The organism is Synechococcus sp. CBW1107 (assembly GCF_015841355.1).
Classification (GTDB): domain Bacteria; phylum Cyanobacteriota; class Cyanobacteriia; order PCC-6307; family Cyanobiaceae; genus Regnicoccus_A.
Genome location: NZ_CP064908.1, coordinates 109,956 through 164,334, shown reverse-complemented (window position 1 = coordinate 164,334; position 54,379 = coordinate 109,956). Strand labels below are relative to the sequence as shown.

At 67.7% G+C, this 54,379-nt stretch carries 59 protein-coding genes and 1 pseudogene (1 of these 60 running past the window's edge); 35 read left to right on the top strand and 25 right to left on the bottom strand.

The features are described 5' to 3' along the window. The first annotated feature begins 105 nt into the window (after nt 1-105). Nucleotides 106-1,065 carry an outer membrane protein gene (locus tag I1E95_RS00905; protein ID WP_197164564.1) on the top strand — a complete coding sequence of 320 codons (960 nt, stop codon included), beginning with the start codon at nt 106-108 and terminating at the stop codon, nt 1,063-1,065. A gap of 36 nt (nt 1,066-1,101) precedes the next feature. On the opposite strand, the gene I1E95_RS00900 is transcribed toward I1E95_RS00905, so the two are convergent. From I1E95_RS00900 to I1E95_RS00885, 4 genes are all read right to left on the bottom strand, one after another. Then, nucleotides 1,102-1,992 (bottom strand): alpha/beta fold hydrolase, encoded by an 891-nt coding sequence (locus I1E95_RS00900; protein WP_231594763.1) that lies wholly within the window; start codon nt 1,990-1,992, stop codon nt 1,102-1,104. Continuing rightward, nucleotides 1,989-3,146: an iron-containing alcohol dehydrogenase gene (locus I1E95_RS00895; RefSeq protein WP_197164562.1), complete on the bottom strand. Its 1,158-nt coding sequence runs from the start codon at nt 3,144-3,146 to the stop codon at nt 1,989-1,991. The genes I1E95_RS00900 and I1E95_RS00895 overlap by 4 nt, the downstream gene beginning before the upstream one ends. A 10-nt stretch (nt 3,147-3,156) precedes the next feature. Next, nucleotides 3,157-5,727 carry an ATP-dependent Clp protease ATP-binding subunit gene (locus I1E95_RS00890; protein ID WP_197164560.1) on the bottom strand — a complete coding sequence of 857 codons (2,571 nt, stop codon included), beginning with the start codon at nt 5,725-5,727 and terminating at the stop codon, nt 3,157-3,159. 218 nt (nt 5,728-5,945) lie between these two features. Further along, the gene (locus I1E95_RS00885) at nt 5,946-6,443 is read right to left on the bottom strand and encodes a GNAT family N-acetyltransferase (RefSeq protein WP_197164558.1); all 498 of its coding nucleotides are present in this window, start codon (nt 6,441-6,443) and stop codon (nt 5,946-5,948) included. Nucleotides 6,444-6,489: 46 nt separating this feature from the next. Here I1E95_RS00885 and lysA point away from each other — a divergent pair, with 46 nt between their 5' ends. The 8 genes from lysA to I1E95_RS00845 all read left to right on the top strand — a co-directional run bounded on the left by lysA (nt 6,490) and on the right by I1E95_RS00845 (nt 14,043). Next, complete coding sequence (gene lysA / locus I1E95_RS00880) at nt 6,490-7,914, top strand: diaminopimelate decarboxylase (RefSeq protein ID WP_231594762.1); 1,425 nt, start codon at nt 6,490-6,492, stop codon at nt 7,912-7,914. An 86-nt stretch (nt 7,915-8,000) separates the two neighbouring features. Further along, a complete protein-coding gene (cdaA, locus tag I1E95_RS00875; RefSeq protein WP_370594599.1) occupies nt 8,001-8,798 on the top strand; it encodes a diadenylate cyclase CdaA in 798 nt (265 codons plus the stop codon). Continuing rightward, nucleotides 8,795-9,598 (top strand): isoprenyl transferase, encoded by an 804-nt coding sequence (locus tag I1E95_RS00870; protein ID WP_231594761.1) that lies wholly within the window; start codon nt 8,795-8,797, stop codon nt 9,596-9,598. The genes cdaA and I1E95_RS00870 overlap by 4 nt, the downstream gene beginning before the upstream one ends. Nucleotides 9,599-9,733: 135 nt before the next feature. Then, nucleotides 9,734-10,636 carry a biotin synthase BioB gene (gene bioB / locus I1E95_RS00865; RefSeq protein ID WP_231595015.1) on the top strand — a complete coding sequence of 301 codons (903 nt, stop codon included), beginning with the start codon at nt 9,734-9,736 and terminating at the stop codon, nt 10,634-10,636. Next, on the top strand, nt 10,633-11,568 hold the full coding sequence (locus tag I1E95_RS00860) for a rhodanese-related sulfurtransferase (protein ID WP_197164554.1): 936 nt from the start codon (nt 10,633-10,635) through the stop codon (nt 11,566-11,568). The genes bioB and I1E95_RS00860 overlap by 4 nt, the downstream gene beginning before the upstream one ends. An 8-nt stretch (nt 11,569-11,576) precedes the next feature. Further along, a complete protein-coding gene (locus I1E95_RS17170) occupies nt 11,577-12,482 on the top strand; it encodes a cupin domain-containing protein (protein ID WP_304623247.1) in 906 nt (301 codons plus the stop codon). Nucleotides 12,483-12,490: 8 nt separating this feature from the next. Continuing rightward, nucleotides 12,491-13,507 carry a DUF952 domain-containing protein gene (locus tag I1E95_RS00850; RefSeq protein WP_197164552.1) on the top strand — a complete coding sequence of 339 codons (1,017 nt, stop codon included), beginning with the start codon at nt 12,491-12,493 and terminating at the stop codon, nt 13,505-13,507. Further along, nucleotides 13,504-14,043 carry a hypothetical protein gene (locus I1E95_RS00845; RefSeq protein WP_197164550.1) on the top strand — a complete coding sequence of 180 codons (540 nt, stop codon included), beginning with the start codon at nt 13,504-13,506 and terminating at the stop codon, nt 14,041-14,043. Before I1E95_RS00850 ends, I1E95_RS00845 begins: the two co-directional genes overlap by 4 nt. Here I1E95_RS00845 and I1E95_RS00840 read toward each other — a convergent pair. The 5 genes from I1E95_RS00840 to I1E95_RS00825 all read right to left on the bottom strand — a co-directional run bounded on the left by I1E95_RS00840 (nt 14,009) and on the right by I1E95_RS00825 (nt 16,849). After that, complete coding sequence (locus I1E95_RS00840; RefSeq protein ID WP_197164548.1) at nt 14,009-14,380, bottom strand: hypothetical protein; 372 nt, start codon at nt 14,378-14,380, stop codon at nt 14,009-14,011. The two genes, I1E95_RS00845 and I1E95_RS00840, sit on opposite strands and share 35 nt — an antisense overlap. 39 nt (nt 14,381-14,419) lie before the next feature. Next, nucleotides 14,420-14,548 (bottom strand): hypothetical protein, encoded by a 129-nt coding sequence (locus I1E95_RS17100; protein WP_255518520.1) that lies wholly within the window; start codon nt 14,546-14,548, stop codon nt 14,420-14,422. 283 nt (nt 14,549-14,831) lie between these two features. Further along, a complete protein-coding gene (locus I1E95_RS00835; protein WP_231594760.1) occupies nt 14,832-15,104 on the bottom strand; it encodes a transglycosylase SLT domain-containing protein in 273 nt (90 codons plus the stop codon). A 205-nt stretch (nt 15,105-15,309) separates the two neighbouring features. Next, the gene (locus I1E95_RS00830) at nt 15,310-16,134 is read right to left on the bottom strand and encodes a M23 family metallopeptidase (protein ID WP_231594759.1); all 825 of its coding nucleotides are present in this window, start codon (nt 16,132-16,134) and stop codon (nt 15,310-15,312) included. 37 nt (nt 16,135-16,171) lie between these two features. Beyond that, nucleotides 16,172-16,849: a phytochelatin synthase family protein gene (locus tag I1E95_RS00825; protein WP_231594758.1), complete on the bottom strand. Its 678-nt coding sequence runs from the start codon at nt 16,847-16,849 to the stop codon at nt 16,172-16,174. A gap of 100 nt (nt 16,850-16,949) precedes the next feature. On the opposite strand from I1E95_RS00825, the gene I1E95_RS00820 reads away from it, so the two are divergent. Then, on the top strand, nt 16,950-19,691 hold the full coding sequence (locus tag I1E95_RS00820; protein ID WP_197164544.1) for a cyclic nucleotide-binding domain-containing protein: 2,742 nt from the start codon (nt 16,950-16,952) through the stop codon (nt 19,689-19,691). Between the two features lie 4 nt (nt 19,692-19,695). Here the strand turns inward: I1E95_RS00820 and I1E95_RS00815 are convergent, their stop codons facing one another. The 3 genes from I1E95_RS00815 to gltS all read right to left on the bottom strand — a co-directional run bounded on the left by I1E95_RS00815 (nt 19,696) and on the right by gltS (nt 22,219). Next, the gene (locus tag I1E95_RS00815; protein WP_197164542.1) at nt 19,696-19,893 is read right to left on the bottom strand and encodes a hypothetical protein; all 198 of its coding nucleotides are present in this window, start codon (nt 19,891-19,893) and stop codon (nt 19,696-19,698) included. Nucleotides 19,894-19,959: 66 nt separating this feature from the next. Then, complete coding sequence (gene gap / locus I1E95_RS00810; RefSeq protein WP_197164540.1) at nt 19,960-20,955, bottom strand: type I glyceraldehyde-3-phosphate dehydrogenase; 996 nt, start codon at nt 20,953-20,955, stop codon at nt 19,960-19,962. A 67-nt stretch (nt 20,956-21,022) separates the two neighbouring features. Further along, on the bottom strand, nt 21,023-22,219 hold the full coding sequence (gene gltS / locus I1E95_RS00805; RefSeq protein WP_197164530.1) for a sodium/glutamate symporter: 1,197 nt from the start codon (nt 22,217-22,219) through the stop codon (nt 21,023-21,025). A gap of 78 nt (nt 22,220-22,297) precedes the next feature. Here gltS and cax point away from each other — a divergent pair, with 78 nt between their 5' ends. Genes cax through I1E95_RS00785 form a run of 4 tightly spaced genes read left to right on the top strand, consistent with a single transcriptional unit; the run spans nt 22,298 to nt 25,132 of the window. Next, nucleotides 22,298-23,362 (top strand): calcium/proton exchanger, encoded by a 1,065-nt coding sequence (gene cax, locus I1E95_RS00800; protein WP_197164528.1) that lies wholly within the window; start codon nt 22,298-22,300, stop codon nt 23,360-23,362. Nucleotides 23,363-23,404: 42 nt separating this feature from the next. After that, on the top strand, nt 23,405-24,316 hold the full coding sequence (locus I1E95_RS00795; protein WP_231594757.1) for an amino acid ABC transporter substrate-binding protein: 912 nt from the start codon (nt 23,405-23,407) through the stop codon (nt 24,314-24,316). A gap of 35 nt (nt 24,317-24,351) precedes the next feature. Then, on the top strand, nt 24,352-24,612 hold the full coding sequence (locus I1E95_RS00790; protein ID WP_197164526.1) for a hypothetical protein: 261 nt from the start codon (nt 24,352-24,354) through the stop codon (nt 24,610-24,612). 19 nt (nt 24,613-24,631) lie between these two features. Then, entirely contained in the window at nt 24,632-25,132 is a 501-nt protein-coding gene (locus I1E95_RS00785) for a hypothetical protein (RefSeq protein WP_197164524.1), read from the top strand. A 3-nt stretch (nt 25,133-25,135) separates the two neighbouring features. Here the strand turns inward: I1E95_RS00785 and I1E95_RS00780 are convergent, their stop codons facing one another. Continuing rightward, complete coding sequence (locus tag I1E95_RS00780; RefSeq protein ID WP_197164522.1) at nt 25,136-25,825, bottom strand: hypothetical protein; 690 nt, start codon at nt 25,823-25,825, stop codon at nt 25,136-25,138. Between the two features lie 42 nt (nt 25,826-25,867). Further along, nucleotides 25,868-27,427 (bottom strand): NAD(P)/FAD-dependent oxidoreductase, encoded by a 1,560-nt coding sequence (locus tag I1E95_RS00775; protein ID WP_197164520.1) that lies wholly within the window; start codon nt 27,425-27,427, stop codon nt 25,868-25,870. 110 nt (nt 27,428-27,537) lie between these two features. Between I1E95_RS00775 and I1E95_RS00770 the strand changes: the two genes are divergently transcribed. Together I1E95_RS00770 and I1E95_RS00765 are read left to right on the top strand one after the other, a co-directional pair. After that, on the top strand, nt 27,538-27,822 hold the full coding sequence (locus I1E95_RS00770) for a high light inducible protein (protein ID WP_197164511.1): 285 nt from the start codon (nt 27,538-27,540) through the stop codon (nt 27,820-27,822). 40 nt (nt 27,823-27,862) lie between these two features. Further along, entirely contained in the window at nt 27,863-28,213 is a 351-nt protein-coding gene (locus I1E95_RS00765; RefSeq protein ID WP_197164509.1) for a hypothetical protein, read from the top strand. A 9-nt stretch (nt 28,214-28,222) separates the two neighbouring features. On the opposite strand, the gene I1E95_RS00760 is transcribed toward I1E95_RS00765, so the two are convergent. Beyond that, nucleotides 28,223-28,432 carry a hypothetical protein gene (locus I1E95_RS00760; protein WP_197164507.1) on the bottom strand — a complete coding sequence of 70 codons (210 nt, stop codon included), beginning with the start codon at nt 28,430-28,432 and terminating at the stop codon, nt 28,223-28,225. A gap of 118 nt (nt 28,433-28,550) precedes the next feature. Here I1E95_RS00760 and I1E95_RS00755 point away from each other — a divergent pair, with 118 nt between their 5' ends. Continuing rightward, nucleotides 28,551-29,198 (top strand): NAD(P)H-dependent oxidoreductase, encoded by a 648-nt coding sequence (locus I1E95_RS00755; protein ID WP_197164505.1) that lies wholly within the window; start codon nt 28,551-28,553, stop codon nt 29,196-29,198. A gap of 29 nt (nt 29,199-29,227) precedes the next feature. Here the strand turns inward: I1E95_RS00755 and I1E95_RS00750 are convergent, their stop codons facing one another. Further along, nucleotides 29,228-32,068: a hypothetical protein gene (locus I1E95_RS00750; RefSeq protein ID WP_197164503.1), complete on the bottom strand. Its 2,841-nt coding sequence runs from the start codon at nt 32,066-32,068 to the stop codon at nt 29,228-29,230. 131 nt (nt 32,069-32,199) lie between these two features. Here I1E95_RS00750 and I1E95_RS00745 point away from each other — a divergent pair, with 131 nt between their 5' ends. Genes I1E95_RS00745 through rdgB form a run of 5 tightly spaced genes read left to right on the top strand, consistent with a single transcriptional unit; the run spans nt 32,200 to nt 35,834 of the window. After that, nucleotides 32,200-33,813, top strand: a complete 1,614-nt coding sequence (locus tag I1E95_RS00745; RefSeq protein WP_197164501.1) for an NCS2 family permease — start codon at nt 32,200-32,202, stop codon at nt 33,811-33,813. Between the two features lie 56 nt (nt 33,814-33,869). Beyond that, nucleotides 33,870-34,079 carry an acetyltransferase gene (locus I1E95_RS00740; RefSeq protein WP_197166907.1) on the top strand — a complete coding sequence of 70 codons (210 nt, stop codon included), beginning with the start codon at nt 33,870-33,872 and terminating at the stop codon, nt 34,077-34,079. Beyond that, on the top strand, nt 34,080-34,778 hold the full coding sequence (locus I1E95_RS00735) for an SDR family NAD(P)-dependent oxidoreductase (RefSeq protein ID WP_197164499.1): 699 nt from the start codon (nt 34,080-34,082) through the stop codon (nt 34,776-34,778). 57 nt (nt 34,779-34,835) lie between these two features. Then, nucleotides 34,836-35,225 carry a hypothetical protein gene (locus I1E95_RS00730; RefSeq protein ID WP_197164497.1) on the top strand — a complete coding sequence of 130 codons (390 nt, stop codon included), beginning with the start codon at nt 34,836-34,838 and terminating at the stop codon, nt 35,223-35,225. Nucleotides 35,226-35,231: 6 nt separating this feature from the next. Next, nucleotides 35,232-35,834, top strand: coding sequence for an RdgB/HAM1 family non-canonical purine NTP pyrophosphatase (rdgB, locus tag I1E95_RS00725; protein ID WP_197164495.1), 603 nt, complete (start codon nt 35,232-35,234; stop codon nt 35,832-35,834). Nucleotides 35,835-35,870: 36 nt separating this feature from the next. Here the strand turns inward: rdgB and I1E95_RS00720 are convergent, their stop codons facing one another. Further along, nucleotides 35,871-36,569: a BMC domain-containing protein gene (locus tag I1E95_RS00720; RefSeq protein ID WP_197164487.1), complete on the bottom strand. Its 699-nt coding sequence runs from the start codon at nt 36,567-36,569 to the stop codon at nt 35,871-35,873. A gap of 224 nt (nt 36,570-36,793) precedes the next feature. On the opposite strand from I1E95_RS00720, the gene I1E95_RS00715 reads away from it, so the two are divergent. Beyond that, nucleotides 36,794-37,225 (top strand): hypothetical protein, encoded by a 432-nt coding sequence (locus I1E95_RS00715; protein ID WP_197164485.1) that lies wholly within the window; start codon nt 36,794-36,796, stop codon nt 37,223-37,225. Nucleotides 37,226-37,449: 224 nt separating this feature from the next. Next, nucleotides 37,450-37,929, top strand: coding sequence for a VOC family protein (locus tag I1E95_RS00710; RefSeq protein ID WP_197164483.1), 480 nt, complete (start codon nt 37,450-37,452; stop codon nt 37,927-37,929). Here I1E95_RS00710 and I1E95_RS00705 read toward each other — a convergent pair. Genes I1E95_RS00705 through I1E95_RS00695 form a run of 3 tightly spaced genes read right to left on the bottom strand, consistent with a single transcriptional unit; the run spans nt 37,908 to nt 40,392 of the window. Continuing rightward, nucleotides 37,908-38,489, bottom strand: a complete 582-nt coding sequence (locus I1E95_RS00705; protein ID WP_197164481.1) for a DUF2808 domain-containing protein — start codon at nt 38,487-38,489, stop codon at nt 37,908-37,910. The genes I1E95_RS00710 and I1E95_RS00705 overlap by 22 nt on opposite strands. Further along, entirely contained in the window at nt 38,486-39,142 is a 657-nt protein-coding gene (locus tag I1E95_RS00700) for a DedA family protein (protein WP_197164479.1), read from the bottom strand. Before I1E95_RS00700 ends, I1E95_RS00705 begins: the two co-directional genes overlap by 4 nt. Continuing rightward, complete coding sequence (locus I1E95_RS00695) at nt 39,139-40,392, bottom strand: glutathione S-transferase family protein (protein WP_370594564.1); 1,254 nt, start codon at nt 40,390-40,392, stop codon at nt 39,139-39,141. Before I1E95_RS00695 ends, I1E95_RS00700 begins: the two co-directional genes overlap by 4 nt. A gap of 110 nt (nt 40,393-40,502) precedes the next feature. Between I1E95_RS00695 and I1E95_RS00690 the strand changes: the two genes are divergently transcribed. Further along, on the top strand, nt 40,503-41,021 hold the full coding sequence (locus tag I1E95_RS00690) for a phycocyanin subunit beta (protein WP_197164475.1): 519 nt from the start codon (nt 40,503-40,505) through the stop codon (nt 41,019-41,021). Nucleotides 41,022-41,231: 210 nt separating this feature from the next. Here I1E95_RS00690 and I1E95_RS17095 read toward each other — a convergent pair. Beyond that, nucleotides 41,232-41,799: pseudogene (locus I1E95_RS17095) on the bottom strand (HAD-IC family P-type ATPase). Further along, on the bottom strand, nt 41,727-42,365 hold the full coding sequence (locus tag I1E95_RS17085) for a hypothetical protein (RefSeq protein ID WP_255518518.1): 639 nt from the start codon (nt 42,363-42,365) through the stop codon (nt 41,727-41,729). Before I1E95_RS17085 ends, I1E95_RS17095 begins: the two are co-directional and overlap by 73 nt. 496 nt (nt 42,366-42,861) lie before the next feature. Between I1E95_RS17085 and I1E95_RS00680 the strand changes: the two genes are divergently transcribed. The 3 genes from I1E95_RS00680 to I1E95_RS00670 are packed head-to-tail and all read left to right on the top strand — an operon-like array spanning nt 42,862 to nt 44,545. Next, a complete protein-coding gene (locus tag I1E95_RS00680; RefSeq protein ID WP_197164474.1) occupies nt 42,862-43,275 on the top strand; it encodes a hypothetical protein in 414 nt (137 codons plus the stop codon). Nucleotides 43,276-43,331: 56 nt separating this feature from the next. Next, nucleotides 43,332-44,042 carry a putative 2OG-Fe(II) oxygenase gene (locus I1E95_RS00675; protein WP_197166906.1) on the top strand — a complete coding sequence of 237 codons (711 nt, stop codon included), beginning with the start codon at nt 43,332-43,334 and terminating at the stop codon, nt 44,040-44,042. A 2-nt stretch (nt 44,043-44,044) separates the two neighbouring features. Further along, nucleotides 44,045-44,545, top strand: a complete 501-nt coding sequence (locus I1E95_RS00670) for a hypothetical protein (RefSeq protein WP_197164472.1) — start codon at nt 44,045-44,047, stop codon at nt 44,543-44,545. A gap of 188 nt (nt 44,546-44,733) precedes the next feature. On the opposite strand, the gene I1E95_RS00665 is transcribed toward I1E95_RS00670, so the two are convergent. Further along, nucleotides 44,734-45,990 (bottom strand): IS256 family transposase, encoded by a 1,257-nt coding sequence (locus I1E95_RS00665; protein WP_197161565.1) that lies wholly within the window; start codon nt 45,988-45,990, stop codon nt 44,734-44,736. Nucleotides 45,991-46,150: 160 nt separating this feature from the next. Here I1E95_RS00665 and I1E95_RS00660 point away from each other — a divergent pair, with 160 nt between their 5' ends. Beyond that, complete coding sequence (locus tag I1E95_RS00660) at nt 46,151-46,519, top strand: hypothetical protein (RefSeq protein ID WP_197164470.1); 369 nt, start codon at nt 46,151-46,153, stop codon at nt 46,517-46,519. A 23-nt stretch (nt 46,520-46,542) separates the two neighbouring features. On the opposite strand, the gene I1E95_RS00655 is transcribed toward I1E95_RS00660, so the two are convergent. Continuing rightward, a complete protein-coding gene (locus I1E95_RS00655) occupies nt 46,543-47,148 on the bottom strand; it encodes a transposase (protein WP_197164468.1) in 606 nt (201 codons plus the stop codon). Here I1E95_RS00655 and I1E95_RS00650 point away from each other — a divergent pair. From I1E95_RS00650 to I1E95_RS00640, 4 genes are all read left to right on the top strand, one after another. After that, complete coding sequence (locus I1E95_RS00650; protein ID WP_197164466.1) at nt 47,139-48,182, top strand: DUF6444 domain-containing protein; 1,044 nt, start codon at nt 47,139-47,141, stop codon at nt 48,180-48,182. The two genes, I1E95_RS00655 and I1E95_RS00650, sit on opposite strands and share 10 nt — an antisense overlap. Further along, entirely contained in the window at nt 48,091-49,386 is a 1,296-nt protein-coding gene (gene istA, locus I1E95_RS16680; protein ID WP_370594568.1) for an IS21 family transposase, read from the top strand. The genes I1E95_RS00650 and istA overlap by 92 nt, the downstream gene beginning before the upstream one ends. After that, on the top strand, nt 49,383-50,249 hold the full coding sequence (gene istB, locus I1E95_RS00645; protein ID WP_197163513.1) for an IS21-like element helper ATPase IstB: 867 nt from the start codon (nt 49,383-49,385) through the stop codon (nt 50,247-50,249). The genes istA and istB overlap by 4 nt, the downstream gene beginning before the upstream one ends. Before the next feature lie 151 nt (nt 50,250-50,400). Then, on the top strand, nt 50,401-51,069 hold the full coding sequence (locus tag I1E95_RS00640) for a transposase (protein ID WP_231594756.1): 669 nt from the start codon (nt 50,401-50,403) through the stop codon (nt 51,067-51,069). Here I1E95_RS00640 and I1E95_RS00635 read toward each other — a convergent pair. Next, complete coding sequence (locus I1E95_RS00635; protein WP_231594755.1) at nt 50,972-51,718, bottom strand: transposase; 747 nt, start codon at nt 51,716-51,718, stop codon at nt 50,972-50,974. The two genes, I1E95_RS00640 and I1E95_RS00635, sit on opposite strands and share 98 nt — an antisense overlap. 173 nt (nt 51,719-51,891) lie before the next feature. Between I1E95_RS00635 and I1E95_RS00630 the strand changes: the two genes are divergently transcribed. Both I1E95_RS00630 and I1E95_RS00625 read left to right on the top strand, forming a co-directional pair. Further along, nucleotides 51,892-53,307: a mechanosensitive ion channel family protein gene (locus I1E95_RS00630; protein WP_197164447.1), complete on the top strand. Its 1,416-nt coding sequence runs from the start codon at nt 51,892-51,894 to the stop codon at nt 53,305-53,307. Nucleotides 53,308-53,460: 153 nt separating this feature from the next. Beyond that, nucleotides 53,461-54,379: the 5' portion of a Rieske 2Fe-2S domain-containing protein gene (locus I1E95_RS00625; RefSeq protein WP_197166905.1), read on the top strand. It continues 410 nt past the right edge of the window; only the first 919 of its 1,329 coding nucleotides appear in the window; its start codon is at nt 53,461-53,463; the stop codon falls past the right edge of the window.

Below are 54,379 nucleotides of genomic sequence, written 5' to 3'. Positions count from 1 at the left end.
CCCGGCCAGCAGGGACACCTGACGGCCAGGTGAAGGTCTGGCCCTCGCCTGTGGCCTGAAGGCCTCGTCCGTGCTTGGACCGTGGATATGGTCACTGTGTCCGTCATGAACTTCCGAATTCCTTCCCTTGTGCTCTCGGGGGTTGCCGCCAGTGCCGCCGGCGCCCTCCTCGCCATCCCGGCCCGTGCCGCGGAGCCCGCCGCCGCGGCGACCGCCGGTGCGGCGGCCCTGCTGGCTCCCGATGGTGCCGCCATTGCCCTCAGTCCGGGCGCAGAGCCCGCCGTCAGGACCGACACCACCGTGGCCCAGAACTACGGCAGCACGGAACCCGTGCCCTATGAGCAGGGCACCGGCTGGTACCTCGGACTTGGCCTTGGCGCCGCCTGGCCCACCACTACGGGTGTGCGCACCCGTAATCTCACGGAGCGCGGCTTCGAAAACGTCAACGGCGATCTGAGTTTCGGTGGAGGCTTCTCCGGCGATCTCGCAGTTGGCTACGACTTTGGCGCGATCCGCACTGAGCTGAGCTACGTCTACACCCGGGGCAGCGTCAACGACGTGTCCTTCTCATCCAACGGCAACAATTACAATCTGAGCTCTTCTGGTGTCATCAACAAGAATGACATCTTCGCCAGTGGCTACTGGGACATCAGCACCGGCAGCCGCTGGACTCCCTACATCGGTGGCGGTATCGGGTACACCAACCTGAGCACTCCACGCATCAAGGTCTCCAGTGGTGGCAACAGTGTTTCCACTGGAACCACGAACCAGGGATTGTTCGGTTGGCAGGCCAAGGTGGGGGTCAGCTACGGCGTGAGCAACGCCAGTGATGTCTATGTCGAGGGCACCTACTCCGGTGCCTCCGGATTCAGTGGCGACAACATCCGCTACGACTCCTACAACGATTTCGGCGCCAAGGTGGGCTTCCGCTACCGCTTCGGCCAGCCGGCTGCCCAGGCAGTGGTGGTGACCCCAGCGCCGACTCCCCAGCCGGAGCCTCAGCCCGAACCTGAACCCTACGTGCAGCCCATGCCAGAGTCCGCACCGATCCGCGGCCTCTGGTGAGCTGACATCCCGCAGGCCCTCCGGCCGCCTCTGCCTTCAGCAGGCGGCGGCCACGGCCTCGGGGCGGTCCAGATGAGGCAGATGGCCGCAGGCCGTCAACTCCTCGACCCGATCACCCAGCAGAGCCAGGGCCGCCCGCTTCTGCGGCTGCCGCAGGATCCGGTCATCGGCTCCCCACAGCACTTTCAGGGGCTGTCCCGGCAGGGGGGCGCCGCAGCCGGCGAAGCCTCCACTGCGGGCGAACCGGCCCAGCGCCTCGCCCCAGCCGATCACCTGCAGGTGCAGGGAGGCGATCTCTTCTTCGGCGGGCCCCACACTGGCGTCAGGGTCGGCAAAGGCCTGTCGGCAAAGCCCGCGCCTCACCCCCGGCAGGGCGAGAAACCGCACCCCCAGGCGATCGAGCAGGGGGGGCAGGGGCATGGGACGTCCGGTGAGACCGGCGGGTGCCAGCAACAGCAGGCGGTCCACGCGCTCGGGCAGGCGCCGGGCCAGCTCCACCGCCGCAGAACCGCCCATGGAGGCGCCGATGACGCCCAGGGGCTGTGGTGGGTCTGGGGCTGAGGCCGCTTCGATCCGCTTCACCACGGCCGTGAGGTGGTCGAGAACACCACTGGGGTCGTACCGGCCGGCGGCGGACCGGGGGGTGAAGCCGAAACCGTGGAGGTCGGGAATGTAGAGGCGAAAGCGGGGTGCCAGCAGCGGCGCCAGCCGGCGGAACTCAAGCAGAGAACTGTCGAAGCCATGCAGAAGCAGCAGGGGGCTGCCATCTCCAAGCACAGCCACGGGCCAACGCCCGCTGTATCCCGGCAGTTCCCACCACTGCACGCGTCCAGCCAGGTCACGTCCCTGGGGATCGAGGAGGTTGCTGGCGGCTCTGGCGATCAACTCCGGACCCTGGCACCACTCCGCCTGGGGGAAGCGGCTCAAGGGCTGATCTCTGGGCAGAGGCTGGCTTCGGCGCATGGGGCTGGAGCCGCTTCGGTCCCATGCGCCGAAGCCGTGGTGCTCACCATGGCGGTCAGCAGGTCGTTGGCGTTCACGGGGAAGGGCAGATGGTGCAGATCTGAGCCGGGGAGCACGGCGAAGTCGCAGACGGTGTTGAGGTCGTTGAGGCTGGCCTCGGCGAGGCCGATCTCCTCGAGGCTCACCGGCAGACCCAGGGCCCTGAAGAAGGGGATCAGCTGGCGTCGGGCCTGGCTGGCCAGGCGGTGGCCACCGAGCAACTCCTCCAGCCGCAGCTGGGTGAGAACGCCATAGCCGACCTTCTCACCGTGGAGACGGTGATGGCAGGCGGGCAGCTGGGTGAGACCGTTGTGGACGGCATGGGCGGCCACGGTGCGGCAGCGGGCCCCCCCCAGGCCACCGATCAGGCCGGCCGTGAGCGCCGCCGCCTCCGCCACCCGCACCCAGGCCTCGCCACCGGGTTCGGCCATGGCGGCCTCCCCCTCAAGCAGCAACTGATCGCGGAGCACCTGGGCCTGCTGCACCGCCTGCTGCACGAGGCCATCGCCACTGGCGCCGCTGCTCACTGAAGCCTCATACCACTTGGCGATGGCATCGGCGATCCCGCTGGCCAGCGTGCGCGGGGGAGCCTGGAGCACCAGATCGTGATCGAAGATCAGCAGGTCGGGGCAGCGATCCAGCGCCACATCGGAGCGGAAGGCTCCATCGGCTGAATAGAGGTTGGCCAGGGCGGTCCAGCCGGCGCAGGTGGCGGCGCTGGTGGGCACGGTGATGCAGGCCAGACCGAGGCGATGGGCCAGCAGCTTGCCCGCGTCCAGCACCTTGCCACCGCCCATGGCGATCACTCCGTCGCAGCGGCTGGCCACGGCTTGCGCCGCCAGACGCTGGAGGTCATCCTCGCAACAGTCGAACTGCAGGGTTCCGGACAGGGGGTCGAGCCCCAGCCGCCTCAGATCGGCGCAGGCCCGCTCGCGCAGGTGGGCGGTGGCCTGGCTGCGGCCCAGCAGCAATGGGCGTCGGCAGAGGGAGGGCAGGGAGTCGAGCGAGCTCGACCATGCTGAAGGCCCCCGCACCAGACGGGCGGGGGCGATCGCATGCTGACTGAGAGCTGTCACCATCGAGGCGTGGTCAGACGCTGGCACCGGCCAGTTCGGGTTCTGCGACCACCGTCTGGTGGCGGATCACCACCTGTTTCTCATCGTTGACATCGACAAGGGCGGAATCCCCTTCCTTCAGGCGGCCGGAGAGGAATTCCTCCGCCAGGGAGTCTTCGAGAAGGCGCATCACGGCCCGGCGCAGGGGACGTGCCCCGTAGCTGGGGTTGTAGCCCTCCTCGACCAGGCGCTCCTTGAAGGCTTCGGTGACCGAAAGACCGATGCCTTTCTCCTGCATGCGGCCGAACACTTCGCGCAGCATGATTTCGGCGATCTCCTTGACCTCGTCGCGGCTGAGTTGCCGGAAGACGATGATCTCGTCGAGACGGTTGAGGAACTCAGGACGGAAGTACTGCTTGAGCTCCTCGTTGACCAGGGAGCGGATGCGGTTGTACTGGGTTTCCTCCACTGCGGCGCCGGAGAACTCGAAGCCGAGACCACCACCGCCTTTCTCGATGACCTTCGAGCCGATGTTCGAGGTCATGATGATCAGGGTGTTCTTGAAGTCCACCGTGCGGCCCTTGGAGTCGGTCAGGCGACCGTCTTCCAGCAGCTGCAGCAGCAGGTTGAACACGTCGGGGTGGGCTTTCTCGATCTCATCGAAGAGGACCACCGTGTAGGGACGACGGCGCACGGCTTCCGTGAGCTGGCCACCTTCGTTGAAGCCCACGTAGCCGGGAGGCGAACCGATCAGCTTGCTGACGGTGTGCCGCTCCATGAACTCGGACATGTCGAGGCGGATCATCGCCTCCTCGCTGCCGAAGAAGTAAGCGGCCAGGGCCTTGGTGAGCTCCGTTTTGCCCACGCCGGTGGGACCGGAGAAGATGAAGCTGGCGATGGGGCGGTTGGGGTTCTTGAGACCGACCCGGGCGCGGCGGATGGCCTTGGACACGGCCTTGACGGCTTCGTCCTGGCCGATCAGGCGCTGGTGCAGGGTCTCCTCCATGTTCAGCAGCTTCACCGATTCGCTCTCGGTGAGCTTCTGCACGGGAACACCGGTCCAGGAGGCCACGATCTGGGCGATGTCCTCTTCGGTGACCACCGGATGACGCTCGCCGCTGGAGGAGGCCAGGGCGTTGTCGGCTGCGGTGCTGGCCTCGGCCTCGGCGGTGGCTTCTGCGGATCCTTCCACAGCGGTTGAGGCCACCGGCTCCTCGTCGCGTCGAGCCTGGAGGATCGAGCGGATCTGATCGCGCAGTTCCACTTCCTTGTCGCGCAGTTCGCCGGCCTTGCCGAAGTCCTGCTGGCGGACGGAGTCCTCCTTCTGCTTCTGGATCGCCCGCAGTTGCTTGTCGAGCTCCTTGGCCGCCGGAGGCAGCTTGGAATTCATCAGGCGCACGCGGCTGCCGGCTTCATCGACCAGATCGATGGCCTTGTCGGGCAGGAAACGATCGGAGATGTAGCGATCACCGAGGGTGGCGGCGGCCACCAGAGCTTCATCGCTGATTTTCAGGCGATGGTGCTGCTCGTAGCGCTCGCGCAGACCGCGCAGGATCTCGATGGTGTCGACCACGGAGGGTTCGCCCACCATCACCGGCTGGAAGCGGCGTTCCAGGGCTGCATCCCGTTCGATGTGCTTGCGGTATTCATCCAGGGTGGTGGCGCCGATGCACTGGAGTTCGCCACGGGCCAGGGCCGGCTTGAGGATGTTGGCGGCGTCGATCGCCCCTTCGGCGGCACCGGCACCGATCAGGGTGTGCACTTCGTCGATCACGAGGATCACGTTGCCGGCGCCCCGGATCTCTTCCATGATCTTCTTGAGGCGTTCCTCGAATTCGCCCCTGTACTTGGTGCCGGCCACCAGCAGGCCGATGTCGAGGGTGAGAACCCGCTTGTCCTCGAGGATGTCGGGAACTTCGCCGATGATGATGCGCTGGGCGAGGCCCTCGGCGATGGCGGTCTTGCCGACACCCGGTTCACCGATCAGCACGGGATTGTTCTTGGTGCGGCGCCCGAGGATCTGCACGACCCGATCGATCTCGTTGTGGCGGCCCACCACGGGATCAAGCTTGCCCTCGGCGGCCAGCTGGGTGAGGTTGCTGCCGAATTCATCGAGAGTGGGCGTCTTGGTGGAGCCCTTGCTGCCACCACCGCCGGCGGTGACCTCCGCGGTCTCACCCAGCATGCGGATCACCTGGGTGCGCACCTTGGCCAGGTCGACGCCGAGGTTCTCCAGCACCCGGGCGGCAACGCCCTCACCCTCCCGGATCAGGCCCAGGAGCAGGTGCTCGGTGCCGATGTAGTTGTGCCCGAGCTGACGAGCCTCCTCGAGGGAGAGTTCCAGCACGCGCTTGGCACGGGGGGTGAACGGAATTTCAACGGCCACGAAGCCGGAGCCGCGGCCGATGATCTTCTCCACCTCGACCCGGGCGTCCTTGAGGTTGACCCCCATCGACTTGAGGACCTTGGCGGCCACACCGGTGCCCTCACCGATCAGGCCCAGCAGGATCTGCTCGGTACCCACGAAGTTGTGGCCCAGCCTTCGGGCCTCTTCCTGGGCCAGCATGATCACCTTGATGGCCTTCTCGGTAAACCGCTCGAACATCTGCGGTGCCTGTGCAAGTCACACCAACCTATCAGGGCTGAGAGGGTGTGCGTGATTCTGCTTCCGATTCGGCCGGATCCGCTGCCACAGCAGGGATGGCATGGCTTGATCGCCACATGCTCAGGACTGAATTCGTACGGCCTTACGCATCAACAAATGGCGGCAATCCGCACCTTGGTGATCGCCAGTTGGAGGTGTTGCACTCAGCGGACACACAACTAACCAGTCGCACCCTCGAGTTGGCACCATTGGATCAGAGCATCCTGGCCATCGCGGTAGTAACCGCGACGACGGCCGGTGCTGCGGAATCCGAGCGACCCGTAGAGCCCGAGAGCGGCCGTGTTGTCGGCCGCCACCTCGAGGGTGGCCCCGCTGGCGCCCTGCTCACGGCCCTCCCGCATCAGCTCGCTGAGCACCATCCGCGCCAGGCCGATCCGCCGCTGAGCGGGGTGCACCAGCACCACCAGGATCTGCAGCTCGTCGAGGATCAGCCAACCGCTGGTCACAGCCACCAGCCGAGAGCCGTGCAGCACCCCCAGGACAAAGCGGCCACGGTCCCCACGCTGCTGGGCCTCCAGCTCCTGATGCCACTGCGGCAGGTCCCAGCCGTGGGGCCGGCAGAGCCGATCCAGCCGGTGGCAGGCCTCGGCGTGGATGGGCCGCAGCCTCTGGGTCTTCAGCCCGTGCGGTCCTGCCCCTGCCCCTTCGATGCTCATCCTTACGATTGGGGTCAATCAGGACACAGCCCCAAGGATGGCGCCGATGACCGTTTCTCCCGTCACTCCGGCTGACCAGGCCGTCGGCGACGTCGCTGTGCCCAGTCCGCCGAGGCGTCCCTATGAGCCGGACGCTGATGCCCTCAGTCCCAACCGCAACCTCACGCCGCTGACCACGGCCCTCGACGGCCAGGACAGACTCCAGGTGGGCGGCTGTGATCTGGGTGAGCTGGCTCGCCGCTACGGCACACCCCTCTATGTGCTGGATGAAGACACCCTGCGGGCCAGCTGCCGGGCCTACCGGGAGGCCCTCGCCGCCCACTATCCCGCCCCCTCCCTGGCGCTCTACGCCTCCAAGGCCAACAGCAGCCTGGTGCTGAGCGCCCTGGTGGCCTCCGAAGGCCTCGGTCTCGATGCCGTCTCGGCGGGTGAGCTGCTCACCGCCCTTGAGGGGGGCATGCCGCCGGAGCGGATCGTCCTGCATGGCAACAACAAGTCGGATGAGGAGCTCTCCCTGGCGGTGGCCAACGGTGTGACCGTCGTGGTCGACAACGACCACGACCTCGAACGCCTGGCCGAGATCGCCCCCGCGGCGGGCCGGGTGGTGCCGCTGATGCTGCGCTTCACCCCCGGCATCGAGTGCCACACCCATGAGTACATCCGCACCGGCCACCTCGACAGCAAGTTCGGCTTCGACCCCGATCAGCTCGAGCCGGTGCTGCAGCGCCTGGCCGGGTGCCCCTGGGCCCGCCTCACGGGCCTGCATGCCCACATCGGCTCCCAGATCTTCGAACTGCAGCCTCACCGCGACCTGGCCGGGGTGATGGCGGATGCCCTGGCCCTGGCCCGCTCTCTCGGCCATCCCGTGAGTGATCTGAACGTGGGAGGCGGGCTGGGCATCCGCTACGTGGCCTCCGATGATCCCCCGAGCATCCAGGAGTGGGTGCAGGGGGTGGCCGAGGCCCTGGTGCGCGCCTGCCGCGAACGGGATCTCGAGCTGCCCAGGCTGCTGTGCGAGCCGGGGCGCTCCCTCGTGGCCACGGCCGGCCTGACCGTCTACACGATCGGCAGCCGCAAGCAGATCCCCGGCCTGCGCACCTACCTCTCGGTGGATGGGGGCATGAGCGACAACCCCCGGCCGATCACCTATCAGTCGAGCTACACCTCGGTGCTCGCGGAGCGCCCCACGGCCGAGGCCACGGAAACGGTCACGGTGGCGGGCAAGCACTGCGAATCCGGTGACGTGCTGCTCAAGGACCTGGCCCTGCCCCCCAGCAGCAGCGGTGATCTGCTGGTGGTCTTCGCCACCGGCGCCTACAACGCCTCGATGGCCTCGAACTACAACCGCATCCCAAGGCCTGCGGCGGTGCTGGTGCATGGGGGACAGGCGGAGCTGGTGCAACGGCGGGAGCGACCAGACGAGCTGCTGCTCCACGACCTGCTGCCGGAACGATTTCGGCCGGTAACATGAGCGAACTGCTTTAGGGCTCTGTGATCTGGCTGAGGCTCCTCGATCTGCGCCTGCTGCTGGATCTGCTGTTTGCCTCCGCCCTCGGGATGCTGTTGCTGGCGCGGGTGCGCGAATCCCGCACCCTCTGGCTCCTGCGTGGCTGGCTGTTTCTGGTGGCCCTGGTCTGGGTGGTCCAGCGCTTCGCCAATCTCCCCCTCACCACCCGCCTGCTGGAGGCCGTGGTGCTGGGTTGCAGCCTGGCCCTGGCGATCCTCTGGCAGGGGGAGCTGCGGCGCCTGATGGAGCTGCTGGGCACGGGCCGCCTCGACGTGCTTCTGGGCAACCAGGGGGTTGACCAGGAGATGTCAGGAGCGGTGGCGATGCTCACCGAGGCGGCTGGCCGTCTCTCCCAGGGCCGCCGGGGAGCCTTGATCCTGGTGGATCTGGGCAGCGATCTGCGACCTGAAGACTTCCTCAATCCAGGCATCGAGCTGGACGCCATGCTCTCGGTGGATCTGGTGCTGAACCTCTTCGCCGCGGACACGCCGCTGCACGACGGGGCCCTGCTGGTGCGGGGCAGCCGGATCCTGTCCGCCGGGGTGATCCTGCCCCTCTCCCGCCAGGGCATCACCCGCTATGGCACCCGCCACCTGGCGGCCCTCGGCATCACCGAACGCTTCGACCGCTGCCTCTGCATCGTGGTCTCCGAGGAGACCGGCACCCTCTCCCTCGCCCGCCAGGGGAAGCTGGAGCGGCCGATCACGAGCAGCCGTCTGCGTGAGCTGCTGACCGCCGCCCTGGCTCCCTCGTCCACGAAACCCCCGGCCAAGACTTCGGGAGGTTCGGTGGTGCCTCTTCCCACTGGACGTACCGTGGCCGAGGACACGCCCGAATCCCGCGCATGAGTCGCTCTCCGGCGACCACCGACCCGATCCAGGTTTCCGCCCAGCCCTCGGAGCTGCTGCCGGCCTGTCTGGATCCCGCCCGGTTGCCGGCCCATGTGGCCGTGATCATGGATGGCAACGGCCGCTGGGCCAGCCAGCGGCGCCTGCCGCGGATGATGGGTCACCGAGAAGGAGTGGAAGCCCTCAAGCGCACCCTGCGCCTCTGCAGCGACTGGGGCATCGGTGCTCTCACCGTCTATGCCTTCTCCACCGAGAACTGGAACCGGCCCGGCGAGGAGGTGACCTTCCTGATGGCCCTGTTCGAGCGGGTGCTCGCGCGTGAGCTGCAGGCCCTCGAGCGTGAGCGGGTGCGCATCCGTTTCCTGGGCGACCTCAAGCAGTTGCCGGAAGGCCTCCAGGAGCGCATTGCCGCTGCCGAGGCCCGCACCGCCGCCAATACCGGCATTCACTTCAATGTCTGCACCAACTACGGCGGCCGGCGGGAGCTGGTGCAGGTGGCCCGGCGCCTGGCGGAGCAGGCTGCCCGCGGTGAGCTCGATCCCGCCGCGATCGATGAGACCCACTTCGAGGCCGAGCTGCTCACCGCGGGCGAGGTGGATCCCGATCTGCTGATCCGCAGCAGCGGCGAGTACCGGATCAGCAATTTCCTGCTCTGGCAACTGGCCTACGCCGAGATCCACATCACCGATGTGCTCTGGCCCGATTTCAATGAACAGGCCCTGCTGCGGGCCGTGCTGGATTACCAGGGCCGCCAGCGGCGCTTCGGTGGCGTTGAGCCCCTTCATCCCCCCAGCGCCTGACCCTCTCCCCTCCCGCTCCCTGCCCCGTTGACCACCACTGCCCGACCCTCAGCCGCTGCCGCCCCGGCCAGCGCCGCTGGTGCCCCTGACCTGCGCCACGACTGGAGCCGCGAGGAGATCCAGGAGCTGCTGGAGATGCCGCTGATCGACCTGCTCTGGCGGTCTCAGGGCGTGCACCGGGCCGCCAACCCCGGCTACCGGGTGCAGCTCGCCTCGCTGCTCAGCGTCAAGACCGGCGGTTGCGAAGAAGACTGCGCCTACTGCCCCCAGTCGATGCACAACAGCAGCGACGTCAGCGGACGGCCACAGCTGGAGGTGGAGCCGGTGCTGGCGCGGGCGCGGGCGGCGAAGGCGGCCGGTGCCCACCGCTTCTGCATGGGCTGGGCCTGGCGCGACATCCGCGATGGGGCCCCCTTCGAGGCGATGCTGGCGATGGTGCGCGGTGTGCGTGAGCTGGGTCTGGAGGCCTGCGTGACCGCCGGCATGCTCACCGACGCCCAGGCCGAGCGCCTGGCGGCGGCGGGCCTCACCGCCTACAACCACAACCTCGACACCAGCCCCGAGCACTACGAGCGGATCATCACCACCCGCACCTACCAGGAGCGCCTGGAAACCCTGGCCCGGGTGCGTCAGGCGGGCATCACCCTCTGCTGCGGCGGCATCATCGGCCTGGGGGAGACCACCAGCGACCGCGCCGGTCTGCTGCAGGTGCTGGCCGGCCTTGATCCCCATCCCGAGAGCGTGCCGATCAACGCCCTGGTGGCGGTGGAGGGCACTCCGCTGGAGCAGCAACCGCCGGTGGACCCGCTCGAGCTGGTGCGCATGGTGGCCACCGCCCGCATCCTGATGCCCTACAGCCGGGTGCGCCTGAGCGCCGGCCGCGAGCAGCTGAGCCGCGAGGCCCAGATCCTCTGCCTGCAGGCGGGGGCCGATTCCATCTTCTATGGCGACACCCTGCTCACCACCGGCAACCCCGATGTGGACTCCGACCGGGCGCTGCTGGCGGCGGCGGGGGTGCGTGTGGAGATGGCGGTTTGAGCGAGAGGATCGCGGCCTTCTACAAGTTCGTGACCTTCTCCGCCGCCGAGTTGCCGCCCTGGCGCGAGGAGTTGCTGGCGCTGGCCGGGAGCCAGGGGGTGAAGGGCACCGTGCTGCTGGCGGAGGAGGGCATCAACGGCACGATCGCCGGCCCCGAGGACGGGGTGAGCGCGGTGCTCGCTCACCTGCGCGCCGATCCACGCCTGGCGGATCTGGAGGCCAAGCTGAGCTGGAGCGAGCGGCCCGGCTTTCACAGGCTGAAGGTGCGCCTCAAGGCCGAGATCGTGACCCTGGGCCGCCCCGAAGCCCGACCCGGCGAGCGGGTGGGCACCTACGTGGCGCCCTCCGCGTGGGACCGGCTGATCGGCGATCCCGGCACCCTGGTGATCGACACCCGCAACTCCTATGAGGTGGCGCTGGGCAGTTTCGAGGGGGCGATCGATCCGGGCCTGGAGCGCTTCGCTGATTTCCCCCACTGGGTGGAGACGGTGCTGCGCCCCCTGGTGGCGGAGCGCGAACCCCAGGCCCTGGCGCTGTTCTGCACCGGTGGCATCCGCTGCGAGAAGGCCACGGCCCATCTGCTCGAGCAGGGCTTCGAGGGGGTGCATCACCTCGAAGGCGGCATCCTGCGCTATCTGGAGCAGGTGCCGGAGCCGGCCAGCCAATGGCGGGGCGAATGCTTCGTGTTCGATCAGCGGGTGGCCGTGAATCACCAGTTGGAGCCCGGTGAGCACAGCCTGTGCCACGGCTGCCGCAGGCCCCTCTCGCCCAGCGACCGCCAGCTGGCGAGCTACGAGAAGGGCGTGAGCTGCCGCCATTGCGTTGATGGTCTCTCCCCGGAGCGCCGCGCCCAGCTGATGGAACGCCAGCGCCAGGTTGAGCTGGCAGAGCGGCGGGGCCAGGTGCACATCGCCCAGGTCTTCACCAGCTGAGGGGGCCCATGGCCGATCTGGTGATGGCTTCAGTTGTGGCGTCGTGGTCGACACCTGAGGCCATCGAGGCCGTTGCGGCCGCCTTTGAGAACGGCAGCCTTCCCCGCTCGCACTGGACCCACCAGGCCCACCTGCTGGTGGCGCTGGTGAGCCTGCGCCGGTGGGGCCATGACCAGGCCCTGGTCCATCTGCGCCAGCGGATCCGCGCCTACAACGAGGCCACCGGCACCCCGAACAGCGACGGCTCCGGCTACCACGAGACCCTCACCCGCTGGTTCCTGCGGGCGGTGGCCGCTCACCAGGCGAGCCATCAGGAGCTCCCGCTGTTGGAGTCACTGGAGCAGCTGCTGAGCTCCCCCCTGGCGGATCCCGCCTGGCCCCTGAGGGCCTACTCACCGGAGCGGCTGTGGTCGGCGGACGCCCGCCACGGCTGGCTGGAGCCTGACCGACAGCCCAGGGCCGTGCTGGCGAGCGCGGTGCCGCCGCGCCAGCGGGCCAGCTCCTATCCGGCCCCCTTCGCGGCGCGACTGGCCGGACGGGAGAAGCGGGTCCTGGGTGATCTCTTCGGCCTGAGCCGGTTCGGCGTGAACCAGACCCTGCTGCCCCCGGGAGCCTGCACGGCCCTGCGCCATGCCCACAGCCTCCAGGATGAATTCGTGTATGTGCTGCAGGGGCATCCCACCCTGATCAGCGACGAGGGGGAACTGGAGCTGGCCCCGGGGATGGCGGCAGGCTTCGCGGCGGGCCGGGGGAATGCGCATCACCTGGTGAACCGCGGCGCCGAGACGGTGATCCTGCTGGAGATCGGCGATCGCACCCCCGGCGATCAGGTCGACTATCCCGACGACGACCTGCAGGCCCGGGAGCTGGATGACGGCTGGCGCTTCAGCCGCAAGGATGGGACGCCCTGGTGATCCGGTCTGTGCCCAGGGCGGATCGGCCGATCCTCTACAGCTTCCGCCGCTGCCCCTATGCGATCCGGGCCCGGCTGGCCCTGGCGGCGGCGGGGGTGCGGCCCGGCCCTGACCTGGAGCTGCGGGAGGTGAACCTGAAGGCCAAGCCCCCCGAACTGCTGGAGGCCTCCGCGAAGGGCACGGTGCCGGTGCTGGTGCTGTCAGCCAATGGCACCTCAGCAGGCCAGAGCCATGGAGCTGGCTCCGTGATCGATCAGAGCCTGGCGGTGATGCGCTGGGCCCTGGAGCGCCACGACCCCGGTGATCTGCTGCGGCGGGCCGACACATCGGGTGACGCGGCCGAGCGGGCGTTGATCGAGGCGCTGATCGCCAGCAACGACGGTCCCTTCAAGCACCATCTCGACCGCTTCAAGTACGCCGGCCGTCACCCGGGCGCCGACCCCGAGGAGCACCGGGCGGCGGCCCTGACGATCCTGCGCGCCTGGAATGAGCAGCTGCCCCAGCTGGGGGAGCGGCCCTCCCTGGCGGATCTGGCGTTGCTGCCGTTTGTGCGCCAGTTCCGCCTGGCGGATCCGGAGGGGTTCGAGGCCGCAGCGGGTCTGACGGCGGTGCAGGCGTGGCTGGGGCGGTTTCTCGCCAGCCCCGAGCTGGCGGCGGTGATGGCCCCGCCCTGGGCACTGCGAGCCGCCTGGCGCTCGCCGCGCTGGCTGTATCACCTGGCCCTGGCACCGGAATGGCGCGCCGCCAAGTGCGAGGGGATCTACCGCCGCTCCAGCCGCGGCCTGAGCCTGGAGGACGTGGGCTTCATCCACGCGAGCCACAGCCATCAGCTCGAGGCCACCCACCAGCGCTTCTATGCCGATGCGGCCGATGTGCTGCTGCTCACGATCGATCCCGGGCGCCTCGCGGCGGCCGGCATTGAGGTGGAGGAGGAGCCGGCCCCCGGCAGCGGCGAGCTCTTCCCCCACATCCGGGGCCCCCTGCCCCTGGAGACGGTGCTGGCCTGGGAGCCGTTCCCCGCATGAGCCACCTGGCGGAGCTGGAGGTGTGGGGAGCGTCACAGGGGTTGCTGCTGCGCCTGCAGGTGAGCGGGCCGGCGGCGCTGCGGGGGCTGCGGGTGGGGGTGGCCCGCCGTGGCCCCGAGGGCGGCCCCCAGCTGCTGGGGGAGCTCAAGGGCTGGGCGATTCCGCTGCCCGATGGCCTCCATCTCGACACCCTGCGCATCCAGGTGCCGCGCGGCGAGCCGGCCGCAGCCCTGGTGGGTCCGCTGATCTGGGCCGCCACCTTCGCCTGGGCGCTGGAGCACACCCCCTGCCGCCGCGCCGCGCTGCTGGCCATCCGCGACGACGAGCACCAGCACCGCCGCCTGGTGCGCTACTTCCGCCGGCTGGGCTTCGAGCCCTTGCGGGAGCTGGGTGCGGGAGCCCTCGATCTGCCGCAACGGCTGCTCTGGGGCGGCGCCGGATTGCTGATGCGGGGTGACTGCGCCGAGGGCCTGCGGCGCTGTGAGCGCACGCTCGGCCTGATCACGGCAGCTCCCCCGGCAGGAAGCGCTGGATGAACACCGCCAGGGGCACGGGCCCGCAACGGGGCTGCCAGCTGGAGCCCTCCGGAAGCCGGCGCCAGCAGGCCACCTGCAGGCGGGTATCGCTGCGCTCCAGCAGCCGCACCTGGTAGCGGTACTCGGCATCGGCGGACTGCTCCGCCCCGCTGAGCACTTCCGCCCTGGGCTGGGTGCTCAGGAAGGAGGCGAGGAACGAGGAGGCCTCCTGGCTGTGGCGCAGGGCGGTGGCGAAGCGCCACGCGGCGCCGGTGGGGTAGCCGTCGTGGTGGAGGTAGAGATGGCGCTCGGGAGTGCCGGGGAAGCCAGTGAAGGAGTAGACGGCGCGGGTAGCCAAGGAGATGGAGCGGCGGCTTAAGCCAATGCCACCGGTGTCTCAGGTGTAACCGGAACTGTTGAAGATGCGTTTCACCATCACGCTCATCCTGGCGCTGTCCTCGGTGTTGCTGTTGTTGTTGGCGAGGGCGTCGAGTTGCTTGGCCAGGGTGATCAGCTCATCGATCACCTCCAGGGTGGTGATTGGTAGTGAGTTGTGGTGGACGTTGAGGAATTTCTAGAGCTTTTAGCAAAATACAGGGTTCGAGATGAGGTTGCTGGTGGCGAGCATTTTGAGTTCGTCTTTCAGCCGTTTCACCGGCAAATCCGCGGCCATAGTCGAGTGCTTGAGGCCACGCAATAATCTGGTGAGAAAACGCAGCGACGTCTGTCGTTCCGAAAACCGGCGGACATCGATGGGTGATCCGGATCATCCCTGACGACACGTGTCTTCCCCTGGCAAGCCCGAGCGCTCAGGGCTGACCGCCCCAGGGGCTCCAGCCCGATTCGCGGAACAGGCGATAGGCCACGGTGCTGTTGACGACCGGATCCAGCAGCTGGTCCGGCGTGTGGATGCCCATCGCGGCCATCAGCTGACGGTTGGCCGAGTAGTGGATCTGGAACAGGCCGAGGCAGGCCCCGGCACAGCCACGGGCGGTGGGGGAGAGGCCGCTCTCCAGGCGCGCCAGCCGGATGGCCGACTCGTGGTGCGCAGCGGGCCACACCTGGCGGATGGCTGTGAGCACCTGCGACTGGCCCGCTTGATTGGCTTCAGCAGCGGGTGTCAGCCAGGACGTGGCCCCAAGGGCCAGGGTTGCCCCGAGCAACCGCGGAATGGCGCGAGCGGCAGTAACAGCATGAAACGGCATCCATCCACCCGGCCAATTGCGCCGGACGGTACCGGCTCCGAGGCGGGTTGACCAGTGGTCGACTGAGCTTGATCAGCAGCGCTCAGGGGCGCAGGTCACCGGCGATGGGACCAGCGGAGGGAGGCGCGGGCAGCAGCGGTGTGGGGTCCACCGCCACCAGTCCCTGCGGCTGCCGCTGGCGCAGCTCCAGATGCAGGTGCGGGCCGCTGGCATTGCCGCTCTGGCCCACCAGACCCAGGGGCTGCCCGGCCCGCAGGCTCTCGCCCGCGCTCACGCTGGCCTCCAGCAGGTGGGCATAGAGGCTCGACCAGCCGCCACCGTGGTCGATCAGCACCGTGAGGCCATAGCCCGAAATCACATCGACCCGCTGCACCCGGCCCCCGTTCACGGCCAGCACGGCGGTGCCCTCAGGCGCGACCAGATCCACACCGGTGTGCATGCGCCAGGCCCCGCCGGCTCTCGCGTAACGCCAGCCCCAGGGGTCCTGCTCGCTGGCGGGGCGGGCCAGGGGGTAATGCAGCGGCTCTGGCGGCCTGGCGGCAGCCTCGCCAGGCCCCGGCGGTTGACCTTCGAGGACAAGATCGCCCACCGCCACCTGAGCGGGAACCGTTGCCGGCCGCTCGGGCCTGGGGGGCGCCTCAGGAGACCCGGGGGCCAGAGGAAGCGGCGCCAGCAGGGCCGCCGCCGGTGGACCATCGCCTGGCTGCTGCCGAATGGCCTCAGTCCAGGTCTCGTCTTCAGAGCCCGCGCCGCTGGCCGAGTCGGGGATCAGCGGCACGGCGCTGGCTGGGGGCATGTGGATCAGGGCGGCACCACAGAGTGCGCCCAGCAGGGGGAGCAGCCGCCTCGCCGGGTTCAGCTGGAAGCGGGCAGGGGCCGTCGGGCGCAGCACAGGCCGTGTCGCCACGGACCGTGGCGGTGCAGACCGACGCGTTGTAACGCCCTCAGATCCGCCGCACCACCACCACGCCGCGGCTGCGGCCCGAGCTGCGGTCGGTGGTGCGGATCGCCTGCCAGAGATCCGCCAGGGGCACCCACACCGATGGGTAGCGGTAGCGGGCCACATCCAGGATCAGCACCCGATCCGTGGCGGCGTTGTAGGCGGCCAGCGGGGAGATGTGGCCGCCGCCGGCCTGGCCCAGGGCCTTGCGGTCGTAGTTCACCAGCAGGCGATCACGGCTCTGGCTGAGGTTGCTGCGCACCAGCAGGCGGAACTGGGGAAGGCTCAGCCGATCGCCGTGGATCGCCCGGGCCTGCAGCCCATGGCTGACCAGCAGGTCCCCCAGCTCCTGCAGGGTCATCCCCTGGCGGGCCACCACCTCAGGGCTCAGCACCGCCCTGGTGGCGGCGGCCTCGAACACGTTCTCCTGGGTCCAGAAGCGGTAGCTTCCGTACCCCGCCGCTGCCGGGGCCGGCACCGCCAGGCTGTTGAGCACCATCACCATGCTGGCCACGCCGCAGTAGGCCAGGTTGGCCTGGGTGAGGAACTGCTCCGCCAGCGGTCCGTAGTCGGCGCGATCGACGCTCTGCAGCAGCAGGGTCTGGCCCCGGGGGTCCGGCAGGGGGATCGTGGCCGCCGCAGGTTGGGCCAGGGCACGGGACAGCAGGGCTGGCAGCACCACCAGCGCCAGGCTCAGAACGGCTGGCAGGGCACGGCAGCGGCGGCAGGCAGGCAGGGTCAGGGCGGTCGATCTAGGGTTCGCGCCAGTGTGGCCCCGCCTGATGGCCTTTGAGGTGTCTGAGGCACGGATGCATGGCATCCGCTGGATTCTCACCAGTGCCTGGCTGCTGATCATCGCCTCGCTCTTCTACGACCCCTGGACGCCCCGCTTCACCGAGGCGGATCACCCCTGGAGTCCCCTGCGCCTGCCCGACACCTGCATTCCGGTGCAGGGCGTCTGCCTCAGCGAGACCCCCTATCCCCTCGGCACCACCGCCTTCTGGGGGGTGGTGGTGCCGGCGGCGGTGCTGATCCTGATGCTGTTCGGCCACGAGCTCTGGCGCCGGGTCTGCCCGCTCTCCTTCCTCTCCCAGATCCCCCGGGCCCTGGGCCGGCAGCGTCAGCGCACCAAGGTCAACCCGCGCACCGGTGAGCGCCGCCAGCAGCTGGCCAAGGTGGCCGACGACTCCTGGCTGGCCCGTCACTACTCCCAGCTCCAGTTCGGCTGGCTGTTCGTGGGCCTCTGCGGGCGCATCCTCTTCTTCAATGCCGACCGCCTGGTGCTGGCCGGCTGGCTGCTGTTCACGATCGCCGCGGCCATCAGCGTGGGCTGGCTCTACGGCGGCAAGGCCTGGTGCCAGTACTTCTGCCCGATGGCGCCGGTGCAGAGCGTCTACTCCACCCCGGCGGGCCTGCTCGGCAGCAAGGCCCACCTGAGCGAGACACCTATCACCCAGTCGATGTGCCGCACCGTGCTCCCCGACGGCAGTGAACAGAGTGCCTGCGTGGCCTGCCAGCAGCCCTGCATCGACATCGACGCCGAGCGCATGTACTGGACGCGGCTCAGCACCAGGCAGTTCAGCTTCGAGCGCTATGCCTACGTGGGCCTGGTGGTCGGCTATTTCCTCTACTACTACCTCTACGCCGGCACCTGGGACTACTACTTCTCGGGGGCCTGGCTGCGCCAGAGCGATCAGTTGTCGCTGCTGCTGCGACCTGGACTGTTCCTCTTCGGCCAGAGCCTGAATGTGCCGCGGCTGGTGGCGGTGCCGCTGGTGCTCGGGCTCTTCACCTGGCTGGGGGTGCGCCTGGGCCGCTGGATCGAGGGCCGCAGCCGCTGGAGCCGTCATCACGTGTTCGTGGTGGCCACGTTTCTGGTGTTCAACTTCTTCTTTCTCTTCTCCGGGCGGCCGCTGCTGCTTCTGATGCCCGCCTGGGTGCAGACCCTCTTCGATGCCGTGGTGGTGGCGGTGAGCAGCCTCTGGCTCTACCGCTCCTGGGAGCGCAGCGCCGATCTGCACCAGCGCGAGAACCTGGCCAGCCGCTTCCGCCGCCAGCTGGAGAAGCTCGATCTCGATGTGGGGCGCTACCTCGATGGCCGTCAGCTGGCCGACCTCAGCCCCCACGAGGTCTATGTGCTCGCCAAGGTGCTGCCGGGCTTCACCCGCGAGAAACGTCAGCAGGTCTACAAGGAGGTGGTGCGCGAGGCGCTGCAGGAGGGCTACGCCAATGCCTCCAGCAGTCTGGAGGTGCTGAGCCAGATGCGGCGCGAGATCGGCATCACCGACGAGGAGCACAGCCTGCTGCTCGAATCGGTGGGCGTGGAGAACCCCGACCTGCTGGATCCCGACGGTCGTCGCAGCCTCGAGGATCAGGTTCGCCTGAGTGGCTACACAAAATCGCTCGAGCGGCTGATGCTGCTCAAGAGCCGCCAGGCCGATCCCGAGGTGATCCGCAGCCTGCGCAACCAGTATTCGATCACCCCGGATGAAGAGGCCAGCGTGCTGGAAGGCCTCGCCCCCAGCACCAGTGCCCTGCAGAAGCTGGAGGCCATGCTGCCGCGCTTCTCTGAGCTGAGGCATGCCCGAGTGAGCCTGCTGCAGCCGGTGCTGGCGGATCAGCCTCTGGTCCGTGATCTCCTCGCCGACTCCCTCTTGCAGCGCCAGGACCTGAGCCTGCGCGCCATGCTGGGCGTTCTCTCTGAGCTGAAGGAGCAGCCGGAAGCGCTGCAGTGGGCCGCCAGGCTTCGCGCCCTCCGGCCGGTGAACCTGCCCGAGCTGCTGGCCGAAGGCGACTGGGAGCCGCAACTCTCTGCGCCGGTGCTGGCGCTGCTGCAGCAGGAGCCGTCAGGAGCCGCGCCTGAGCCGCCGGCCTGTCCCCTCGCCGACACCCTCTCCAGCCTGGAGGATCTGCTGCAGGAGCGCACGCCGCTGCTGCGGGCCGCCGCCCTCTTCCTGCTGGCCAGGCTTGATCCCGGCCGCGCCCGCCTGCTGGCCAGCGGCCTCGATCCCGCCACAGCGCCCGTGCCGCTGGCGGAGGTGATCAGGGCCGTGATCCAGCCAGCAGCGCCGCTGCCTGAGCTCGTGGATCTGCCGGAGCTGGAGATGCGCGCCCACCTGGCCGCCAGTGATTTCTTCAGGGGCACCAGTCACGCCAGCCTGGAGCAGCTGGCCGCAGCCTCGGAGCTGCGCCGTTTCGGCGCCGGCGAGCTGATCACCGAAACCGGCGACACCTGCCGTGAACTGCTGCTGCTGATCGCCGGACGGGCCGCGGTCCGTTACCAGGAGGCCGGAGGCGTGCGCCTCGAGCCTCTCCGTCCCGGCCAGGTGCTCGATGAGCTCGAGGTGCTCAGCCACAGCGCCTCGGAGAACACGATCGTGGCGGAGACGGAGGGAACCCGGTTGCTGGCGGTGCCGGTGGATGGCTTCGATGCGGTGCTGGAGCGCGACCCCGAGTTCGCCCGCCGGGTGCTGCAGCTCGAGAGCCGCCATCTTCAGAGCCTGATGCGCTCGCTGCACAGCTGAGGGATCAGCGGCCTCGGTCGTCCATGCCGGGAACCACATCCCAGTGATGGTCGGCCATCAGGGCGCGGGTCTGCTCGGGGTTGAGCAGTCTGGCGTTGTGATAGCCCCCGGTCACACCGCCCTGGCGGTTGCGCAGCACCAGAGCCCGGTCGTGACCGGGTGGGCGACTCACGCGCCTGACCAGCAGGGTGGGGAACTCCATCGGGGAATGCGGCGCAGGGGACCTGCAGGGCTCAATCAACCGCAGATCCCCGCATCCGCCAGCCCCTCAGGCGCTGATGTGACGGATGAGGTCCAGGCATTTGCAGGAATAGCCCCACTCGTTGTCGTACCAGGCCACCACCTTCACGAAGGTGTCGGTGAGGGCGATGCCGGCGCCGGCATCGAACACCGACGTGCAGGTTTCACCGAGAAAATCCGACGACACCACCTCGTCTTCGGTGTAGCCGAGCACCCCGGCCATCGGCCCCGCGGCGGCCGCCTTCATCGCGTCCTTGATGGCCTCGTAGCTGGCGGGGCGCTCCAGATTCACGGTGAGATCCACCACCGACACATCCGGGGTGGGCACCCGGAAGGCCATGCCCGTGAGCTTGCCGTTGAGGGAGGGGATCACCTTGCCCACCGCCCTGGCGGCACCGGTGGAGGAGGGAATGATGTTCTGGCCGGCGCCGCGGCCACCGCGCCAGTCCTTGGCGGAGGGCCCATCCACCGTTTTCTGGGTGGCGGTCATGGCATGCACGGTGGTCATCAGCCCGTCGCGGATGCCGAAGGTGTCATGCAGCACCTTGGCGATCGGGGCCAGGCAGTTGGTGGTGCACGAGGCATTCGACACGATGTCCTCTCCCGCGTAGGAGTGGTGGTTCACCCCCATCACGAACATCGGCGTGTCGTCCTTGGAGGGGGCCGAGAGCACCACCTTCCTGGCGCCCGCTTCGATGTGGGCCCTCGCCGAGGCGTCGGTGAGGAACAGGCCGGTGGATTCCAGCACCACCTCGGCGCCCACGGCCCCCCAGTTCAGGGCCGCCGGATTGCGTTCGGAGGTCACCCGGATGGCCTTGCCGTTGACGATCAGCTGGCCGTCACGCGTCTCCACCTCGCCGCGGAAGCGACCGTGGGTGGAATCGTGGCGGAGCATGTAGGCGATGTAATCGAGGTCGATCAGATCGTTGATCGCCACCACATCGATCCCCTCGATCTCGAAGCTGCGGCGAAACACCAGCCGCCCGATCCGACCGAATCCGTTGATCCCCAGGGCAATCGCCATTTCCTCTCCTCTGAGCGGTTGTGCTGCAACCGCTCACCCTACCGGCAGCCCCCGGGGAACCCAGCGTTCAGCCCAGCCAGGTGAGGAAGCGCTGGATCACCACGGCGTTGCTGATGTCCACGAAGAAGCCCGCCACCAGAGGCACGATGATGAAGGCCTGGGGAGACGGACCGTAGCGGTGAGTCACCGCCGCCATGTTCGCCATGGCGGTTGGGGTGGCCCCCATGGAGAACCCGCCGAAGCCGGAGCAGATCACCGCGGCGTCGTAGCTGCCGCCCATGGCGGGGAACACCACCATCACCGCGAACAGCACGGCCACCAGGAACTGGGCGGCCAGGATGATCAGGATCGGCCCTGCCAGCTCGGCGATGGTCCAGAGCTGCAGGCTCATCAGCGACATCGTCAGGAAGATCCCCAGGGAGATCTCCGAGATCAGCGCGAGCGAACGGGTCCGGGCCGGCCAGATGAGGCGGGGCATCAGTCGCGGCACCGTGTTGGTGATCAGAATCGCGCTGAACAGGGCGCAGACGAACAGGGGCAGGTTGCTGCCGATCGCCTTCAGGGCCTCATGCAGCACGTCCCCCAGGGCCAGGCTCATGTTCAGCCAGAAGAGAGTGCGCAGCAGGCTGAAGAAATCCACCGGCCGCGGATCGGCGGGGGTGTCGGCCCGCTCGCCCGCTCCGTCGGCGGGACCCGGGCGCAGCTGATGGCGGCGGATCAGGAACCGGGCGACGGGGCCTCCCATCAACGAGGCCAGCACCAGGCCCAGGGTGGCGCAGGCGATGCCGATCTCCAGGGCGTTGCCGATGCCGTGATCCCGGGCGAAGCGGGGCGCCCAGGCGATGGCGGTGCCATGACCCCCCAGCAGGGACACCGACCCCCCCAGCAGTCCCTTGAGGGGAGAAAGACCCAGCAGTCCGGCGACCCCGACGCCGGTGAGGTTCTGCAGGATCATGAAGATCACGGTCAGGACCACCAGCACCAGCAGCGGCCGGCCACCGGCCAGCAGGGTCTTGACGTCGGCGTTGAGCCCGATCGTCGCGAAGAAATAGAGCAGAAGAAAATCCCTGGTGTCGAGGTTGAAGTTGATCTCCAGCCCGCTCACGCCATGCACCAGGGCCAGCAGCAGGCACACCAGCAGGCCACTGCTGACCGGCTCGGGAATGTTGAACTGGCGCAGCACCGCCAGGCGCTGATTCAGCCAGCGCCCGACCGCCAGCACCACGATGGCGATGTTGAACGTGGCGAAACCGGCGATCTCCATTCCTGCGGAATCTTCTCCGGACCGACAGAGCCTACCGGCTGGGATCGGCTCAGAATGGCGCCAGCAAGGGTCCCTCGAATGATCAGCCGTCGGACCTTCGCCACGGCTTCGCTGGTGTTGGTGCCCCTTTCCCTGGCGGCTGAGACACTGCACTGGGGCGAGACCGTGGTGTTCGTCTGCTCGGGGCTGGCGATCCTTCCCCTGGCCATCTGGCTGAGCATGGCCACCGAGAAGCTGTCCGTGGCGCTGGGCCCGTCCACCGGCGCTCTGCTCAATGCCGTCTTCGGCAACGCCTCGGAACTGATCATCGCCCTGGTGGCCCTGCGGGCCGGGCTGGTGGACATCGTCAAGGCCAGCATCACCGGCACGGTGATGGCCAATCTCCTGCTGGCCCTCGGTCTCTCGATGTTCCTGGGGGGACTGGGACGCAGCGAGCAGCGCTTCCAGCCCGTGGTGGCCCGGGTGAACGGCTCGGCCATGACCCTGGCGGTGCTGGCGATCCTGATTCCCAGCGTCGCCGTGATCTCCACGGGCGCGGCTCCGGAGCGCACCGTGGCGTTCTCGGGGTTCGTGGCCTGGGTGCTGCTGCTGGTCTACCTGCTGACCCTGATCTTCTCGCTGCGCACCCATCGGGCCCTCTACGAGGTGGCGGAGGTGGAGTGCCGCGATGAGGAGTCCCCCGTCAGCCCGATGCCCTGGCTGCTGGTGCTGATCGGGGCCACCACCGCCCTGGCCCTGGTGTCGGAGATCTTCCTTGGGGTGGTGCAGTCCGTGACGGCTCAGGTCGGGCTCACGGATCTGTTCACCGGGGTGGTGCTGCTGCCGCTGCTGGGGGGAGCGGCGGAATTCCTCACGGCGATCACCATGGCGCGCCGGAATCAGATGGACCTGGCGGTGTCCGTCGCGATGGGCTCCACCCTGCTGGTGGCCCTGCTGGTGGTGCCGGTGCTGGTGCTGGCTGGGCCCCTGCTCGGACATCCGCTCGACCTCAGTTTCGAGCTCTATGAGCTGGTGGCGGTGATCACGGCCGTGCTGGTGAGCAATCTGGTGAGCCTCGATGGCCGCTCCGACTGGCTGGAGGGGGTGCTGCTCCTGGCTGCCTATGTGATTCTGGCGGCTGGTCTTTACTTTCAGGCCCTCTGATTTGAGGCTTTGGACTATGTTGATCCAAGTTCAATCCTGTTGGTGAGTCGAGTCTTGCTGGTCAAACGTCTGCTCCCGCTGCTGCAACTCCTCACCTGTCTGGCGCTGGCCGCACCGGCCTCCGCCGGATCTCTTCTGGAGTCGGTGGCGGCTTCGGGCGTCCTGGTGGGGGGCACCAGCCGGGATGCCTTCCCCTTCGCCTACCAGAACGAGGAGGGGGAGCTGGTGGGCTACTCGATCGACATGATGAACCTGATCCGGGAGGAGATCGAGCGCCAGACCGGCCGTCCGATCAGACTCAAGCTGGTGCCGCTCGAGACCGATCAGCGCCTCTCCAGCCTGGAATCGGGGGCGGTGAACCTGGTCTGCGATGCCAGCAGCTTCACCTGGAGCCGCGATGAGAAGGTGGATTTCTCGGTGAGTTACGGCATCACCGGCACCCAGTTGCTCGTGCCCCGGGGCTCCGGGCTCTCCTCTCCGGACTCCCTGGCCGGAAAACGGGTGGGCGCCCTGCCACGCACCACCAGTGCCCTGGCGGTGACCAGCCGTCAGCCGGCAGCCTCGGTGGTGCTGCTCAAGGACCGCCAGGCGGGCTATGAGGCCCTGCAGCAAGGCCGCATCGATGCCTTCGCCGACGACGGCATGCTGCTCTATGCCTGGTTGCAGCGACAGGGCGGCCAGGCTCCCTTCATGGTCTCGGCCGACACCTACTCCAGGGAGGGCATCGCCTGCATGCTGCCCCAGAACAATTCGTCCTTTCAGCGGGTGGTGGACCTGGCCCTGATCCGTTACATGCAGGGGTTTCTGCGTCAGCAGCCCAGGGAGCGGGGCATCTTCGACCGCTGGTTCGGCCCCCAGGGCAAGACGCCCCTCACCCAGGACGTCACCGGCCTGTTCACCGAAACCATGCAGTTGATGGTTGACTTCAAGGAGGAAGTGCCGACCAAACCATGAGGCGGTCACGATCCCACTCATCCCGTGTCCCTGCGATGTCCAGCCTGATCCGATCCCTCGGCGGTCTCTCGGCCGTCCTGCTGCTGGGAGCCCTTCCCGTCAGAGCCGGCTCCGTCACGGCCGATTCGATCATCGACCAGGAGAGTGCTCTGCAGGAGGCCACCGGCCAGGTCCCCGAGGGTGCCACGGTGACCGGCAGCCGTTGCCAGCAGATCGTGATGCCCGGCGACAGTTTCCGTTACCGCTGCAGCGTCGAGTTCACCACCACTCCGCCTGCAGCCAAACCCGCTCCCTAGGCCCTCGCCGACCCATCGCATGTCCCAGGATCCCGACGATCTCGCCCTGGCCACGGCGCCCTCACGCCCTCTGGGCCTGAGGGTTCTGGCCGGGGTCGGGGCCCTGGCCTTCGCCCTGATCGCCGTCAATCTGGCGGTGGTGATCGTGCGCATGCTGCTGGCGCCCACCCCGGAGCCGAGGCCCCGGCCGCTCACTCCGCCTGCTCCCACCGCCGCAGGGCCCATTTCGCTCTGGACGCGGGCTCTGCTGGCGGCCTCGGCCCAACCGGCCATGGCGGCCGACTGGCGCGTCTACGGTCCGCTGACCATCGACTGGTCCAGTTGGCAGCTGATGGACGGCAGCCTGGTGAGCCGCAGTCGAAATGACAGGAATCAGATGATCTATCTCTCGGTCAATTGCAAGGCCGGTCAGATCAACGTCACCGGCGCGTCGATGACCTGGAAAGGTTGGGAAAAGCCCGTGGCGGGGTTTGAGACCCGGCTGCTCACGGATGCCTGCAAGGACCGCGCCACTCCTTGATCCTCAGCGGCTGGGCTGCCAGTCGTCGGGGGGTTCGGGTTTGCCGGTTTCGGCCAGGGAGGGGAAGGTGCTGCGGGTGAGTGCCAGCACTTCCTGGCGCACCATGGCGCGGAAACCGGCGGCGGCTTCCGGATCCAGCACCGGGTAGCTCATGGGGTTCTCCACGGCCTCCGAACGCAGCGACTTCCAGGTGGACGTGCCGTTCTGGCGGATGGCCTCCAGCGCCCCATTGAAATCAAAGCTGAGGGTTTCGCCACTGGCGGCGGCCGCTTCGATCCAGCGCTCCCTGGCCGGAGTGAAGGCCTTGGCCTTGAGGGTGTCGGGCAGGCCCAGCACCGGTTCGTAGTAAGCCAGGGCGCGGAGTTCTTCTTCCAGCACGATCGGCCAGGCACCGATGCGGCCGTTCTCCAGTCCCGCCTCGACAGGGCTGTTGCGCATGGCCTCGAGCTGGGCTGCCAACCAGCGGTAGTGGGATTTCTCCTGAATCGTCTTGCGCCCCCCGCCCTTGCCATGGGGGGCGCGTCTGGGCAGTGCCGCTTCGGCCTTGCGCAGGAATTCCCGCTCCTCCCGCTCCAGGTTGATCGCACCCCAGCGCTGGCGGTACTCCCAGAGCTCCTCGTACTTCCTGAGGTCCTCGGCTGACCAGCCCAGGGCCTTCAGCTCGTCCACCCGGTTGTCACTGCCCTTCAGCACCCGCTGATCTGTCGCACTGGGGGAAGAGTACGTGCCCTGGGCTCAGGGCCTGAGCAGATCAAGGCTCTCCAGCAGCGCCCTGTGCCTGGCAATGGGAACGAAGCCATGGGCGGCCATCGCCCCGCTGACCGCCACCGGCGGTACGCCGATACCGGGGAACACCCCCGCTCCGCAGAGGCTGAGCCCCTCGATCGGGGTGGATCCGGAGGGGAAGACGCCCTGGTCGGCCCCCAACGCGGGGCCGTAGCTGCCCTGATGCACGCGCAGGAAGCGTTGATGGGTGCGGGGTGTGCCGTGGAGCTCGAGCACCAGGCGCTCCTCCAGGTCGGGCACGATCCCGTCGAGCACCTGGCGGAACAGGGCGCAGCGGTCGCGCTTGAGGCTCTCGTAGGCCTCCGTTCCCGGCTCCAGGTCGCGCCACAGCTCCCAGGGTTCGTTGGCGGGTGTGTAGCCATGCAGCACGTGGTGCCCTTCGGGGGCCAGGGAGGGATCCAGCAGCGAGGGCATCGAGAGCACCAGCATGTTGCGTTCGGCGCCGATGCCCCTCTCCCAGTCGCCCACCCAGACGTGGTGAACCGGCAGATCCTGGAGTCCCTCGCCGCGCAGGCCCATGTGCAGGTGGAGAAAGCTGGCGCAGGCCGGGGTGGACTCCCGCTGATGGCGCCAGCGGGCGTGAGGGGATCCGGGCGGCAGCAGGGCGAGGGTGTCCCAGGGGCTGGCGTTGCTCACCACTCCCCGCCGGGCGTGGATCAGCCGACCATCAACCAGGCGCACCCCCCGGGCGGCACCGTCCTCCAGCGTGATCTCGGCCACGGGAGCGCTGGTGTGGAGCGCTCCGCCGTGGCGTTGCAGACCCCGCACCAGGGCCGCCACCACAGCTGGACTGCCGCCGAGGGGGTACTCCAGGCAGGCGCCGGGATCGAACCAGTCGGCGAAGAGGGTCGCCATGGCGGCGGCGCTGGTCTGATCCATCGGCAGGCCGGAGATCAGGAAACAGAGCAGGTCCACCCAATGGAGCAGGAAGGGATCACGCAGATGGCGGCGTGCCATCGGCCCGAATGCTCCGCCCAGGGCGGCCAGCTTCGGCGCCAGTCGGGCCAGACGGGCGGAGCGGCGGGCCCCGAGCACGGCGGCCATACCCAGCCCCGGCCGCATCGCCAGCAGGGGCAGGGCCAGGGCGGCTTCGCTGTAGGGCTGGAGCCAGGCCATGAAGGCGCTCCATTCATCAGCTGCGGCAACCCCCCGCAGCTCGCGGACCGTGGCGCGGAAGGGGTCGGGGCCCACACCGATCCTCAGGGGACCCTCCGGCAGCAGCAGCCCCCAGTCGTGGTAGGTGGCGACGGGCACGGTTTCCCCGAGTGCCCGCAGGACCTGAGCCAGGGGATTGCTGCTGGGCCAGCGCCCCAGTCCGCTCCAGAGCGAGGGTCCGGATTCGAACCGGAAGCCGCGCCGCTCGAAGCCATGGGCCGCTCCGCCTGCGCGATCGTGGGCTTCGAGCACCACCACATCGAGCCCGTGCAGGGCGGCGAGGCCACCGCAGCTGAGCCCGCCCAGACCGCTGCCGATCACGACCAGATCACAGCTGGAGGGCGGGGCGGACACGTGCGGGCTGACTGGATCTGCTCTTGATGATGGCGAGCCGGCTGAGCGGAGGGCGCTTGTAATGATCCGCAACAATGTGTTACATTGAATTCATTGAAACGGAGACCCTCATGGCTCAAGCCACCGCCACCGCCCCCAGTTCGGCCCCTGTGACCGCCAGCGAGCGCGCCACCATCCGCGGTGCCACTGTCACCACCGAAGACGGCGGCCGCCTCAATGCCTTCGCCACCGAGCCCCGCATGGAAGTGGTGAGCCCCGAGAGCGGCTGGGGTTTCCATGAGCGCGCCGAGAAGCTGAACGGCCGCATGGCCATGCTGGGCTTCATCGCTCTGCTGGCCACCGAATTCGCCCTGGGTGGCGAGGCCTTCACCCGCGGCCTGCTCGGCATCGGCTGATGCGTACCGGGCTCAGCACAGGCTGAGCCCATCTGCTGTCATGCACGTGTTTGCAGTCCTCCTGGCCGCCCTGCTTCTGGGCGGCTTTCTGGTGTCACCCGCCCAGGCCGCTCCAGCGGAGCGTTATCTCTGTGCCGGAGATCCCCTGCTGGCCGACGTCCACGCCGGTGCCGTTGACGCTCGGGACATCCCCAACAGCAGTGCCGGCACCGTTCCGGGCGCCTTCGTGGTCCTGCGTTGGCGTGATCTGAGCCTGCAGCTGCCCCGCAGCAATGCGAAGGGTGCCCCCAGCTACTCCGACGGAAAGTGGTTCTGGTCCGCCGCCGACCCTGAGCGACCCACCTTCAGCCTGCTGGTGGGTTCTCCGGAGACCTTCCTCTGCAGTCGCTGAGGGTCGGTTTCAACCCAGCCGCCAGTCCCCGAGCTGCGACAGGGCAGCCTCGGCTGCGTTCAGCTCCCGTTCGGTGTCGAGCCAGCCCTCGTTGCCCAGCGGCAGGCTCTGAATCTGGCCTTGCAGCCTCGCCTGCAGATCCAGAAGGCGGCTGCGCAGTGCGTCGACACTTGAGCGCTTCAGCCAGATCGCCCGGCCAGTGAAGGAACAGTGCTCCATCGGTGCTGAGCGGCGGGTAAGTGGGAGTCGGGGACACGGCCCTGTGACGGCATCAAGGTTGGCACAAGCAGCGCAGTCCGATCCAGGCTCCTTAAGATTTTCTTCACAGGACAAGCCCATGCCGATTGCCAGCCCGGACCTGCTCGACGCCTTGACGTGGCGCTATGCCACCAAGCAGTTCGACGGCGAGCGCAAGATCCCCACCGAGACATGGGCCGCCCTCGAGCGTGCCCTGGTGCTCACCCCTTCGTCCTATGGCCTGCAGCCCTGGACATTCCTGGTCATTGACGATCCGGCACTGCGCCAGGAGTTGCGCCCGTTCTCCTGGAATCAGGCCCAGATCACCGAGGCCTCCCATCTGGTGGTGTTCCTGGCACGGCGCCGGATCGAGGACCGTGATCTCGACCGCCTGATCACCGCCACCGCCGCCTCTCGCGGTCTTGAACCGGAGTCGTTGTCCGGCTACCGCGAGCTGATGCACAAGGACCTGGTGGCGGGTCCCCGCAGCGCCAGGATCCAGGTCTGGTCGAGCAATCAGACCTACATCGCCCTGGGCAATTTCATGACGGCGGCGGCTCTGCTCGGAGTCGACACCTGCCCGATCGAAGGCTTTTCCCCGCCCGATTACGACCGCCTGCTGGCCCTCGAGGACACCCCTTACCGCAGTTGCGTGGTCTGCGCCGCCGGATACCGCAGCGCCAACGACAAGTACGCCGCCCTCGCGAAGGTGCGCTACCCCCTCGAGGAGCTGATCGAGCACCGCTGAGGCTCAGGCTCCGGTCTGGGTGTGGGGCCTCAGCCGAAGCGGTCGCTGTAGCGGTTCACCAGGGCATTCATCGCCAGCAGCAGCAGCCCCACCCCCACGAACACCACTCCCTTCAGGCCCAGATCCGCCCGGGCCAGGTCGATCACCAGCAGCCGCAGCAGACAGAGCCCCAGTCCCGCCAGGGCCAGATGGCGCAGGGGGTTGTTGCGCAACCAGGCCCCCAGGCAGAACACCAGGAACGCCTGGGCCGACCAGAGCAGCGTCAGCAGGCCGGCATCGAAGCGCCAGTAGATCGCCAGGGCGAGCCCCGCCAGCATCGGCAGATCAATGGCCGCGAGCCGCTGACCCTCCAGACGCTGCAGCAGGGCCGTGGGACCAGCCGCAGCTCCCGGGACGGCGATGGCCTCCACGGGGACCTGGCGGTGCTGCACCACCACGAAGACGATCTGCAGCAGGACCGCCAGCCCGAGCAGCAGCTGATCACCCGCGCCCCAGCCTGCTCCGTCAAGGCGCAGGCTGCGCAGGGCGAACACCAGCTGCAGCAGTCCGAGCCAGCTGATCGGCAGGGCATAGAGCCTCCCCCGCGGCTCGAGGACGCGGTTGGCCCAGCGGTTGATCAGCAGCAGGGCCAGAGCGGCCCAGGCCAGGGTCAGCGCGGCAGGGGACAGCTCCCAGAGCAGGATCAGGTTGAGCGTCAGCAGGACAGCTTCCAGCAGGCAGGGGCGCAGCTGCCTCCAGCCGGGGTAGGCGCTCAGGGGCTCCTGCCGGCTGATCCGCCACCAGCGCAGCAGCACCGCCAGGCCCAGCCCTTCCAGGGGCCATCTCCAGAGCATCAGCCCGAGCTGTGCCGTCGATGGCAGCACCCAGACGGGCCAGACCACCAGCACCGCCAGCAGGTAGCCCGCACCCACCAGCAGCAGGGTGCGTGCCCTTCGCGCCGGGCTCCGCTTCGCCAGATCCGCCAGGGGGAGCGCCAGCAGCAACCAGACCGAAGCGGGCAGCAGCGGCGAGAGCGGAGCGAGCAGCAGCTGGGCGGCCACCCCCAGATCCACCGCCAGCAGCACGATGGCGGCGTGGCGAGCCCGCCCCCTGGCTGCGGCCTTCAGCAACAACCCCGCCAGCAGCAGAAGGGGCAGCAGGCGCAGGCTCACGGCGCCGGCAGGCCAGGGGGACGCCAGCAGCAGATTCAGCCAGGCCAGCCCGTGCACCATCACGCCAGCGGCCTGGGCGCCCGCCAGTACCCCGGGTGCCCGCACGCGCTTCGCCAGCACCACCATCGCTGCCAGCGCCGCCAGCGCCAGCCACTCCATCCAACCGCCCGCCAGGGCCTGCACCGCGGCGCTGACCACCAGCCCGCCGCTGAGCCAGCCCAGGCTTGGCCGGGCCCGTTTCAGATCCACCGAGGTGGCCGCCGCCGCCCCTGCCCCCAGCAGCAGGATGGTGGCGTTCTGGCTGCCATTGGGTCCGATCGCCGGGATCAGGCCCACCAGGGCCAGCACCACTCCGAAGCCCAGGCTCAGACCCCAGCTGATCCTGGGCCACCAGCTGTCGGCGTCAGTGCTCGAGATCCGCAGGAACACCAGGCAGGCCAGGAGCACCGCCAGCAGCAGCAGCAGTCCGTTGGCCAGCAGCGGTCCGAGGCTGAAGAGGGCGCTGATCACCAGCACCTGGGCGATCAGCTGCTCGGACCGCTGCAGCCAGGCCACGCCGCCGCGGCCGGCCCGGTGGGCCAGCCCCGCGGCCAGCAGGGCCGCCAGAACGCAGCTCAGGGCCCGGCCCACCGGGCCGGCGGGATAGGCCAGCAAGGCCAGGGCCAGGGCCATCCAGTTGGTGAGCAGGGCCAGCAGCGGCAGCAGGTTGAAGGAGCCGGACCGGGCCCGTTGCCCATGCACCACCAGCACGCCGGCTCCGAACACCACCACGGCGGCGGCCAGTCCGACGGGGCGCAGGTCCTCGTTGCGGAAGGGCAGATCGGTCTGCGCATACCAGAACCAGTGGTGGAGCGCCGCGGCCCCGCTCACGCTGAGCAGCTCCCCGTCCCAGCGGCGCTGCTGGGCCAGGCCGAGGCCGATCAGGGCGATGGCGCCGGCGAGCACCAGGGCCATCGCCGAGGGGGGCACGATCGCCAGGGGCACCAGCGAGAGCACCACGTGGGCGGCGGCCAGGGCCTGACGCCGTGATCGCCAGGCCAGCAGCAGGTTGAGGCCGATGCCCAGCAGCAGAATCGCCAGGGCGGGCAGAGGCTGGTCGATCCACTGCAGCCCCAGCCCAGGCAATCCCCCTGCCGCGGCGCAGGCCAGCAGGGCGATGGCCCCGGCGGCGCTGCGGATCCATTCGGAGAGCTCCCGCCAGCTGGGCCATCGGGCCAGCCAGAGGGAGAGCCCCGCCAGGGCCGCCGCCGCCAGCAGGGTGAGCAGGAAACGCTGGGCGGGCTCCAGCCGGTAGGCGCTGTGCAGCAGCAGGAAGGTGACTCCGGCCACCACCGCGGCAGCCCCCAGCCGTCCGGTCCAGTTCTCGATCCCCTGCTCCAGCCGCTTGACGACTGACGGATTCCGGGATGGAGCCCCGGAGGGTGCCGGAGCAGGGGGTGAGGCTGACACCGGGGGCGGTGCCGGCGACACCCTGGGTGGCCTCACCCCTGCTGAGACCAAGCCGCCCTCGGGCGCCTGCCGGACCTCCAATCCCTCCAGCCGCTCCAACCGCGCCTCGAGCCTGTCCAGCCGTTGCAGCAGCTCCTCAGCGATCGCCCCACCGATGGTCCCCCGCTGGCTTCGCTTCAGCAGCCAGCCCAGACCGAGCACCGCCAGCAGCAGCACCAGCAGCAGGAGCGTCAGCCCGGTCAGGGCGAGCAGCGCCAGCAGAAACTCCATCGCGGCCCTTCAGGAGGGGATTCCAGCCCTGAACCTCAGGGATGGAAGGGGAGCGGAACCGTCAGGGTCACAAGGATTCACAGCCGTCTGTCCTGCCTACAGGATCATGGGGCCAGCAAGGGGCCAGAGCCATGGACGAGAGGGGACCCCGCTGGCTGGTGCCCGGCGACTGGGACGGGCTGCTTGGACTCGGACTGGACAACCTGATCCAGATCCTGCTGATCCTCGGCCTCTGCCGGGGCGTGCTGGGTTACCCCGACGGCCTGATCTTCGGGGTGATCCTGCCGGCCACAGGCATGAGCCTCGTGGTGGGCAATGCCGCCTACGCCTGGCAGGCCCATCGACTCGGCCGGGTGGAGCGCCGCTCCGACCGCACCGCCCTGCCCTACGGCATCAACACGGTGAGCCTGTTCGCCTATGTGTTCCTGGTGATGCTGCCGGTGAAGCTCACGGCCCTCGGTCAGGGTCTGAGTGATGCCGAGGCCGTCAGACTCTCTTGGCAGGCGGGACTGATGGCCTGCCTGGGCTCGGGGCTGATCGAATCGGCGGGGGCCTGGTGCGTGGGAGGACTGCGCCGCTGGCTGCCGCGGGCCGCCCTGCTCTCCACCCTGGCCGGCATCGCCCTGGGCTACATCGCCCTGGGCTTCCTGCTGCGCACCTACGCCCATCCCGTCGTGGGGCTGGCGGTGCTGGCGGTGATCCTGCTCACCTACTACGGGAACCTGCGCCTGCCCATCCCAGGCGGCCTGCTGGCGGTGCTGCTCGGCATCGCCCTGGCCGCGGCCACTGGCTTGCTGCGGCTGGATCCCATCAGCTGGCAGGCCAATGCCGCCCAGGTGGGCTGGCATCCACCCAGGCTTCAGCTGGGGGCTCTCTGGCAGGCCCGTGACCAGCTGCTGCCCTGGATCGGCGTGATCGTGCCGATGGGACTGTTCAACATCCTCGGATCACTGCAGAACCTGGAGAGCGCCGAGGCCGCCGGCGACCGCTATCCCGTGAAGGGATCGCTGCTGATCAATGGCGTGGGCACGATCGCGGCGGCGCTGCTGGGCTCCTGCTTCCCCACCACCATCTACATCGGCCATCCCGGCTGGAAGGGGATGGGCGCCAGGATCGGCTACTCCTGGCTGAACGGGCTGCTGATGGGCCTGGGCTGCCTGTTCGGCCTGTTCGGGTTGATGGGCCAGCTGGTGCCGATCGAGGCCGGGATGGCGATCGTGCTCTACATCGGCATCGTGATCGCCGCCCAGTGCTTCCAGGCCACCCCTGCGGCCCACGCTCCGGCCGTGGTGCTGGGCATGCTGCCGGGGCTGGCGGGCTGGGGTGCCCTGCTGCTCAAAGCCGGGCTGCGGGCCGGTGGCGCCGGCGGGGCGGGGCCACCCTTCGGGCCCGCGCTGCTGCTGCCGCTGCAGCAGGCCGACGTCTGGGCGGCGGGAGCCTTCGCCCTCGAGCAGGGGCAGATCGTGGCGGCGATGTTGCTCTCAGCTCTGCTGGTGTACGTGATCGAGCAGCGCTTCCTGGCGGCCTCGGCCTGCGGGCTCCTGGCGGCTGCCGGCTCCTGGTTCGGGCTGATCCACGCCTGGCGTTTCACGCCCGCCGACACCGTCCTGAATCTGGGCTGGGGCACCGGTGCCGACTGGGCTCTCGGCTATCTGGTGATGGCGGCGGTGTTCGCGGCGGCGGCCTGGGCGCAGCGGCGCTCCCGCCGTGGTCCCCACCCAGTCGGTGACGCTCCACCACGCTGATGCTCCAGAGAGCCCGGCGCGGATCTACAGCGGAGACTGATCCCTTGGAGGGCCCCATGTTCCTGAAATACCGCCCCGACGGCAGCTTGGTGGAGGTGCTCGACGTCAAGCAATTGATGGACCCCTTCGCCTCTTGCCTGAGCGGGCGCTTCCACGCTGGTGAGGAGATGCAGGAACCGCAGTCGTTCAGCAAGACCGACCTGGTGTTCCCCTCCGATGAAGCGATGCCCCGCTGCTGGCTCGATCCGGCCTACCACCAGGGCTGAATGCCTCGCACCCTGCTGATCAGTGGCGCCAGCCGTGGCATCGGCCGGGCGATCGCCACCGTCCTGGCGGCCGAAGGCCACTGCCTCAGCCTGGGGGTGCGTACCCCCCAGGCCCTGGAGGGCACCTCGCTGGAGCCCTCGCCTCAGGTGCTTGTGCACCCCTACGAGGCCACCCAGCCGGCCAGCGCCGAGGCCTGGGTGGCGGCCACGGCCGGACGTTTTTGCTCGATCGACGGGCTGATCCACTGCGCCGGGGTGTTCTCCCGGGCCGGACTGCTGTTCGGTGCAGAAGAGGCGGCGGAGCCGGAGCGGATCTGGGCGGTGAACCTGATGGGCCCCTGGTGGCTCACCCGTTCGGCGTGGCCCTGGCTGGTCCGCAGCGGCCGGGGCCGGATCATCACGCTCGTCTCGATGAGCGGTAAGCGTGTGAGGGGGGGGCTGGCGGCTTATGCCACCAGCAAGTTCGCCCTGATGGCCCTCTGCGACTGCATGCGCCAGGAGGGCTGGGACGCGGGCATCCGGGTCACGGCGATCTGCCCGAGCTGGGTGAACACCGAGATGGCGGCGGCGGTGCAGGCCATCCCGCGCCAGGAGATGACCCAGCCGGAGGATCTGGCCGCCCAGGTGAGCCTCCTGCTGGCGCTGCCGGCCAGTGCCGTGCCCTTCGAGCTGGCCATCAGCTGTCAGCGGGAGTGGTGAGCCCCCCCTGGGGGGCGGCGCTGCGCAAGGATGCGGGCCTCGAACGCAGCGGCGGAGATGGCTCGTCTGATCATCGTGCTCAAGCCCCGGGGGCCTGCGGCGGGCCATGAACTGATCCCGAAGCTGATGCCTGCCCTGCAGCGTCTGAATGCCGAATTCGACCATCAGGGTCCGTCCCACCTCAGTGGTGTGATGCGCGTTCCTCCCCAGGGGATGGTGGTTCAGCTGTTCGCTGATGTTCAGCCCCAGGCCGATGGCCCCGAGCTGGATGTGGTGCTGATGAGCTCCGAAACGATGATCAAGGGCGCGCCCCAGACCCTGCAGGCCCTGGCCGCGCTGATCTCCCTGCTGCCCGAGCATGCCGGCGATCTGGAGCTGATTTTCCGCTCCGACCGTGATGGCCCCGTGCCCAGGCAGGGCTCCCGGCCTCTGGCCGCCCAGGGCTGAGCGGCCATGCCCAGGCCCGTGCTGGTGATCGCCAGCGGCAACCGCCACAAGATCCACGAGATGGAGGCGATGCTGGCCTCGCTGGATCTCGTGGTGATGCCGCAGCCCGAGGGACTGGAGGTGGAGGAAACCGGCAGCACCTTTGCCGAGAACGCACGGCTCAAGGCGGAGACCGTGGCCCGGATCACCGGCCACTGGGCTCTGGCCGATGACTCGGGCCTGGCGGTGGATGCCCTTGACGGTGCCCCAGGCGTGTACTCGGCCCGCTATGCCCAGGGCGATGAGCAGCGCATGGCCCGTCTGCTCAAGGAACTGGGGGACACCCCCTACCGCAGCGCGGCCCTGATCAGTGCCCTGGCCCTGGCCGACCCAGGCGGCACCACCGTGCTCGAGGCGGAGGGGATCTGCCGGGGGGAGATCCTGCGCCAGCCCGTGGCCGCCCCCGGCTACGGCTATAATCGTCTGCTGCATGTGCGCGAAGCGGGCTGCACCCTCGCTGAACTACCTCCCCATCAGCTGGAGAAGCTCGGCAGCCGCGCCAAGGCTCTGCGCACCCTGGCGGTGGCTCTGCCGCGGGTGCTGGGGCTGAACGTGAACGGCCGGCCCTGAACGTTCTTCTCCGTCTCCCGAGGGAGTGTGAGATCGTCAGCGGTTGATGATCTCGATCGCCCGCATGGCGGCGGCGGCGGCTTCGTCGATGTCGCCCTCCCGGCCCGCCAGGGTGAGCCGCCCGTAGGCACCCACGGCCTTGACATCGACCACGGTGATGTTCGACGACTTCTCGGCCTCGTTGGCGGCGATCAGCACGTAGCCGGCCGGTTCGGTCTCGAGGATGAACATGCTCATGCCGGCCTGGATCATCGAGCCGCGCCGGTTCTGACGGTTGATCAGCACCGCATGGTCGGGGGTGATCGCCCGGATGATCTCGTCCCAGGTGACTTCGCAGCGGCCACGCCGTTCCACCGTGGTGCCCATCGCGTCCACCACGGCCTGGCCGGAGAGCAGCACGCTGCTCTGATCCCGGTGGTACAGGGCGAGGCTCCCGAAGGCCCGCTCCACCACTTTCTGGCCGAGGCGAACGGTGCTGGCCTTGAGGGCGATGTCGGTGAGGCGGTGCACGGCCATGCCCGGCGCCACCTCCAGCCAGAGGCAGGCATCGCCGGGAATGGGCAGGAAGCCCTGCGACACCGTGCCCATGTAGGCGGCCAGCTGGGGCTGCAATGAGTCGAGAAAGACGTAGGCGCGCAGCTCGATGGCCTGACGCGGTTGCACCGCGGGGCTGTGGCTGCCTGTGAGGCGAACCTGACGACCTCGGCCTGAATCGTTCGGCGGGCGGGAATCCATCCGTGACGAACGGGGCATCAAGCAGACCTGTGGGATGGGTGGCGCGATGGCCTGAAAGAGCCGGCCTGAACGAGCCGGCCGAATCCCCAGGGGACTGGGTTCTCGAGGAAGCAGGGGGATCCTACCCTTCGGCCCCTTCCGGTTTCCTGCTGAAACGAGGCCAGCCCCTTGCGCGCACCGGCACAGCCGATACCTTCGCCTCAAGACCCTTGAGAATCACCGCCGTGGCTCCGAAATCCAGCAGCACGGTGAACCCCACCACCACCTTCTCCGAGTGGATCAGCGGTGCGATCGAGCAGGGTGTCAAACCCGAGCAGGCCCTGGCCGTGGTGGGACTGGGTCTGATGCGCGGCATGGCCAGCACGGGCGCCGAGCTGCCTCTGCTCGAACTCGATGCGGAAGTCGAGGGATCCGCCACCGTGTCGACTCTGAAGGGCCGTCTCGAGGCGATCTCCCTGGCCGTCCAGACCGGCGCTCCTCTCACCACCCAGGAGGTGACCCTGCTGCTGGGGGCCCGGCCCGGCACCGCCGTGGTGCGCCGGGCCGGCCTCACCGCCCAGCGCCTGAGCCGCAATGTCTGGCAGCTCAGCCGTTCGAGTGATGAGCGCTCCACTCCCTCGGTGGGATTCAGCGATGGTTTCCGTCGCCGCCTCTGAGCTCTCCTGCGGCCCCGGCGTGTTGCGTTTGGTCTCCGGCGCTGGCTTGGCCTGAGTCAGCAGGGCTAGCTATGGAATGACCGGCGACCCCTCCACCCCGTCGGCCCCTGAGCCGCCTGCGCCCCCCCAGGTTGCATGGCTGGCTCCGGAAAAGCCCCCGCGTGTTCACCGGGGGCTTTTCTGTGGGCGCCACACTGGTTCTGCCCGTCCGCGCCCCCGTCGCGATGTCGTCCGCGCCCCTGTTTCATCTGGCCTTCCCCGTTGTCGACCTGGAGGCCACCGAACACTGGTACGTGCAGGGTCTGGGTTGCCGGCGCGGCCGCCGCAGCGCCGAGGCTCTTGTGCTCGAGCTGGGCGGTCATCAGTTGGTGGCCCATCTGGAGCCTGGGGAGCCCCAGACCCAGAAGGGCATCTACCCCCGCCATTTCGGTCTGGTGTTCGCCAGTTCCGAGGAGCTGGACGCCCTCGAGCAGCGGGCCCGCGCTCAGGGCCTGCGGCTGGAGGGTGAGCCGCGCCTGCGTTTTTCAGGCACCCCCCTCGAGCACCGCAGTCTGTTTCTGATCGATCCCTCGGGCAATTGGCTGGAGTTCAAGCACTACAGCAACCCCGAGGCGATCACCGGACTGGAGTCCTGTCAACAGGTGGGTGAGCGGCACCGGCAGCTCCCCCCAGGCGGCGGTGATCAGAAATCCACCGGCGGGTAGATCGACATCCTGGCAATGCCGACCTGCTGGGCAACGGGATTCGGCCCGGCCGGGAAGGCCACCACCGAAAACTGATAGACATCGGCGCTGGAAGGGTTGCTCCAGGGCCGCAGCGCCACTGTCACGGTCTGCCCTGGAGCGGGCGGCGACGGGAAGGTGATGCGAAACAGCCGACTGGCGTCGTTGAAGCTGGCCTGGACCGGCACCGGCGGGCCTTCCCGCCTGGGCTGGCCCAGGAAGGCGCGGGTGCGGGAGTCGTCGAAGGAGAAGCGCCAGTCGGCTCCCGAGATCTGACGGATCTCGAGCGCCCCCAGCCCCGCACCGGCCTCCTCGGGCATCTCGATCGTGACGTAGTACTCGCCGCCGCGATCAAAGACGGTCGAGTAGTAGGTGCGCCAGCGCAGTTTCCAGGGGGCACGCAGGAACTGGGTCTGGCCGGCCTGCTCATCGCCCATGGCCGCAGCAGGTGCCACCAGGCCTGTCCCTGTGATCATCAGGCTCAAGCCGATGGCGGCCAGGGGCGCGAGCAGTCGCGTGCTGTTGAGGCGATGGTGATTCATGGCGGGTCAACGGCTGAGGACGGCTCGATCCAGCGCTTCTCCCAGCGTGAGAGCAGCTTCGGCAGCACCAGGATCACCACCACCAGCACCAGCGCACCCAGGCCGAACTCGACCACACCCCGAAGCATCCGCTCCATAGGGATCCAGCGGCCCCCCAGCCAGGCCAGGCTGACCATGGAGCTGGCCCAGAGCATCGCCCCCAGCAGGTTGCACACGACGAAACGGCGGTAGGGCATTGCCACGGCGCCTGCCATGGGTCCGGCCAACACCCTCAGAACCGCCACGAAGCGTCCCAGCAGCACCGAGAGCTCAGCATGGCGCAGGAACCGTTGACGGAGTTTCTCGACTTGCTCGGGTTTCTGGCCCAGCAGGGCACCAGCGCGCTGCACCAGACCCCAGCCGGCCCGACGCCCCACCAGATAGCCCAGGTTGTCACCCAGCACGGCTCCGCCGGTGGCGGCTGTGATCACACCCAGCAGGTTGAGCTGACCGCTGCCGGCGGCGTAGCCCCCCAGCAGCGTGAGCGTTTCACCCGGCAGGGGCAGGCCTGCATTCTCCAGCAGCATCGCCAGGAACACCACCAGGTAACCCCAGTGGGCGAGGAGCTTCTGCAGTTGCTCCAGGCTGATCAGGTCACTCCATGGTGTGCTCATGGGGTGATCGCTGCCGGGGCGCGATCCAGTCCGAGGAATGGTCTGGGATCCTGGTCGCGGCGGTGCTGCCGAGGCAGAGCCGACATGGCCTCCTTCGGGCCCTCGGCCGCCCCGATGGCGGCTCCGAGGGCCTGGCGCAGCCGACGGGCGGCGTGCAGAGGCATGTCGCGGGGCACACTGATGCGATCGCGCAGATAGCGCAGGCCCGGGGCGGATCCTGCCGGTGGCTGGGGCAGAGATGAACCCACCAGGGTGCTCAGGGCGCAACGCAGGGCCCGGTCAAAGCGCTCCGGTTCGTCGGGGTTGACCGCTGCGATCGTCTGGCGGTGCTTCAGCACTCGCGCCAGGGCGACCAGAGCTGATCCCTCAGGCTCCGGCTGGGAGGTTTCCGGATCCGGGCTGGCCACGGGCCAGGGCCCTTCATCCACGCGCCGCTGGGCGGCTTGCTGTTCCGGTGTGACCCAGTCGTGGCAGCCACCCATCTGGGGCGGGAGGTCGTGGGCATGGGTGTGGAAGTCGCTCTGGGTGCCCAGGTAGGTGGGACGGGTTTCCATCGCCTCGAACCAGGCCGCGATGGCGGGGTGACGGGAGCGCAGGGGATAGCCCTTGTAATAGAAGAGGCTGGCACTCATGCGCTCGATGTAGGGAGTGATCACCACATCGGCGCTGCTGAACGTCTCCAGCAGATAGGGGCCGGGGCTGGAGCTCAGGACCTCATCCACCGCCGCGGCCACCCGATCGAACTGAGCGGCGGCGCGCTCCTCCTGGGCCGGGCTTAATCCGGGGCTGCACAGCCACTGGCACCAGGCGCGGAACAGCAGCCGCTCCAGTTGGCGCAAGGGCAGCACCGCCGGGTCGGTCATGCCGCGGTTCAGGGGACCGAAGGCTCGCTCCAGGGCCAGAAGGATGTCGTCGCTCTCGGTGATCAGCCGGCCATCGAGCTGAAGGGCCGGCAGCATGCCGGAGGGCACCAGCTGGCGGAACCAGCGTTCCTTCTCCCCGTAGCAGAACATCGTGACCTTGCGGATCCGGTAGGGGATCTGCTTCTCCTCCAGCCACAGCCACACCTTCTGGCAGTAGGGGCACCAGGCATGGTGGTCGCGGAAGAGGGTGACCCTCACCTCCTCTTCGCTGGCCCCGAAGAGTCGCAGCAGGGCCTGGGCGTTGGCAGGGCCGTTGACCCGGTCGGGTTCGGCCGGGGCCAGCGCCGCCAGCTCCTCCCAGCCCAGCGGCTCAGTCGTTTCGATCACACCGGACCACCCGTTTCCAGCCATTGAAGCCAGGCTAGGAGCCTGACGACCGGCCTCTCGCGCTGTGGTGGCCCTGATTCCTAGCGTTTGACCTGGACGCTTTCCCCTCCATGTTCGACGCTTTCACCAAAGTTGTTGCTCAGGCTGATGCCCGCGGCGAGTTCCTCAGCTCCGCTCAGCTCGATGCCCTCGGCGCGATCGTCTCCGGCGGCAACAAGCGGATGGATGCCGTCAACCGCATCACCTCCAACGCCTCCAAGATCGTCACCAACGCGGCCCGCGATCTGTTCGATCAGCAGCCGGCCCTGATCGCCCCCGGCGGCAACGCCTACACCCATCGCCGCATGGCTGCCTGCCTGCGCGACATGGAGATCATCCTCCGCTACGTCACCTACGCCGTCTTCACCGGCGATGCTTCCGTCCTGGAGGATCGCTGCCTCAACGGCCTGCGTGAAACCTATCTCGCCCTCGGCGTCCCCGGCGCTTCCGTGGCTGAAGGGGTCCGCAAGATGAAGGACGCCGCCATGGCTCTCGTCAACGACCGCAACGGCATCACCCCCGGTGACTGCTCCGCCCTCGCCTCCGAGATCGGCACCTACTTCGATCGTGCTGCCGCCGCCGTCGGCTGAGCCGCCGCAACGGCTGCAGCGGCTCAGCGAAGCGTGGGTGGCGCCTCTGTCCTCTGGTTCCTTCCACGCTCCGTCTCGTCGGGCTTCGTGCCCCGGCGGCGTTCAATCCAGCTGCCGTTCCCGTCTCCGCCGGACCTTGCGGGCCTCCTCCGCCAGCAGCAGTGCGAGGGGAGCGCCCTTGGTGATGGCCATCAGGGTCACCGGCTCCGGTCAGCCCTCCTCCTCGGTCCAGTCGAGCAGAACGGTCATCAGCCGCCGCTTCGAGTCGAACGGAATCTCCCGCTGCAGCGGCAGCCGCGTCGGCAGTGTGCTCAGCTCCAGACCGGCACCGGCGGCCGCCAGCAGCAACAGCCGGGCGCTGGGGTGATCGGTGGCCGCCTCCTCTGGCAGGGCGCCTGCGCCGGGCAGCCAGAGGCTCTCCACCACCATGCGGTTGCACGTGAGCGTGCCGGTCTTGTCGGTGCAGATCACGGCGACGGCCCCCAGGGTTTCCACCGCTGAGAGGCACCGCACCAGCATGTTATGCCGCGCCATGCGCTGCACCGAGAGGGCGAGAGCCAGGGTGACCGTGGGCAGCAGACCCTCCGGCACGTTGGCCACGATGATGCCGATCGCGAACACGAGGCTCTCGCGCAGATCGAGTCCCACGAAGAACAGGCTGGCGGCGAAGGCCAGCAGACCGGCTCACCTGCCGCTCGAGGGTGCTCACGGAGCGATGGGTTCCTGCGGTGAGCCGAGCCACCTGGCCGAATTCCGTTTCGGAGCCGGTGGCGTACACCACCGCCTCGCCCCGGCCGGCGGCCACGCTGGTGCCGGCTCTGGCAGCAGGTTGGCCCGCTCGCTCGGGTGCACTCGCTCCTCCTGGGGCTGCTCCCCGTGCCGGCTGAGGACCCTGCCGGAGCGCAGAGGCAGCACTGGCCGGCGTTCCTGGGAGTCGGGCTGCCGGGAGACGGGCAGCGATTCGCCGGTGAGCACCGACAGGTCGAGGTAGAGCTGACTGGCCGCGATCAGGCGGCAGTCGGCGGGCACCTGATCCCCCTCCTCCAGCTGCAGGTGATCGCCCGGCACCAGCCCCTCGGCGGGGCGGTTCTGCCAGAAGGCAAAGAGGGTATTGATCAGGATCACGCTCCAGATCGCCCAGCCCAGCGCCGGCGTGCGGGCCGCGAAGGCCATCGCGCCCGCAGCCCACAGCAGCAGCGCCATCATGTGGATCAGCAGGTGGGTGAAACGCTCCAGGCGTTGGGCGGCTTCGCGGCTCGTCAGTCCCTCCGGTCGGCTCTGGAGGGCCGCAGCCACCAGATCGAGGGGCAGCGACCTGATCGGATGGGCGGGAGAGATCAGCACGGCGGAGGCTGGGAGCTGTCGTCCGGACCTTACCCAGCCCTCCCGCGGCGCGCTCTCGCCGGATCAGGTGACGGACCGCACCCCAGTTCAGAGCAAAAAAGCGCAAGACTCAAATGGCACCGGCGAGCGAAGGGCTGTTTCCGCAGTTCCCCGCAGCACGGGAACGGTGCAGCAAAAAGCCCTGGACAACCAGGGCCTTTCTGCTCAGGCTCGGTTCGGTGTCAGTCACATCCGGCCACAGCTGTGGCCACCCGGAACACACCTGAGCCACAGGTCAACGCCATCGTTGGCCCGTGCCATTCCACCTTCCCCGCCACCCTTCGCCACGTCCGCCCTGGTGGCTCATCGCCGGGGTGCTGATGACGCTCTGCCTGAGCGGATCGGGCTGGCTCAGCTGGCAGCATCCCCAGCGCCCGTCACGCCAGGCCGCCCAGTGCACAAGCGCAGGTTGCCCCGATCCATCCGCCCTAGGTTGAGCGCAGCCGCGCCACATCGCTTGACCGTTCTGCGCACCCTGCTCACGGCCACCGCTGCGGTGGTTCTCTCCGCCACCGCGGCGTTCGCCGCACCGGCCGCGTCCCTGCTCAAGGGACTGAAGCTGCCGGTCCCAAGCGGTCTGCCCAGCCTGTTCGCCGCCAATGCCGTGGGTCAGATCAGCCTCAACGGCCAGCTGGGCGGCACACCCGAGGGCCTGCTCGCCAAGCTGCGCACGTCCCTCACCAGCCAGGGTTACAGCGAGCGCACCATCAACACCGTTTCGGGCCCGTGGGGCTTGAATCTGGTCTTCGATCCACCGGCTGGCATCAGCGTCGACGGCACCCCTGCCGGCAAGACCGCCGTGCTGGTGCTTCAGGCCACGGCGCTCGCTCCTGGCAAGCTCAATCTCAATGTGCGCTACGAAGCGCTCTGAGGGGTCCCTTAGGCTGAAAGCCCTCTGCTGGAACGGGTTTGCAGGACGCCCCCTCGATGGAGATGCTGAGCCTGTTTCCCCGCTATGTGCTCAAGGGGCACCTGCCGGACGCTCTGCTCACCCAGCTGATCACCCTGGCGGGCCAGGTGCTTGCCGATCCGGACACCTCCCCGGATGCCTCGGTCAAGCTGGCCGGTCAGCTGGATCAGCAGCGGGAGCTGGCTCCCCAGCACCCGGCTGTGACCAGCCTGGCCAGCACGGTGATCCTGCCGGGCTGTGACCACTGGATCCGCCATGTGATCGAGCGGCAGCCCCCCCAGGGCCGCGGGCCCTGGCTTCCCGGACGCTACGGCCTGCAGCTGGTGGATGTCTGGCTGAATGCCCAGAGAGCCGGCGATTACAACCCGGTCCACACCCATGGGGGCAGCTTCTCCGGGGTGGTGTTCCTGAAGGTGCCAGCCCAGATCCGTCCGGACAGCTTCGACGGCCAGCTCTGCTTCCATGGCCCGGAGGAGTGGCACATCCAGAGCTTCCACACCGGCATGGTCCACTACGCCCATCCAGTGCCGGGTGATTTCTATGTGTTTCCCGCCTGGCAGCCCCATTCGGTGCCGCCGTTCAGGGGGGAGGGGGAACGCTGGTCCCTGGCGTTCAACGTGATCGCCGTGCCGCAGCCGGCTGCGCTGCGTCCCCCCGCGGCCACGTCCAACGCCAACGTGAATCTTTCGCTCTCGAGCCGCCGGCCCAAGCCCGGCGGCTTCTCCTGAACGTGACCGGCTCTTGGCTCAGGCCATCCCTGGCCCTCCTGATCCCCAGGGGACAGCGGACGGCACGGCCCGGACTCCGGCTGCTGGCCTTCCTGGTGGCGCTGCTCCTGCCGGTGTTGTTCGCCTCAGACGGGCTGGCGGTTGGGCGTCAGGGACTCGATGGCAGGGCGGGCACTCAGCGCCTGGTCACCCACACGATCGCGATCGAGAGCCAGCCCTTCCACGGCGACCTGCTGCGAACCTCCCAGCGCTGGCACGAGGCTCCCATTGCTCAGGTGGTGGGCGAGAGCCCGCAGGACACCCTGCTGAATTTCTATGTCGTGATGGCCAAGGTCTACGACATGCTTCAGGACCTGGTGGCCGACCCCACGGCCGAGCCTGGCCTGTTCTGGTCGGCCTCCACCCTCGAGCGTGCCCGGGAAGCCAACGACTATCTCCAGGAGGCCATCACGGCGCTGGATGTTCAGGCCTTGCCCCAGAGCATCCGCAGCGACCTGGGGTAGCGCCCCTCCGAGTGGTGTAACTCAGGAGGTCCTGTGACCCTCTCCGGAGGGTGAACAGGAGCAGTCAGGGGATGACTGCTTGGAAGCTGATTGCGCAGCTCCATTGATCCATTATGAACCCTGATCGCTGAATTGGCAACTCAGCGATCGATGTGTTCTGTGTAGATCGAGGTAGAAGCTGGTGCGCTTCAGCTGATGGTTGCAGCCGGCTGGGCGTTCGGATCTGCATCGGTGAGCTCCAAGGGCTCTTCTGGCTCTGGGATCTTGGCCATGGTGGCCTCAGAGAAGAAGCGGCGACGCTCCAGCTGCCATTCCTCCTGCTGCTCCAGCAGCTGGCTGCCCACCAGGCGCACGATCGCTGGATCATTGGGGAAGATGCCGACCACGTTGGTGCGGCGTTTGATCTCCTTGTTGAGGCGCTCGAGCGGGTTGGTGCTCCAGACCTTGCGCCAGTGCTCCTGGGGGAAGTGCAGGAAGGCCAGCACGTCGTCCCGGGCGGCTTCCATCACGGGCACGGCGCCGGGGAACTGCTTGCGCAGCATCTCGGTGACCCGCTGCCAGTGGGCGCGCACCTGATCTGGAGCCTGGATCACGAACACCGCTTTCATGGCAGCGGCCACCATGTCCTGGCCGGCCTTGGGCACATGGCTCAGCAGGTTGCGCAGGAAGTGCACCCGGCACCTCTGCCAGCTACTGCCCTGGAACATCCGCTTGATCGCTGCCGTCAGGCCCAGGTGGGCATCCGAGATCACCAGGCGGGTGCCGTCGAGGCCACGCTCCTTGAGTGAGCCCAGGAACTGACGCCAGAAGCCCTCCGCCTCGCTGTCGCCCACGGCAATGCCGAGAACTTCGCGGTAGCCGAGGGCATTGATGCCGATCGCCACCACCACCGCCCGCGACACCACCTGCATATTTCGGCCCAGGCGGCCGTGGAGGTAGGTGGCGTCGAGGTAGACGTAGGGAAAGCGGGCATGGTCAAGCGGCCGGCCCAGAAAGGCTTTCACCTGCTCATCGAGCCCCTGGCAGATGCGGCTCACCTCCGATTTGGAGATGCCGCTGGCCCCGCCCAGCGCCTCCACCAGGGCGTCGACCTTGCGGGTGGAGATCCCGCCGGTGTAGGCCTCCATCACCACGGCGTAGAGCGCCTTGTCCACCCGGCGGCGTGGCTCCAGCCAGCTGGGAAAGAAGCTGCCCTGCCGCAACCTGGGAATGGCCAGGCTGAGGTCGCCCACCTGGGTGGTGAGCAGCCGCTCCCGGTAGCCGTTGCGATGGGTGGAGCGCTGATCGGGGCAGCGCTCATGGAGTTGAGCGCCCGTGAGGGCAGAAACCTCGGCTTCCAGCAGGTCCTGGAAACCCCGGCGCACGATCTCTGGGATCAGGGCGCCAGCGGTGGTGCCCTCCATGAGCTGGCTCAGCTCGGAGGCGCCACTATGGGTGAGGGTCATGGTCTGTGTTCGGTTTGGTGGTAGTTCTCCGAACAGGGTCACAGACCGGCCCACCCATTGCCACAGCTGAAATCTGAGGGAGGTGAGCCGTCAGCCCCGGCTACGCCGGGGCTGATCCTCCTGAGTTACACCACTTGCTGGGACGCCGCTCGACCTGGCGATGGAATATGCGTTGAAACTCAAGAAGCTGCTGGATTACAGCTTCATCCATGCACCGGACCTGTTCCAGATTCCTGATCGTGATGCGATGGTGCGGCTGTCGGAGCGCCAGTCCAACGGTGCCGGCTACTGGCGGATTCCGGGAACCTCGATTGCCCTGACCGATCAGATCGCAGGTTCGGTTGATCCTCACAACTACTACTTCTCTGCAGAGACGATTGCCGAGATCCCCTCTCTCTACGAGAAGATCAAAGACTTCAGGGCACCTCGAATAATCAGCACAAATAGGAAATCTTGCGGACATAAAAATGCCGCCATGGAGGCGGCTACGCAAGAAAGCATTATATCAACTATTGACGAGTTTCACTGAACCGTATCACTTCTATGAGTGACTCATGCAACCACTACTACGTGGGCAGAGCGCTGGAGATAGCGCAGTAAATTAAATGTTAGGTTCTTGAGACCCCACCAAGCCTCGTTCCTTTCTAGCCCAATCTTTCTTGTCAGCTTTCCACCCATGGACATGGTCATGCAGCCAAAGACATGCTCGACACAAGCTCTGATCGACGACTTAAGACGATTTAATTCCTTGGCTGCGTCGCTAAGCGGATGATTGCGAGCGCCTTTTTCGTGGATCAGGCTTTCGAAGCCACCGAGACTCAGAAGAGCATCAAAGCATTCGCCGGAATATGCTGAGTCTGCCCAGACATAGTCATGCTCGTTTTCTGGATCAAGCAGAAGTGGAAGCATCTGGCTGTCGTGGATATTGGCAGGAGTGACAGCATATCGGCGTATGAATCCATGGTCGACATCGATGCAAATACTGTTCTTGTAACCGTAGTAACTGAGGCCGTTCTTTTGTGTCCAGCGAGCGTCTAAATCCTTGTATCCGTTCAGGGGGCGTGACAGCTCGCGGCGAACATCGGCCCTGCTGAACCCTTGACGACAGCTTGATTTCCGGTTGCATCTCAGGTAGAGACCCGCCTGTGATGACCGCACATCCGGCTGGAATTCCAGAAGCCGACTGGCTGGAAACTCCCGCCAGCGTCAGAGCGCTGATCAACGCCCAGCAGCAGGAGATCGAGCTGTTGCGCGGCCAACTCACCTCCTTGGCCACCGAGTTGGCAAACCTGCGTGAGCGGATCGGACGCAGCTCTCGCAACTCATCCAAACCTCCCTCCAGTGATGGTCTGGGTTTTAAGCCGCCAGAACGGCGCAAGGGCAGTGGCCGCAAGCGGGGCGGCCAGCAGGGCCATCCCGGATCCGGACCAGAGCTGCTGTCGATCGAGCGGGTGGATCAGGTGGTGGATCACCACCCTGATGCCTGCCGCCGCTGTGGCACCTTGCTCCAGGGAGAGGATCTCGATCCCCTGCGCCATCAGGTGATCGAGATCCCGCCGATTACCCCGCTGGTGATCGAGCACCGGCTGCATCGCCTGGTCTGCCCCTGCTGTTCCACCAGCACCTGCGCCTCGTTGCCGGCGGATGTGGAGGCCAGTCACTACGGCCCAAGGCTCAGTGCACTGGTGGGCCTGCTGGGCAGTGCCTTTCCGTTGAGTTTCAGCAAGACCCAGGCCCTGCTCCAGCAGCTGGTAGGAGTGGAGATGAGCCGCGGCGCGATTGGACGGGTCCGCCAGCGCTTGAGTGCAGCACTGGAGCAGCCCATGCAGGAGGCCCTTGCTTTTGCCCGCGTGCAGCCGGTGGCCTACGTAGATGAAACTGGCGCCCCCACCGGCAATGCCGACGGCAACAATCCCACTGGAAAGCGGGGCTGGCAGTGGGTCATGGTCACCGCCGTGGTGACGGTATTTGTGCAAGGGCTGAGTCGATTGTCAGGCGACAGCGAAAACTGGTCCGGAGGCGACACGAAAACTGGTCCACCCCGTGGAGCGAGCCAGGCAGGACGACAAGGGCAGCGCAGGGGCGCCATCTCTGGAGCCGATGGTTCTGGAGACAGCTGTGCAGACCCCTCAGGACGTGGAGGCGATGCGACGGCTATCGGCAGCAGGTTGGGGCCGGAGGCGGATTGCTAAAGAACTGGGCTGTTCACCGGAGACGGTGCGCAAGTACCTGCGGCAGGGTGGCTGGCAGCCCTACGGGAAGCCCTGCCGCAACACGGTTCTCGATGGCCAACGGGAGTGGCTGCGGCAGCGGTTTATGGCCCACCGCGGCAATGCCGATGTGGTGCGGCAGGAGCTGGCCAGTGAGAAGGGAATCGAGGTGAGCCTGCGGACAGTGGAGCGTGCCGTGGAGCCGTGGCGGCGGGAGCTGCGCAACGCGGCCCTGGCGACGGTGCGGTTTGAGACCCCGCCGGGCCGGCAACTGCAGGCAGACTTTGGCCAGTGCCTGGTGAGCATTGGCGGCGAGCGGGTGCGGGTGCACCTGGCGGTGCTCACCCTGGGGTACTCGCGCCGGCTGCTGGTGCGGGCATTCCGCAGCGAGAAGCAGGACCACTGGCTCCAGGCCCTGGAGGAGGGTTTCCGCCACTGGGGCGGGGTACCGCAGGAGGTGCTGGTGGATAACGCCCGTGCGCTGGTGAGCCAGCACGATCCCGAGCGCAACATCCTGGTTTTTGCCGAGCGGCTGGAGGAGTTCGCCCGTTACTGGGGGTTCAAGCCCCGTGCCTGTCGGCCGTACCGGGCCAGAACCAAAGGCAAGGACGAGCGTGGGGTGGCGTACGTCAAGAGGAACGCCATCGCTGGGCGGGAGTTCAGCAGCTGGGCGGAGTTTGAGGCCCATCTGGTGCGCTGGACCCGCGAGGTGGCCGACCTGCGGGTGCACGGCACCACCGGCGAGGCGCCGCTGGACCGGTTTGTGCGGGCAGAAGCCCAGGCGTTGCAGCCGCTGGAGGCCAAGCCGTCGTTCCTGGCGGAGCGGGAGCTGGTGCGGATCGTGCACAGCGACTGCTGCGTGGAGGTGGAGGCGAACTGGTACTCGGCGCCGCAGGCGCTGATCCGTCAGCGGGTGAGCGTGCTGGTGCGCGATCAACAGGTACTGATCCGCCACGGCGGCCGGATCGTCGCTGAGCACAGGCGCCAGCGGCCCGGTAGCCGCAGCCGCCAGGTGATCGACGGCCATTGGGAGGGCCTGCTGCCGCAACGGCAGCAGCGCGAGGCGGAGCGATCGCTGCGGGATGGCAACGCAAGACGTGATCAGGAGCAGCGCCCGGTCCGCAGCTCTGAACTGGCCCGGCCTCTGGCGGTTTATGCCGAGCTGATCGGGGAGGTGGCGGCATGAGTCCCACCAACCCACGCAACCGATCCACAGCGGCGATACCACCGGTACCGACCGAGGAGCTGGAGGCAATGCTCACCCGCCTACGGCTCCCAGCAATCCGCGACCGCCTCGATGCGCTGCTGGAGGAAGCGGCAAGGCGGGAGATGAACCTGCGCGAGGCCCTGGCCTGGCTGTGCGCGGCCGAGGTGGCACGCAAAGACCAGCTGCGGATGGAGATGGCGCTGCGGCTGGCGCGCTTCCCCTATGTGCGCACGCTGGAAGCGTTCGATTTCGAGGCCCAGCCGTCGATCGACCCGGCCCAGATCCGTGAGTTGGCCACCTGCCGCTGGGTGGCCAACGGCGACACCCTGCTGCTGCTCGGGCCGCCGGGTGTGGGCAAGACCCACCTGGCGGTGGCGCTGGGCCGGGAGGCGGTGCGTCTCGGTCACAGCGTCCAGTACGTCGGTGCCATGGAGCTGATCAGCGCCCTGGCCAAGGCCCAGGCGCAGCACGCCCTGGAGGGCCGGCTGACGCAGTACGCCAAAACCCGGCTGCTGATCATCGATGAGCTGGGCTACCTGCCGCTGGAGCCGAACGCTGCGTACCTGTTCTTCCAGCTGATCTCCCGCTGCTACCAGCGCGGCAGCGTGCTGATCACCTCCAACCGCCCCGTCATGGAATGGGGCGAGGTGTTTGGCGATCAGGTGGTCGCCACAGCGATCCTCGACCGGCTGCTGCACCACAGCCACGTGCTGACGATCCGGGGCGACAGCTACCGGCTCAGGGAGAAGCGGCGCAGCGGCCTGATCCGCCCGCAGGCGGGCGGTTCCTCCTCACCGGACAGCGCTGGCCTACGGCCACCACCGCCCGGTGAGAAGGCCTAAGGGGAACCCGGATCAAGCGGCACAGATGCCGCAGCCAACAACAACGACACGACACCCACCGATGAAACACCGATCCAAGGGCAGCCGTAAGGCCCCCATCAGCAAGCCATCAGGTGGACCAGTTTTCGTGTCGCCGGAGGACCAAAAGCGGATGTCGCTTGACAGTCGATCGACGACCGCTGCCATCGAGCTGCTGGGGAACGCCTTTGGCGGGATTGTGGTGAGCGATCGCTTCTCGGCCTACAACCACCTGCCCACCAAGCAGCGCCAGCTGTGCTGGGCGCACCTGATCCGCGACCTGACGGCCATCGCCGAACGCCCGGGCGCCAGCGCTGAATTCGGAGCCCAGCTGCTGGGCCTGCAGCAGCAGCTGTTTGGCCACTGGCACCGCTACAAGGAGGGAAAGATTGACTGGCCCGCCTTGCAGCAAAGCTGCCGGCCGATCCGCCAGACCTTTGAGACCACGCTGCAGCGGGTAGTAGAGCTCGGCTACCAGCGCGGCGAGCGAACGCCTTGGGCCAGCACAGTGCGCACGTGCCAGCAGCTCCAGAAGGTGACAGGTGGGTTGTGGACCTTCCTGGAGAACGAGGGAATAGAGCCCACCAACAACGCCGCAGAACGTGCCCTGCGCCAATCGGTGATTCAGCGCAAGATCAGTCAAGGAGTCCAATCCCGCCAAGGTGCGATCTGCCGGAGCCGCCTGCTCACGGTCACCACTACCCTCAGGCAACAGGGGCGGGATGTCTGGGAGTTCCTGGAGCAGGCCTGGATCGCCCATCACCGCGATGGGGTGATGCCGTCACTGCTGAGCGATCCCTGAAGGCAGAAGAAAGGACAAGGAAGAGTCTCTGATCGCTCAGCGGTGAGCGATCAGGCTTGCATTCGTGCGGTGGGGCGTCCCGACCCCTGAACGCATACAAATCCTTTTGCTGCAAGCGGTCTAGGTTTTCATCCCAGCCCTCTGGCAGCCTTCCGGCTTTGATTTCCTTGTTCTCCTCGCGGGTATTGCGTTGCTTGGGAACAGGGACGAGAGTCGCGTCAATGATCTGACCACCCCGGGCTTGGAGACCCTGAGAGCGCAGGTATTCCTCAAACATCTCAAAGAGTTCCTCGATAACTCCCGCCTTGCGCAGTCGCTCTCTGAAGAAGGCGACTGTGGTGGCATCTGGTATGTCATTCATCACCCCAAGACCAACAAACCCCTCGAAGGAGCGACGGTCATTTACTTGGAATTCGATCTCTTCATCACTTAAATTAAATAGCTGCTGGAGCACCAGCATCTTGAAAAGAATCAGTGGGTCGATTCTCTTGCGTCCAGCATTGCTTTTGCGCTCCTGGCTATAGCCCTTGTCAAGCAAAGGGCGGAAAGATTCCCAGGGAATCGATTCTGCGAGACGGATCAGAACCGGCTTCTTCTCTTGGAGCTTTGCAACTCTTTGTTGTTCGTCCCAGAAACCTCGCTGGCCCATAGAAAGTATGTAATCGGTATGGCCTAGTATAATCTAAATCCGGACGTTATCAAGCGGTCTTACGATTTTTCGAGGTGCCCTTCAAAGCACCAGTCGGTGAGTTCTTCACACCGGACTTTTACCGTAGTTTTGCCACAACTCCGGGTTATATCCTGCCGCCCAAGTGGTATCTGATGTTGCCCGCGTGGCTGCGCGCCGATCTGCTCGAGCGCATGCTGCTGGGTCAGACCCTCGCCCAGCTCCTGATGACGCTGGTGATCGCGCTCGTGTTCCTGCTGTTGACTGTCCTGGTGCTGAGCCTCCTGTTCCGCACCTACCACCAGAAGGTCAGACGTCAGGATGCCGAAGGGATGCTCCTGCGCGGCCGGCGGGTTGATCTGGCCTGGACGCGGGTATTTCTGGTCGGGCTGATTCCACCCCTGGCCTGGTTCAGTGAAGTGCTGATCGACGACTATGTGAACATCACCGGAGGCATGCTCATTGCCACCAAGTTCTTCTTCTACAGCATTTCCTATCTCGGGCTCGGTCTGCTCGCCTTCCTGGCCTTCGAGGCCGTGGGACGCTCCGTGTCCCGCTGGATCGTGGTGCTGCTGGGTCATCCCTCCGACCTGCAGCTGCGCCGGGTCAGCAATCTGATCATGCCCCTGTGCCGGGTGTTCGGCGCCCTCGTGGCGATCATCACCTTCTACCGTCTGCTTGCCCTGCTGGGGCTGCCGCCCCAGACCGTGCTGGCCTTTTCAGCTGTTCCCGGTCTGGCGATCGGTCTGGGGGCCTCGAAACTGCTCGGCAATCTCTTCGCGGGTCTCTCGATTCAGACCGATCGTCCCCTCAAGGTGGGCGAGTTCTGCCAGATCGGCGAGCATGAGGGCTTCATCTCCAAGATCGGTCTTCGCTCACTTGAGCTGAACACGATCGAATCCAGGATCACGATTCCCAATTCGCTCGTCGATGAGCAGAAGGTGATCAACTATTCCGTGCGGGGCGGTGATCCGGCTGAACCCTCGTTGCAGGGGCTCGACCTGCGCGTGGTGATCGATCAGCCGATCGTTCCCTTTCAGATCCGCGAGCTCTTCCGCCTCGTGAATCAAGCCATGGAAGAGAGTCCTGATCTGAATCTGCCCCTGGCCAGCTTCGATCCATCGGTGGATGAGGGTCTGATTCTCACCTGCCATGCCCAGGTGGAGGCCTCCGACTGGCCGCGCTATCTCGAGGCGCGTCAGCGGTTCATCCTCCGGCTGCGTCAGATCCTGTCTCAGGTCAGTCAGTGTTATTTCAGCTTCGGAGTGTCCTTCGACACCTCAAGCGAAACCCTGCGTGCGATTCCGGAGATCGTGGCCCAGATCTTCAGGGCCGAGCCCCTGGCCCGTCTGAGTGGGTGTCGCTTCCTGCGCATCAACGAGTTCAGCCTCGATTTCTATGTGGAGTACTCCTCGGATCAGCCCACCCTGGCCCTGTTCGAGGATGCCCACAGCCGGCTGCTCTGCGCCCTGATCGAGACCTTGCGGGCACGGGGGATCGAGATTCCCATCCCGACCACGGTCGAGATCGAGAAGGTGGAACTCTCTGCGTCTCCGCCACCGTCGCCCTGAGCTCCCGCCGGAGCTGCTTCACGCTCACCGCTCCGGGCCTGCCACCATCGGCCCTCGTTGCACGTTCGTGCCGTGAGCAGCGCCAGCGCCGAATCTCCTCCTGTGGCCGCGTCTCCTCCGGCTGCGTCGTCCCCGGCCCCCGCCGCCGAGGGGCTGGCCTCTCCCGCCTGGCGGAACGCCTGGTACCCGGTGGCCTTCCTGCGTGATCTGGATCCGGCCCGGCCCACGGGATTCACCCTCCTCGGCGACGACCTGGTGCTCTGGTTCGAGCGGACGGGCGATCCAGAGCAGCCAGGAGGCCAGTGGCGGGCCTTCGCCGACGTCTGCCCCCACCGTCTGGTGCCGCTCTCCGAGGGGCGGCTCAACGCCGCCGGTGAGCTGGAGTGCCCCTACCACGGCTGGACGTTCGACGGTCAGGGCCGCTGCACCGCCATTCCCCAGGCCAGCGCCGGCAGCCAGCCCAGCGACCGGCGCAGCTCCTGCCGGTCCTATGCCACCGCCACCGGCCAGGGGCTGCTGTTCGTGTTCGCGGGGGAGCCCGGGGCTGCGGCCTCGGTGCGCCTGCCCCTGGTTCCCGTGCTGCAGGAGCCGGCTTCCGGCTGGCTGGTGCAGGACACCTTCCGCGACCTTCCCTATGACGCCCTGACCCTGCTGGAGAACGTGCTCGATGTGAGCCATGTGCCCTTCACCCATCACGCCACGGTGGGCCGGCGCGAGACGGCCGGCCCGGTGGACCTGCGGCTGGAGCAGGCTGGTCCCGGGGGGTTCAGCGGCGTCTGGGAGGAGGGCCCCCGCCGGGGCAAGCTCGGCAGCCAGTTCACCACCTTCCTGGCCCCGGGCCTGATGTGGCACGACCTCACGGCCCGCGGCTTCGCCCGCATCCTCACCGTGGTGTACGCCACCCCGATCCGGCCTGGGGAGTGCCGGTTGTTCGCCCGTTTCCCGTTCCAGTTCGAGTCTCCCTGGCCGGGCCGGCTGCTGCGCCTGCGCCCCCAGTGGCTCCAGCACATCGGCAACCACACCGTGCTGGAAGACGACCAGATTTTCCTGCACTGGCAGGAGCGGGTGCTCG

Bases quoted from the DNA above. Each gene is read 5' to 3' on its own strand.
- I1E95_RS00905 (WP_197164564.1), top strand. From the start codon at position 106: ATGAACTTCCGAATTCCTTCCCTTGTGCTCTCGGGGGTTGCCGCCAGT.
- I1E95_RS00895 (WP_197164562.1), bottom strand. From the start codon at position 3,146: ATGGTGACAGCTCTCAGTCAGCATGCGATCGCCCCCGCCCGTCTGGTG.
- I1E95_RS00890 (WP_197164560.1), bottom strand. From the start codon at position 5,727: ATGTTCGAGCGGTTTACCGAGAAGGCCATCAAGGTGATCATGCTGGCC.
- I1E95_RS00885 (WP_197164558.1), bottom strand. From the start codon at position 6,443: ATGAGCATCGAAGGGGCAGGGGCAGGACCGCACGGGCTGAAGACCCAG.
- lysA (WP_231594762.1), top strand. From the start codon at position 6,490: ATGACCGTTTCTCCCGTCACTCCGGCTGACCAGGCCGTCGGCGACGTC.
- cdaA (WP_370594599.1), top strand. From the start codon at position 8,001: ATGCTGTTGCTGGCGCGGGTGCGCGAATCCCGCACCCTCTGGCTCCTG.
- I1E95_RS00870 (WP_231594761.1), top strand. From the start codon at position 8,795: ATGAGTCGCTCTCCGGCGACCACCGACCCGATCCAGGTTTCCGCCCAG.
- bioB (WP_231595015.1), top strand. From the start codon at position 9,734: ATGCCGCTGATCGACCTGCTCTGGCGGTCTCAGGGCGTGCACCGGGCC.
- I1E95_RS17170 (WP_304623247.1), top strand. From the start codon at position 11,577: ATGGCCGATCTGGTGATGGCTTCAGTTGTGGCGTCGTGGTCGACACCT.
- I1E95_RS00845 (WP_197164550.1), top strand. From the start codon at position 13,504: ATGAGCCACCTGGCGGAGCTGGAGGTGTGGGGAGCGTCACAGGGGTTG.
- I1E95_RS00820 (WP_197164544.1), top strand. From the start codon at position 16,950: ATGGCCTTTGAGGTGTCTGAGGCACGGATGCATGGCATCCGCTGGATT.
- I1E95_RS00815 (WP_197164542.1), bottom strand. From the start codon at position 19,893: ATGGAGTTCCCCACCCTGCTGGTCAGGCGCGTGAGTCGCCCACCCGGT.
- gap (WP_197164540.1), bottom strand. From the start codon at position 20,955: ATGGCGATTGCCCTGGGGATCAACGGATTCGGTCGGATCGGGCGGCTG.
- gltS (WP_197164530.1), bottom strand. From the start codon at position 22,219: ATGGAGATCGCCGGTTTCGCCACGTTCAACATCGCCATCGTGGTGCTG.
- cax (WP_197164528.1), top strand. From the start codon at position 22,298: ATGATCAGCCGTCGGACCTTCGCCACGGCTTCGCTGGTGTTGGTGCCC.
- I1E95_RS00790 (WP_197164526.1), top strand. From the start codon at position 24,352: ATGTCCAGCCTGATCCGATCCCTCGGCGGTCTCTCGGCCGTCCTGCTG.
- I1E95_RS00785 (WP_197164524.1), top strand. From the start codon at position 24,632: ATGTCCCAGGATCCCGACGATCTCGCCCTGGCCACGGCGCCCTCACGC.
- I1E95_RS00770 (WP_197164511.1), top strand. From the start codon at position 27,538: ATGGCTCAAGCCACCGCCACCGCCCCCAGTTCGGCCCCTGTGACCGCC.
- I1E95_RS00765 (WP_197164509.1), top strand. From the start codon at position 27,863: ATGCACGTGTTTGCAGTCCTCCTGGCCGCCCTGCTTCTGGGCGGCTTT.
- I1E95_RS00760 (WP_197164507.1), bottom strand. From the start codon at position 28,432: ATGGAGCACTGTTCCTTCACTGGCCGGGCGATCTGGCTGAAGCGCTCA.
- I1E95_RS00755 (WP_197164505.1), top strand. From the start codon at position 28,551: ATGCCGATTGCCAGCCCGGACCTGCTCGACGCCTTGACGTGGCGCTAT.
- I1E95_RS00750 (WP_197164503.1), bottom strand. From the start codon at position 32,068: ATGGAGTTTCTGCTGGCGCTGCTCGCCCTGACCGGGCTGACGCTCCTG.
- I1E95_RS00745 (WP_197164501.1), top strand. From the start codon at position 32,200: ATGGACGAGAGGGGACCCCGCTGGCTGGTGCCCGGCGACTGGGACGGG.
- I1E95_RS00740 (WP_197166907.1), top strand. From the start codon at position 33,870: ATGTTCCTGAAATACCGCCCCGACGGCAGCTTGGTGGAGGTGCTCGAC.
- I1E95_RS00735 (WP_197164499.1), top strand. From the start codon at position 34,080: ATGCCTCGCACCCTGCTGATCAGTGGCGCCAGCCGTGGCATCGGCCGG.
- I1E95_RS00730 (WP_197164497.1), top strand. From the start codon at position 34,836: ATGGCTCGTCTGATCATCGTGCTCAAGCCCCGGGGGCCTGCGGCGGGC.
- rdgB (WP_197164495.1), top strand. From the start codon at position 35,232: ATGCCCAGGCCCGTGCTGGTGATCGCCAGCGGCAACCGCCACAAGATC.
- I1E95_RS00720 (WP_197164487.1), bottom strand. From the start codon at position 36,569: ATGGATTCCCGCCCGCCGAACGATTCAGGCCGAGGTCGTCAGGTTCGC.
- I1E95_RS00710 (WP_197164483.1), top strand. From the start codon at position 37,450: ATGTCGTCCGCGCCCCTGTTTCATCTGGCCTTCCCCGTTGTCGACCTG.
- I1E95_RS00705 (WP_197164481.1), bottom strand. From the start codon at position 38,489: ATGAATCACCATCGCCTCAACAGCACGCGACTGCTCGCGCCCCTGGCC.
- I1E95_RS00700 (WP_197164479.1), bottom strand. From the start codon at position 39,142: ATGAGCACACCATGGAGTGACCTGATCAGCCTGGAGCAACTGCAGAAG.
- I1E95_RS00690 (WP_197164475.1), top strand. From the start codon at position 40,503: ATGTTCGACGCTTTCACCAAAGTTGTTGCTCAGGCTGATGCCCGCGGC.
- I1E95_RS00675 (WP_197166906.1), top strand. From the start codon at position 43,332: ATGGAGATGCTGAGCCTGTTTCCCCGCTATGTGCTCAAGGGGCACCTG.
- I1E95_RS00665 (WP_197161565.1), bottom strand. From the start codon at position 45,990: ATGACCCTCACCCATAGTGGCGCCTCCGAGCTGAGCCAGCTCATGGAG.
- I1E95_RS00660 (WP_197164470.1), top strand. From the start codon at position 46,151: ATGGAATATGCGTTGAAACTCAAGAAGCTGCTGGATTACAGCTTCATC.
- I1E95_RS00650 (WP_197164466.1), top strand. From the start codon at position 47,139: ATGACCGCACATCCGGCTGGAATTCCAGAAGCCGACTGGCTGGAAACT.
- istA (WP_370594568.1), top strand. From the start codon at position 48,091: ATGGTTCTGGAGACAGCTGTGCAGACCCCTCAGGACGTGGAGGCGATG.
- istB (WP_197163513.1), top strand. From the start codon at position 49,383: ATGAGTCCCACCAACCCACGCAACCGATCCACAGCGGCGATACCACCG.
- I1E95_RS00640 (WP_231594756.1), top strand. From the start codon at position 50,401: ATGTCGCTTGACAGTCGATCGACGACCGCTGCCATCGAGCTGCTGGGG.
- I1E95_RS00635 (WP_231594755.1), bottom strand. From the start codon at position 51,718: ATGGGCCAGCGAGGTTTCTGGGACGAACAACAAAGAGTTGCAAAGCTC.
- I1E95_RS00630 (WP_197164447.1), top strand. From the start codon at position 51,892: ATGTTGCCCGCGTGGCTGCGCGCCGATCTGCTCGAGCGCATGCTGCTG.